General features: G+C 64.1%; 50 protein-coding genes and 1 tRNA gene (1 of these 51 cut by a window edge). 32 read left to right on the forward strand and 19 right to left on the reverse strand.

All coding sequences use genetic code 11. The features are described 5' to 3' along the window. From flhA to F3H96_RS06140, 7 genes are all read left to right on the forward strand, one after another. Nucleotides 1-962, forward strand: partial view of a flagellar biosynthesis protein FlhA gene (flhA, locus tag F3H96_RS06110; RefSeq protein WP_149791027.1) — the 3' end only. Its footprint begins 1,126 nt before the window's first position; the window shows 962 of its 2,088 coding nt (coding positions 1,127-2,088); its start codon lies off the left edge, out of view; the stop codon is at nt 960-962. Continuing rightward, nucleotides 959-1,711 (forward strand): flagellar biosynthetic protein FliR, encoded by a 753-nt coding sequence (gene fliR, locus F3H96_RS06115; RefSeq protein ID WP_149791028.1) that lies wholly within the window; start codon nt 959-961, stop codon nt 1,709-1,711. Before flhA ends, fliR begins: the two co-directional genes overlap by 4 nt. 4 nt (nt 1,712-1,715) lie before the next feature. Then, complete coding sequence (locus F3H96_RS06120; protein WP_149791029.1) at nt 1,716-2,102, forward strand: hypothetical protein; 387 nt, start codon at nt 1,716-1,718, stop codon at nt 2,100-2,102. 71 nt (nt 2,103-2,173) lie between these two features. After that, a complete protein-coding gene (locus F3H96_RS06125; RefSeq protein WP_244619919.1) occupies nt 2,174-2,743 on the forward strand; it encodes a rod-binding protein in 570 nt (189 codons plus the stop codon). An 8-nt stretch (nt 2,744-2,751) separates the two neighbouring features. After that, the gene (locus F3H96_RS06130) at nt 2,752-3,171 is read left to right on the forward strand and encodes a hypothetical protein (protein WP_149791030.1); all 420 of its coding nucleotides are present in this window, start codon (nt 2,752-2,754) and stop codon (nt 3,169-3,171) included. A 30-nt stretch (nt 3,172-3,201) separates the two neighbouring features. Further along, the gene (locus F3H96_RS06135; RefSeq protein WP_149791031.1) at nt 3,202-3,726 is read left to right on the forward strand and encodes a hypothetical protein; all 525 of its coding nucleotides are present in this window, start codon (nt 3,202-3,204) and stop codon (nt 3,724-3,726) included. Between the two features lie 195 nt (nt 3,727-3,921). Further along, nucleotides 3,922-4,206, forward strand: coding sequence for an SCP2 sterol-binding domain-containing protein (locus tag F3H96_RS06140; RefSeq protein ID WP_140819337.1), 285 nt, complete (start codon nt 3,922-3,924; stop codon nt 4,204-4,206). Nucleotides 4,207-4,278: 72 nt separating this feature from the next. On the opposite strand, the gene F3H96_RS06145 is transcribed toward F3H96_RS06140, so the two are convergent. Together F3H96_RS06145 and odc2 are read right to left on the reverse strand one after the other, a co-directional pair. Next, nucleotides 4,279-4,893, reverse strand: a complete 615-nt coding sequence (locus F3H96_RS06145) for an N-acetyltransferase (RefSeq protein WP_149791032.1) — start codon at nt 4,891-4,893, stop codon at nt 4,279-4,281. A 197-nt stretch (nt 4,894-5,090) separates the two neighbouring features. Continuing rightward, entirely contained in the window at nt 5,091-6,224 is a 1,134-nt protein-coding gene (gene odc2 / locus F3H96_RS06150) for an ornithine/lysine decarboxylase (protein ID WP_149791033.1), read from the reverse strand. 541 nt (nt 6,225-6,765) lie between these two features. On the opposite strand from odc2, the gene F3H96_RS06155 reads away from it, so the two are divergent. From F3H96_RS06155 to F3H96_RS06170, 4 genes are all read left to right on the forward strand, one after another. Beyond that, nucleotides 6,766-7,962: an amidase gene (locus F3H96_RS06155; RefSeq protein ID WP_149791034.1), complete on the forward strand. Its 1,197-nt coding sequence runs from the start codon at nt 6,766-6,768 to the stop codon at nt 7,960-7,962. 2 nt (nt 7,963-7,964) lie between these two features. After that, nucleotides 7,965-8,864, forward strand: a complete 900-nt coding sequence (locus F3H96_RS06160; protein WP_149791035.1) for a LysR family transcriptional regulator — start codon at nt 7,965-7,967, stop codon at nt 8,862-8,864. Between the two features lie 69 nt (nt 8,865-8,933). Then, entirely contained in the window at nt 8,934-9,602 is a 669-nt protein-coding gene (locus F3H96_RS06165; protein ID WP_149791036.1) for a DUF1007 family protein, read from the forward strand. Nucleotides 9,603-9,609: 7 nt separating this feature from the next. Then, on the forward strand, nt 9,610-10,755 hold the full coding sequence (locus tag F3H96_RS06170; protein ID WP_149791037.1) for a nickel/cobalt transporter: 1,146 nt from the start codon (nt 9,610-9,612) through the stop codon (nt 10,753-10,755). Nucleotides 10,756-10,816: 61 nt separating this feature from the next. Here the strand turns inward: F3H96_RS06170 and denD are convergent, their stop codons facing one another. The 4 genes from denD to F3H96_RS06190 are packed head-to-tail and all read right to left on the reverse strand — an operon-like array spanning nt 10,817 to nt 13,755. Further along, a complete protein-coding gene (gene denD / locus F3H96_RS06175) occupies nt 10,817-11,791 on the reverse strand; it encodes a D-erythronate dehydrogenase (RefSeq protein ID WP_149791038.1) in 975 nt (324 codons plus the stop codon). A gap of 2 nt (nt 11,792-11,793) precedes the next feature. After that, nucleotides 11,794-12,000: a hypothetical protein gene (locus tag F3H96_RS06180; protein ID WP_149791039.1), complete on the reverse strand. Its 207-nt coding sequence runs from the start codon at nt 11,998-12,000 to the stop codon at nt 11,794-11,796. Nucleotides 12,001-12,050: 50 nt separating this feature from the next. Continuing rightward, entirely contained in the window at nt 12,051-13,037 is a 987-nt protein-coding gene (locus F3H96_RS06185; RefSeq protein ID WP_149791040.1) for a cation diffusion facilitator family transporter, read from the reverse strand. A 13-nt stretch (nt 13,038-13,050) separates the two neighbouring features. Beyond that, on the reverse strand, nt 13,051-13,755 hold the full coding sequence (locus F3H96_RS06190; protein ID WP_244619920.1) for a GNAT family protein: 705 nt from the start codon (nt 13,753-13,755) through the stop codon (nt 13,051-13,053). A gap of 83 nt (nt 13,756-13,838) precedes the next feature. On the opposite strand from F3H96_RS06190, the gene F3H96_RS06195 reads away from it, so the two are divergent. Then, complete coding sequence (locus F3H96_RS06195) at nt 13,839-15,023, forward strand: pyridoxal phosphate-dependent aminotransferase (RefSeq protein WP_149791042.1); 1,185 nt, start codon at nt 13,839-13,841, stop codon at nt 15,021-15,023. A 3-nt stretch (nt 15,024-15,026) separates the two neighbouring features. Here the strand turns inward: F3H96_RS06195 and F3H96_RS06200 are convergent, their stop codons facing one another. The 3 genes from F3H96_RS06200 to F3H96_RS06210 form a co-directional block, all read right to left on the reverse strand. Then, the gene (locus F3H96_RS06200) at nt 15,027-15,788 is read right to left on the reverse strand and encodes an SDR family oxidoreductase (protein WP_149791043.1); all 762 of its coding nucleotides are present in this window, start codon (nt 15,786-15,788) and stop codon (nt 15,027-15,029) included. 251 nt (nt 15,789-16,039) lie between these two features. Beyond that, nucleotides 16,040-16,771, reverse strand: a complete 732-nt coding sequence (locus F3H96_RS06205; protein ID WP_149791044.1) for a tellurite resistance TerB family protein — start codon at nt 16,769-16,771, stop codon at nt 16,040-16,042. A 242-nt stretch (nt 16,772-17,013) separates the two neighbouring features. Then, nucleotides 17,014-17,943, reverse strand: a complete 930-nt coding sequence (locus tag F3H96_RS06210) for a rhodanese-related sulfurtransferase (RefSeq protein WP_149791045.1) — start codon at nt 17,941-17,943, stop codon at nt 17,014-17,016. Nucleotides 17,944-18,101: 158 nt separating this feature from the next. Between F3H96_RS06210 and F3H96_RS06215 the strand changes: the two genes are divergently transcribed. Next, nucleotides 18,102-18,737: a 2-dehydro-3-deoxy-phosphogluconate aldolase gene (locus F3H96_RS06215; protein WP_149791046.1), complete on the forward strand. Its 636-nt coding sequence runs from the start codon at nt 18,102-18,104 to the stop codon at nt 18,735-18,737. Between the two features lie 53 nt (nt 18,738-18,790). Here the strand turns inward: F3H96_RS06215 and F3H96_RS06220 are convergent, their stop codons facing one another. After that, nucleotides 18,791-19,540, reverse strand: coding sequence for an SDR family NAD(P)-dependent oxidoreductase (locus tag F3H96_RS06220; protein WP_149791047.1), 750 nt, complete (start codon nt 19,538-19,540; stop codon nt 18,791-18,793). Between the two features lie 287 nt (nt 19,541-19,827). On the opposite strand from F3H96_RS06220, the gene F3H96_RS06225 reads away from it, so the two are divergent. After that, nucleotides 19,828-20,721 (forward strand): AraC family transcriptional regulator, encoded by an 894-nt coding sequence (locus F3H96_RS06225; protein ID WP_149791048.1) that lies wholly within the window; start codon nt 19,828-19,830, stop codon nt 20,719-20,721. Between the two features lie 38 nt (nt 20,722-20,759). Here the strand turns inward: F3H96_RS06225 and F3H96_RS06230 are convergent. The 3 genes from F3H96_RS06230 to F3H96_RS06240 form a co-directional block, all read right to left on the reverse strand. Then, nucleotides 20,760-20,833: transfer RNA gene (locus F3H96_RS06230), tRNA-Gln, on the reverse strand. Between the two features lie 84 nt (nt 20,834-20,917). Continuing rightward, the gene (locus tag F3H96_RS06235; protein ID WP_149791049.1) at nt 20,918-22,765 is read right to left on the reverse strand and encodes a DUF882 domain-containing protein; all 1,848 of its coding nucleotides are present in this window, start codon (nt 22,763-22,765) and stop codon (nt 20,918-20,920) included. 379 nt (nt 22,766-23,144) lie between these two features. Then, nucleotides 23,145-24,692 (reverse strand): sigma-54 dependent transcriptional regulator, encoded by a 1,548-nt coding sequence (locus tag F3H96_RS06240; RefSeq protein WP_149791050.1) that lies wholly within the window; start codon nt 24,690-24,692, stop codon nt 23,145-23,147. 156 nt (nt 24,693-24,848) lie between these two features. Here F3H96_RS06240 and F3H96_RS06245 point away from each other — a divergent pair, with 156 nt between their 5' ends. The 11 genes from F3H96_RS06245 to F3H96_RS06295 all read left to right on the forward strand — a co-directional run bounded on the left by F3H96_RS06245 (nt 24,849) and on the right by F3H96_RS06295 (nt 37,786). Further along, complete coding sequence (locus tag F3H96_RS06245) at nt 24,849-26,687, forward strand: M3 family oligoendopeptidase (protein ID WP_188131302.1); 1,839 nt, start codon at nt 24,849-24,851, stop codon at nt 26,685-26,687. Nucleotides 26,688-27,041: 354 nt separating this feature from the next. Further along, a complete protein-coding gene (locus F3H96_RS06250) occupies nt 27,042-27,755 on the forward strand; it encodes a proton-conducting membrane transporter (protein ID WP_149791051.1) in 714 nt (237 codons plus the stop codon). Nucleotides 27,756-27,911: 156 nt separating this feature from the next. Continuing rightward, nucleotides 27,912-29,057: an aminodeoxychorismate synthase component I gene (locus tag F3H96_RS06255; protein ID WP_149791052.1), complete on the forward strand. Its 1,146-nt coding sequence runs from the start codon at nt 27,912-27,914 to the stop codon at nt 29,055-29,057. Continuing rightward, a complete protein-coding gene (locus F3H96_RS06260; protein WP_149791053.1) occupies nt 29,006-29,668 on the forward strand; it encodes an aminotransferase class IV family protein in 663 nt (220 codons plus the stop codon). The genes F3H96_RS06255 and F3H96_RS06260 overlap by 52 nt, the downstream gene beginning before the upstream one ends. A 101-nt stretch (nt 29,669-29,769) precedes the next feature. Beyond that, on the forward strand, nt 29,770-30,699 hold the full coding sequence (locus F3H96_RS06265) for a DUF3445 domain-containing protein (protein WP_149791054.1): 930 nt from the start codon (nt 29,770-29,772) through the stop codon (nt 30,697-30,699). A gap of 130 nt (nt 30,700-30,829) precedes the next feature. Beyond that, entirely contained in the window at nt 30,830-32,275 is a 1,446-nt protein-coding gene (locus F3H96_RS06270) for a homospermidine synthase (RefSeq protein WP_149791055.1), read from the forward strand. Nucleotides 32,276-32,361: 86 nt separating this feature from the next. Beyond that, a complete protein-coding gene (locus F3H96_RS06275) occupies nt 32,362-32,739 on the forward strand; it encodes a hypothetical protein (protein ID WP_149791056.1) in 378 nt (125 codons plus the stop codon). Nucleotides 32,740-32,931: 192 nt separating this feature from the next. Beyond that, the gene (locus tag F3H96_RS06280) at nt 32,932-35,010 is read left to right on the forward strand and encodes a bifunctional UDP-sugar hydrolase/5'-nucleotidase (RefSeq protein ID WP_149791057.1); all 2,079 of its coding nucleotides are present in this window, start codon (nt 32,932-32,934) and stop codon (nt 35,008-35,010) included. A gap of 149 nt (nt 35,011-35,159) precedes the next feature. Beyond that, on the forward strand, nt 35,160-36,215 hold the full coding sequence (gene hemH / locus F3H96_RS06285) for a ferrochelatase (protein ID WP_149791058.1): 1,056 nt from the start codon (nt 35,160-35,162) through the stop codon (nt 36,213-36,215). Between the two features lie 134 nt (nt 36,216-36,349). Then, nucleotides 36,350-37,300: an SPFH domain-containing protein gene (locus F3H96_RS06290; RefSeq protein WP_149791059.1), complete on the forward strand. Its 951-nt coding sequence runs from the start codon at nt 36,350-36,352 to the stop codon at nt 37,298-37,300. 21 nt (nt 37,301-37,321) lie between these two features. Then, entirely contained in the window at nt 37,322-37,786 is a 465-nt protein-coding gene (locus tag F3H96_RS06295) for an NfeD family protein (protein WP_149791060.1), read from the forward strand. Between the two features lie 39 nt (nt 37,787-37,825). On the opposite strand, the gene F3H96_RS06300 is transcribed toward F3H96_RS06295, so the two are convergent. Then, on the reverse strand, nt 37,826-38,827 hold the full coding sequence (locus tag F3H96_RS06300; RefSeq protein ID WP_149791176.1) for a KpsF/GutQ family sugar-phosphate isomerase: 1,002 nt from the start codon (nt 38,825-38,827) through the stop codon (nt 37,826-37,828). Nucleotides 38,828-38,987: 160 nt separating this feature from the next. On the opposite strand from F3H96_RS06300, the gene F3H96_RS06305 reads away from it, so the two are divergent. Continuing rightward, nucleotides 38,988-40,778 carry an outer membrane beta-barrel protein gene (locus F3H96_RS06305; RefSeq protein WP_149791061.1) on the forward strand — a complete coding sequence of 597 codons (1,791 nt, stop codon included), beginning with the start codon at nt 38,988-38,990 and terminating at the stop codon, nt 40,776-40,778. A 44-nt stretch (nt 40,779-40,822) separates the two neighbouring features. On the opposite strand, the gene galU is transcribed toward F3H96_RS06305, so the two are convergent. Then, nucleotides 40,823-41,728: a UTP--glucose-1-phosphate uridylyltransferase GalU gene (gene galU / locus F3H96_RS06310; RefSeq protein ID WP_149791062.1), complete on the reverse strand. Its 906-nt coding sequence runs from the start codon at nt 41,726-41,728 to the stop codon at nt 40,823-40,825. A gap of 225 nt (nt 41,729-41,953) precedes the next feature. Here galU and F3H96_RS06315 point away from each other — a divergent pair, with 225 nt between their 5' ends. From F3H96_RS06315 to F3H96_RS06325, 3 genes are all read left to right on the forward strand, one after another. Further along, nucleotides 41,954-43,174: a lytic murein transglycosylase gene (locus F3H96_RS06315; protein ID WP_149791063.1), complete on the forward strand. Its 1,221-nt coding sequence runs from the start codon at nt 41,954-41,956 to the stop codon at nt 43,172-43,174. A 103-nt stretch (nt 43,175-43,277) separates the two neighbouring features. Beyond that, on the forward strand, nt 43,278-44,495 hold the full coding sequence (locus F3H96_RS06320; protein ID WP_188131303.1) for a DUF459 domain-containing protein: 1,218 nt from the start codon (nt 43,278-43,280) through the stop codon (nt 44,493-44,495). Nucleotides 44,496-44,580: 85 nt separating this feature from the next. Further along, nucleotides 44,581-44,988 carry an MAPEG family protein gene (locus F3H96_RS06325; protein ID WP_280177769.1) on the forward strand — a complete coding sequence of 136 codons (408 nt, stop codon included), beginning with the start codon at nt 44,581-44,583 and terminating at the stop codon, nt 44,986-44,988. A 117-nt stretch (nt 44,989-45,105) separates the two neighbouring features. Here F3H96_RS06325 and F3H96_RS06330 read toward each other — a convergent pair whose 3' ends face one another. Further along, nucleotides 45,106-46,560, reverse strand: a complete 1,455-nt coding sequence (locus F3H96_RS06330) for a glutamate synthase subunit beta (RefSeq protein WP_149791066.1) — start codon at nt 46,558-46,560, stop codon at nt 45,106-45,108. A 198-nt stretch (nt 46,561-46,758) separates the two neighbouring features. After that, nucleotides 46,759-51,495, reverse strand: a complete 4,737-nt coding sequence (gene gltB / locus F3H96_RS06335; RefSeq protein ID WP_149791067.1) for a glutamate synthase large subunit — start codon at nt 51,493-51,495, stop codon at nt 46,759-46,761. Between the two features lie 491 nt (nt 51,496-51,986). On the opposite strand from gltB, the gene F3H96_RS06340 reads away from it, so the two are divergent. Continuing rightward, complete coding sequence (locus F3H96_RS06340) at nt 51,987-53,036, forward strand: low specificity L-threonine aldolase (protein ID WP_149791068.1); 1,050 nt, start codon at nt 51,987-51,989, stop codon at nt 53,034-53,036. 25 nt (nt 53,037-53,061) lie between these two features. Further along, a complete protein-coding gene (locus F3H96_RS06345; RefSeq protein ID WP_149791069.1) occupies nt 53,062-53,955 on the forward strand; it encodes an MBL fold metallo-hydrolase in 894 nt (297 codons plus the stop codon). Between the two features lie 12 nt (nt 53,956-53,967). Here the strand turns inward: F3H96_RS06345 and F3H96_RS06350 are convergent, their stop codons facing one another. Both F3H96_RS06350 and F3H96_RS06355 read right to left on the reverse strand, forming a co-directional pair. Beyond that, entirely contained in the window at nt 53,968-54,720 is a 753-nt protein-coding gene (locus tag F3H96_RS06350; RefSeq protein ID WP_149791070.1) for a sulfite exporter TauE/SafE family protein, read from the reverse strand. A 133-nt stretch (nt 54,721-54,853) separates the two neighbouring features. Next, entirely contained in the window at nt 54,854-55,321 is a 468-nt protein-coding gene (locus F3H96_RS06355; protein WP_149791071.1) for an Hsp20 family protein, read from the reverse strand. Between the two features lie 513 nt (nt 55,322-55,834). On the opposite strand from F3H96_RS06355, the gene F3H96_RS06360 reads away from it, so the two are divergent. Then, nucleotides 55,835-56,788: an alpha/beta hydrolase gene (locus F3H96_RS06360; RefSeq protein ID WP_149791072.1), complete on the forward strand. Its 954-nt coding sequence runs from the start codon at nt 55,835-55,837 to the stop codon at nt 56,786-56,788. Nucleotides 56,789-56,858 lie beyond the last annotated feature (70 nt).

Below are 56,858 nucleotides of genomic sequence, written 5' to 3' on the forward strand. Positions count from 1 at the left end.
TGGTGGCGCACCAGGAATTGGTGTTCCGCATGTCGAAGATGCGCAAGAAATTCGCCCAGCAATACGGCTTCGTGGTGCCGGAAATTCGCGTCGCCGACGACTTCGCCATCCCGCCCAAGAGCTACCAGATCAAGGTGCACGGCACCGTGGTCGCCGAGTTCCAGATGCGCGTCGGCGAGATCATGGTGCTGCTCGGCGCGCGCGGCGTGCCGGAGATCCCCGGCGAGGAGATCCGCGAGCCGGCCTTCGGCATGCGCGCCTACTCCGTGCTCGAAACTTTCGCCGAGGATTTGAAGCGCGAGAACTACACCTTCGCCGACAACATGTCGGTGCTGCTCACCCATCTTTCGGAAGTCATCCGCAACAACCTGCCGCAGCTTCTGTCCTACAAGGACATGAAGGCGCTGCTGGAGCGGCTCGACCCCGAATACCGCAAGCTCGCCGACGAGATCTGCACCTCGCACATCTCCTATCCCGGCCTGCAGGCCGTGCTGAAACTGCTGCTCGCCGAGCGCGTGTCGATCCGCAACCTGCATTTGATCATCGAGGCCATCGCCGAGATCGCGCCGCATGTGCGCCGCACCGAGCAGATCGTCGAGCATGTGCGCATCCGCATGGCGCAGCAGATCTGCGGCGATCTTTCCGAAGGCGGCACGCTCAAGGTGCTGCGCCTCGGCAACCGCTGGGACCTCGCCTTCCACCAGAGCCTCAAGCGAGACGCCAAGGGCGAGGTGCGCGAGTTCGACATCGATCCGCGCCAGCTCGAGGAATTCGGCCAGGACGCCACCAAGGCGATCCGCAAGCATCTCGAGGCCGGCGAGCGTTTCGTGCTCGTCACCGCGCCCGACGCGCGTCCTTATGTGCGCATGATCATCGAGCGGCTGTTCACCACGCTGCCGGTGCTCAGCCATGTCGAGATTGCCAAGGGCGTCGAGATCAAGGTGCTCGGAACGATCTCGTGAACGCGCTCTCGCAAGGCGTCGTCATCGCCGCCTTCCTCGCCTTCTGCCGCATCGGCGCCTGCTTTATGCTGATGCCCGGCCTGTCGAGCGCCCGCGTGCCGATCCAGATCCGCCTGTTCGTGTCGGTTGCCGCCACCGGCGGTCTGCTCGCCTTCCTGTGGGACCGCATATATCCCTTCGTCGACGCGCGTCCGCAGGTCCTGGCGCCGATGATCGTCTCCGAGCTCTTGGTCGGCGGACTGATCGGCGCCATGACCAGGCTCTATATGGAAGCGCTGCGTTTCATGGGCTCGGCCATCGCCATGCTGATCGGTTACGGCGGCTCGGGCGGGCCGGCGATCGAGGAGCCGGAACCGCAGGCAGCGCTCGCCGCCATCATCTCGTTCTCGGCGCTGCTCTTGCTCTTCGTCTTCGACTTCGACCACGAGATCATCAAGGCGCTCGTCGCCTCCTACACGGTCGCTCCGGTCAACATCTTCTTCAACCCGCAGGCGGCGCTTGTCGACGTCACCGACACGGTGTCGGACGCCTTCTTCCTGGTCATCCGGCTGGGCAGCCCCTTCGTCGCCTACGCCATCCTGGTCAATCTGACGATCGGCTTCGTCAACAAGCTGACGCCGCAGATTCCCGTCTATTTCATCTCGCTGCCCTTCGTCATCGCCGGCGGCATGATCATCTTCTATTTCGCCGTCGGCACCTTGCTGTCGCTGTTCGTCGACGGCTTCGTCGACCTCACGCTGGCGAGATAGCGCCATGGCCTCACGCAAGGACCGCCTGAAGAAGCTGCTCAAGGTGCAGGAGCAGTTGCAGGCGCTGCACGAAACGCGCCATGCTGGCTTCCTCGCCGCCGCGGTCGCGGCCGAGATCGAGGCAAAGCAACTGATCGAGCATTTCGACACCGACAACTCGCTGGCCGGCCTCTTTCCCGCGCTCTACCATCGCCGCATCACAGAAGCGCTCGGCCGGCAGAAACAGAATCTCGAGAATGCCCGCCAGGAAGCGGCGCTGATCGCCACCGCGACGGCGCGCACCAACATGGTCCAGCGCGCCTACAAGGACGAGCGCCGCCGCGACGAGCGCGAGCGCTCCGACCGCGAGCGGCTCGATCTCATCATGCAAAGGCGGAGCGAAAACGGGTAACCTTCGCAAGCCTGCCACAAGCTTGTTGAGGCATTGTGCAGAGGACAAAACCTGGAAAAAGGCGGACTTTCTTGGCCATCTCCCCACCCAGCGACATCGTCATGGACGTTGCCCGCGCAGCGGAGCCGGCCGATGTCGAGGCCGCACGCGCGGCACTCGCAAGAAGGGCGAGCGGCACGTCGGCACCGTTCTCTCTCGATCCATCTGCCACGGTCGATGCCGGATCGGTGCTCTCGCGTGCCACGGCCGACAAGGCGGAAGCGGCCAATCCGGCGAAAAAATTCCAGCGCTTCGAAGCCATGGTGCTGACGACCTTCATCCAGAACATGATGCCCAAGGATACAGAAGGCGTTTACGGCAAGGGCCTGGCAGGCGACATGTGGAAATCGCAGCTCGCCGAAAAGGTGGCCGATGTCATGGCCGCGCATGGCGGCATCGGCATCGCCAAATCAATGCTGGCCGACCATTATCTCGACGGCAAGCACAAGGTGCCGGTCGGCCCCGTCGCCGGCGGACCGCAGAAAACCGAGATTGACCAGCAGACCAGACTTTCGACCTCGATGGTCGAGGAAATCGAGCGCAAGGCCGCACGGTCGATGACCGGCGACGACACGACCATAAAAGCAGACATCAAGATCTAGGGACCTACATGGCCGACCAAACGGACCTTTCCAACCTTCCCGCACGGACCGACGCAATGGAAGCGCCCGCCGCCGCCCGACCCGGCAACCTCGCCGCCATCATCGGCCGCATCGAGGACGTGGTGGACGAGGAGACGGCCGGTATCCGCAGCGGCACGGCCTATGACCTCAAGGCCTCGAACGCGCGCAAGAGCCGGTATCTTTACGAGCTGAACCGGGCGCTCAAGGGCGCCAACGAGATCGAATTCCTCGAGCAGCATCGCGAAGGCCTGTTGCGGCTGCGTCAGAAACTGGCGAAGAACGAGGCGGCGATCCTTGCCCATCTCAACGCCGTCAACGAGATCGCCACGCTTCTGAGGAACGCCATCCAGCGCGCCGATGCCGACGGAACCTATTCGGCGGGCGAATTCGGAATGGCCCGGGCTTGATAGGATGACCAAGGCGCAAGGTCAGATCCGGTGCTGAAATTCATCGCCGCCGCGCTGTGGATTTGCGCCGTGACGCTCGGCGCGGTCTTCTATTCCTTCCAGGCGGCCGGCCATCGCGGCGCGGGCGAACCGCCGAAGCCGATGCTGGGTGGCCTCGACTATGTCAAAACTGACATGATCTCGGTGCCGCTGCTTCGCAACGGCACGATCGGCGGCTATTTCCTCACCAAGCTCGTCTACACCGTGGAGCCGGATCAAATTAAGAAGCTGTCGATCCCGGCGCAGGCGCTGATGACCGATCAGGTCTATTCCTATCTCTACTCCAACCCGCAGATCGATTTCACCAAGAAGGAATCGATCGATCTCGACGCCTTCCGCAAGTCGATCCGCGACACCATCAACACCCGCGTCGGCGTCGAGCTGGTGCATGAGGTGCTGATCGACCAGGTCAATTTCCTGTCCAAGGATGATATCCGCGACAACGCGATTCGCCGCCGCAAGAACGCCGGCGAAACCGCGGCGGCGATGACCAAGCCCTTCCAGCCGGCGGAATAACCGTCGGCTCGCGGCTGACCGGCTGCGGCCGCTTTCCCGTGATGCGACATGACGCATGGCGACCGCGTTGACGTAAACGTCAACTCGAAGCTATATGCGCCGGCAGGACGCGCCGTGCGCAGGCTTGGCGCGTCTACCTCGCCCAGCGGCTCGACAAGCCGGTGCGCGTCAACGCAACCAACGAGGAGAACCGCCATGGGCGTTCAGGAGATTGCCGACAAGATCAAGTCGCGCGTGGCAAGCGCGGGCTTCGAGCATTCGGTCAAGTTCGACACCGGCAGCGACGGCGTCATCGTCATCGACGGCGCGACCGTCTCGACGACCGACGCGCCGACCGACTGCACGGTCAAGCTCTCGCTCGACGATCTGGATTCGCTGATTGCCGGAGACCTCAACCCGACCATGGCTTTCATGGCCGGCAAGCTCAAGGTCGAGGGCGACATGACTGTCGCCATGGCGCTGAGCCAGCTGCTGGGCTGACATTGGCTTGAACTCGATGCGGCGTCACTCGAAACGCGACGCCGCATCGACCATTCCAGCGCTTCAATGCCATCAGGCGATGAGGCCCAGCCCCTGCCCCTTGAGCTTGCGGCCGGCGGCCTTGATCGTGCCCCTGGCACCGTCCAGCGCACCGTCCTTCAGCTCCAGCGCCAAAAGCCGGTGCCGTTCATAAGGGCCAGGCATGGCAAGCGTTCCTGTGCAGTCGGCCGAGAAGCCGAACCGGCCGTAATAGGGCGCATCGCCGACGAGCAGGATGGCGCCATGGCCGAGCCGTGCGGCCTCTGCAACCGCGTGCCGCATCAGCGCCGAGCCGACGCCGCCATTCTTCAGTCCCGGCTCGACCGCGAGGGGCCCGAGCAAAAGCGCCGGACTGCCTTCGCCCAGCCTCACATCCCAAAGCCTGACCGTGCCGACGACCGCCCCCGACGCGTCACGGGCGACAAAGGCCAGGCCTTCCGACGGCCGGCGGCCGCGCCGCAGCTTCTCGGACGATTTCTTCTTGCGATTCGGCCCCATGGCGCGATCAAGCAGCGCTTCGCGCGCCTGCACGTCGCCGGCGCCTTCGCCAACGATGACGAAGGCCGGCGCCTGGGCAGCCCCCTCGTCCGGCGCGCCGCGCGAGCCAGCCTGTGCCCGGTGGGCAAGGGAGGGCGCCAGCGCTGCCATCGGGCTCTTCTCCCACGTGGAGAAAAGCTCAGCTGACGGTGCGGACGAGGGGGCAATTTCGGTGGCCGCAACGGCCGATTTGGTCAGGTATTCCATTTCCGCGATCCTTCACGAGCGGAGATCTGTTCCACAAGCGAGCCGAGGCGGGCGATAGATATCGCCCGCGCCGGTCGATCTGAGCGGTTCTTGCGAACCGGTCAGATCACGTAGGATCGGAGAGGCTCGAAGCCGTTGAAGGCGACCGCCGAGTAGGTCGTCGTGTAGGCGCCGGTGCCTTCGATCAGCACCTCGTCGCCGATGGTCAGCGACAAGGGCAGCGGATAAGGCGTCTTCTCGTACATCACGTCGGCCGAATCGCAGGTCGGGCCGGCGAGCACGCATGGCGCGGTCTCCGAGCCGTCATGGCGCGTGACGATCGGATAGCGGATCGCCTCGTCCATGGTCTCGGCGAGACCGCCGAACTTGCCGATGTCGAGGAACACCCAGCGTACATTGTCGTTGTCGGCCTTCTTCGAGATCAGCACGACTTCCGACTTGATGACGCCGGCATTGCCCACCATGCCGCGGCCCGGCTCGATGATCGTCTCGGGCAGCGCGTTGCCGAAATGCTTGCGCAGCGCCGAGAAGATCGCCTGGCCATAGGCCTGCGCCGCCGGCACGTCCTTCAGGTAACGGGTCGGGAAGCCGCCGCCCATGTTGACCATCTTGAGCACGGTGCCTTCCTCGGCCAGCGTCGCGAACACCTTCTTGGCGTCGCCCAACGCGCGGTCCCAGGCCGAAAGATCCGTCTGCTGCGAGCCGACATGGAACGACACGCCGTACGCGTCGAGGCCGAGCCCCTTGGCATGGCGCAGCACGTCGACGGCCATCGCCGGCACGCAGCCGAACTTGCGCGACAGCGGCCATTCCGCGCCTTCGCCATCGGTCAGCACACGGCAGAACACGCGCGCGCCGGGAGCCACGCGGGCGATCTTCTCGACCTCCTCGACGCAGTCGACCGCGAACAGGCGGATGCCGAGCTGGTAGGCGCGCGCGATGTCACGCTCCTTCTTGATGGTGTTGCCGAAGGAAATGCGATCGGCCGGCGCGCCGGCGTCCATCGCCATCTCGACTTCGGCAACCGATGCGGTGTCGAAGGACGAGCCCATCGCAGCAAGCAGGCGCAGGATTTCCGGCGCCGGGTTTGCTTTCACCGCATAGTAGATCTTGGAATCGGGCAACGCCTTTTCGAAGGCGCGGAAATTGTCGCGCACGACATCGAGGTCGACGACGAGGCAGGGGCCGTTCGGACGTCGGGTAGCGAGGAAATCGAGGATCCGCTGGGTAGCCATCGGGTTTCTCCATCACGCCTTTCGGCGCGCACAAGGGTGCGGACGCGGGCTGTCGGCCTCGCGAACACGCGGTGGACAAAGGCGGGACGGAAAATCCATGGAACCAGCCGGTGGAGACCCCGGAACCATGAAGCGCCGTCTCGCGGCGATGAACCTCAGCCTTGCCCGGCTTCGGTTCGCTTTGTCTGCCTTGGCTTGGATTGGGAGAACCCATTCCGCACTGCCGGCAATGAAGGTGTGCCTCTTCAGTAACCCCGGTCTTTGGACAACCGGCAGAGAACCAGAAAGGCCCGCACCGTCGTTGCTTCAAGGTGTCCTCGGGCTGGCGGTTGGCCGCTAGACCGACTGGAGGGGTTAGCTCCAGTTACCTTACCGATTTCCCTCACCATTCGAGGATCGGCGGACACCCACAGGCACGTGCGACTTTGGGCAAGCGCGATATAAGAGCGAAGGGTTTCACAATCAATAAAAATCGTAAGCGCCGGTTGTAAAAATTCTGGCATCGAACAATGTACGCATCACCGTGTCCGGATATCGAACGATGCCAGGAACCCAAGGCCCGCTCAACGCCTTCCTCGATCTGCGCCAAATGCCTGTGGCCAATGCGCAGTTGGGGCCGCTCGCCGGCCTGCGCCTGGCCGTCAAGGATATCTATGACGTCGCCGGCTACCGCACCGGCTGCGGCAACCCGCAAAAGTTCGAGGAGGCGCATGCCGCCTCGCGCACCGCGGAAGCGGTGCAGATGATTCTCGACGCCGGCGCGCGATTCGTCGGCAAGACGCAGACCGACGAGCTCGCCTTTTCGCTGTTCGGCCAGAACGCGCATTTCCCGCATCCGATCAATCCCGCCGCGCCCGAGCGCGTCACCGGTGGCTCCTCCTCCGGTTCGGCATCCGCGGTTGCCGGCGGCTTGGCGAACATCGCCACCGGTTCCGACACCGGCGGCTCGATCCGCGCGCCGGCGAGCTTCTGCGGCCTGATCGGTCTGCGAACCACCCATGGCCGCATCCCGCTCGACGGCGCGATGAAGCTGGCGTCGAGCTTCGACACCTTCGGCTGGTTCGCCGACGACATCGAGACCTATGAGGCGGTCGGCAAGCTGCTGCTCGGCCGCGATCCGCACCAGCACCCGCTCAATCGCCCGCTGTCGATCCGCTGGCTGGACGCCTTCGTCACCGGTCCGGCGGAAGCCGCCGAATATATGCGCATGAAGGCGTTGGCCGCCACCGTCGTCGGCCAGCCGGCGGAGACCGAGTATGCCTTCGCCTCGTTCCCCGACGAGCTTTACTGGTGCTTTCGCCGCTTGCAGGCCTTCGAGGCCTGGCGCGAGCATGGCGCTTGGATTTCGGCTGGCGGCCGCCTCAGCCCCGGCGTCGCAGAGCGTTTCGGCTTCGGCCGCACCATCGATGCCAGGGCCGCCGCCACCGAGGCCGCGCGGCGGCTGGCCTTCCGTGCCGAGTTCGGCGCCCTGCTCGGCAACAACGGGTTTCTGGTCCTGCCCACCGTTCCCGGCGCGGCGCCGCTCGCCGCAGGCACGCCCGAACAGTTTCAGGCCTACCGCGAAAGGGCGCTGCACCTGCTGTGCCTCTCCGGTCTGTCCGGCTTCCCGCAGATCACTCTGCCGATCGGCTCCGTCGACGGCGCACCTTTCGGCCTGTCGCTGCTCGGGCCTTCCGGCAGCGACGTTGCCCTGATACGGCTCGGCCGCAAGATTCTCGACGCGGCACGAAAGGCCTGACAATGGACACATTGACCCGCATGCGCGCGTTCATCGACGTGGTCGAAGCGGAGGGCTTTTCGGCCGCGGGGCGCAAGATCGGTCGCTCCAAGGCGCTTTTGTCGAAATATGTGCGCGAGCTGGAGGACGAACTCGGCGCGCTGCTCCTGAACCGCACCACGCGCCAGTTCTCGCTGACTGAAGCCGGCCACACCTATTATCAGCGCGCCTCCGAAATCGTGCGCGAGGTCGACAGCCTTGCCGAGGCGGTACGCCAGTCCTCCGGCGACGTTCGCGGCAGGATCAAGCTGTCGGCCGCCCGCACCTTCGCCGACGCGCCGATCGGCCAGTCGCTGATCGACTTCGCCAAGCAGCACCCCGACATCGTACTCGACATCCACCTCGACGACCGCTTCGTCGATCTGGTCGAGGAAGGCTTCGATGTCGCCGTGCGCATTTCGCGGCTGGAGAATTCGTCGCTGATCGCCAGACGCCTTGGGCCGTTTTCGATCAAGCTTTGCGCGTCGCCCGAACTGATCGCAAAGCACGGCACGCCGACGCGCCCGCAGGACCTTTCCAACATGCCCTGCATTGTCGACACCAATGGCCGCTCGCTCGCCAACTGGCGCTTCAAGGGCGACGGAGAGGATTCAGTCAGCGTCACGGTGTCGGGACCGATCGAGGTGAACAGCCCGATGGCCGCCAGAGCTGCCGCCGTTTCGGGCCTGGGTTTCACCATCCTGCCGGATTTCATTGCCGCGCCCGACGTCGCGAGCGGCCGGCTGGTAACGGTGCTCGACGACCGCATTCTGTCGGGAAGCGGCATTTTCGCCGTCTACCCGCACCGCCGTTATTTGCCCGCCAAGGTACGCGTCTTCGTCGACTTCCTCGTGCACTGGTTCAGGACGCGTGACGGCGCGTGACCGCAATTTCGCCCCCTTTCTGTTAACTCTCGGGTCAACCTCCGACGCCAAATGGAATCGCGGCCTGGAATGCATCTGAAACGGCAAGCAACCATATTGGCTTCGGCCCTTGCGGCCATGTTGGCCGCCGTCGAGCCGGCCGAGGTGCACCCGCATGTCTTCGCCGAAGCCCGCCTCGACGTCATCCTCAGCCAGGATCACCAAAGCGTGACGGCGCTGCGCCACCTTTGGCGCTTCGACGATCTGTTTTCGAGTACAGTGATGATGGAGTTCGACAAGAACTCCGATCTGAAACTTGACGACAAAGAGCTCAAGGAAGTGGCCGACACCGTCCATTCCTCGCTGGCCGAGTTCAACTACTTCCAACTCGTCACCCAGGATGGCAAGGACGTGCCCATGGTCCCGCCGCCGCATCTGATGGCGAACTTCGACAACGACCAGCTGATCATCCTGTTCGAGTCGCAGCCGAAGACGCCGATCAGGCTTGCCGGCAAGGTCGACATCGGCGTCTACGATCCGACCTTCTATACGGCGATCGACTTTACCGACGACGCCAATCTCACCGTCGAAGGCCTGCCCCCGACCTGCACCAAGAAGGTCGTCCGCCCCGATCCGGACGAGGCGATCAAGGAAAACCAGAAGACCCTGACGGACGCGTTCTTCAACGATCCGACAGGCACCGACATGAGCAAGATCTTCGCCACCAAGCTCGAATTGAACTGCCCGCCGGAAGGATAAGTTGGTGATGAAACCGTCGCTGCGTCTGGCGCTCGGCCTGTTGGCCGCCACCCTGGTGATCACCCATCTGCCTGTCGTCGCGCATGCGCAAAGCTCGCTCGGCATCGGCACCAATGACGGCATGGCGCCGACCGCCACGGGTCCGTTCGCCCATATCCTGATGTGGATCAACCTCAGGCAGCAGGAATTCTACCATTCGCTGGCCGCCGCGATGAAGGCGATGCGCCAGGATGGCAGCAAGCTCTGGCTGCTGATTGGCCTGTCCTTCGCCTACGGCATCTTCCACGCCGCTGGCCCCGGCCACGGCAAGGCGGTGATTTCCTCCTACATGGTCGCCAACGAAGTGGCGCTCCGGCGCGGCGTCATGCTTTCCTTCGTCTCGGCGTTGCTGCAGGGGTTGACGGCGGTGGTCGTCATGATGCTTGCCTATTTCGTGTTGCGCGGCACCGCGATCTCGATGACCGACGCGGCCTGGTTCCTGGAAATCTCGAGCTATGTTCTGGTGACGCTGTTCGGCGCCTGGCTGCTATGGCGCAAGCTCGGTCCATCGATCCTGCGCCTGTTCGGCAGGACGCCCGCTTACAGCCTGTCGGCCGCTCACGCGGGCCATTCGCATGGCGGACACTCCCATCATCCGGGGCACTCGCATGCGCATGCTCATGCAGGCCATTCCCACGCTCATGCGCATGCCCTGCACGCGCATGACGATCATGATCACGATCATCATGACCAGCACGCACACACCCACCATGACCACGGCCCAAGCGAAGTCTGCGAGACCTGCGGCCATTCGCATGCGCCGGACCCGGCAATGCTTTCGGGCGACCGCTTCGACTGGAAGACCGCCTGGTCGGCGGTGGCCGCCGTCGGCATCCGCCCCTGCTCCGGCGCGCTGATCGTGCTCAGCTTCGCGCTGCTCAACGGATTGTGGCTAGGCGGGCTGCTGTCGGTGCTGGCGATGTCGATCGGCACCGCGATCACCGTCTCGGCGCTGGCGACGATCGCTGTGCTGGCGAAAAACTGGGCGGTCTACTTCGCCGGCGACGGGCGCATCGGCAACCGCATCCATTCCATCGTCGAGATCGGCGGTGCGGCCTTCATCTTCGTGGTCGGCCTGCTCTTGCTGTCAGCCAGCCTGTCGGGCGTCGCCTGACGACAGGCGAAGGTGTGTTGTGGGGCCGACCTGCGAAAGGCGGGCCTCCCCTCAATACGTCTCAGGAAATTGTTCCGCCCAGCTCATCCTCGATATGGGCCAAGACGATCTCGTCAAAACTCTTCTCGGCGGCAAAGCCGAGCTCCCTCGCCCGCCTTGCCTCGAACCGCGTCGGCCAACCCTTCACGATCGCCCAGATCGTTTCGTCGGGCTGCTCGCGAATCCGTCTCGCAACCTCGGCGCCGGCAATGCGCTCCAGCGCCTCGATCTGTTCGCCGACAGTGACGGCGACGCCAGGCATTGTAAGGTTGCGGCGCGGGCCGACCCTGTCGCCGTCGATTTCGGCCGCATGGACCAGGAAATTGACCGCCGAGCGCGGGCTGGCATGGGTGTGCAGCACCGAGCGCGGCACCGGCAGGATCGCCTCCTGCCCGTTGAGCGGTTCGCGGATGATGCCGGAGAAGAAGCTCGACGCCGCCTTGTTCGGCTTACCGGGGCGAACGCAGATCGTCGGTAGCCGGATGCCGATGCCGTCGAAGAAGCCGCGCCGCGTATAGTCGGCAAGCAGCGCTTCGCTCATCTGCTTCTGCGTGCCGTATGAGGTGAGCGGCGTCGGATGGAATTCGTCTGGGATGACGTCCGGGAACGGCGCGCCGAACACGGCGATCGACGAGGTGAAGACAAGGCGCGGCGCAAAAGCCGCCAGCCGCACCGCATCGAACAGCGCGCGCGTGCCGTCGAGATTGACGCGGTAGCCGAGATCGAAATTGGCCTCCGCTTCGCCGGAGACGATGCCGGCCAGATGGAAGATCACATCCGGGCGGGAGGCCACGAGGGTCGCCATGCCGCCGGGTGCCGAAAGATCGCCGGTGTGGATCGATATATCGACGCCGGCGAGCGCCGGCGCCTGCGGCGCCACGATGTCATGCAGGTCGAGCGCCGTTATCTTGCGCCCGCGCAAGGCGCCATCCTTGGCCAGCCGCGTGATGAGCTTGCGGCCGACCATTCCGGCCGCACCCGTGATCAGTATTCTCATCCTCAGAGACCTTTCTTGCGCTGGCTGCGACCGCGCAGCCACAGGACGATGAACAGCCCGACCATGAAGATCGCGGCGATGACGGCCGCAAGCACCGTCGAGACCTTGCCCGCGGCCAGCATGATCGTCGGCAGGAAATAGGTGGCCAAACCGAACAGCAAGAGTATCACGGCCGCGGCGATCGCCGCGTTGCGTGTGTCACGATCCATCACGGGCGTTCCTCGCTTCGAGGCTGTTCGGCTTCGTCATGGCGCGCCGATCAGTGATAGTGCCGACGGTCGGCAGGCGCGCCATGCGCGTGCTCGTGATCGTGGTGGTGGTCGTGCTCGTCATGGCTGTCGGCGCATTGCCCGAATTCGGGTTCGACGGTGGCATGATCGATGCCGTGCTTGGCGGCAAGCCGCTTCTTGATGGCGCTGACCGCAGCATGGGCGTCGACGCCGTCATTCAGGCAAGCATGCAGCGTCGCCATGTTGGAGGTGCCGTCGAGCGACCAGACATGCATATGATGCACCTCGCGCACGCCCTTGACCGCGCCTTCGATATCCTTGGCGATCAGGTCGCGGTCGAGGCTTGCCGGCACGCCCTCGAGCAGGACGTGGGCCGACTCGCGCATCAGCGACCATGCCGTCGACAGGATGAGCAGCGACACCAGCACCGACAGGATCGGATCGATCGGCGTCCACCCCGTGGCGATGATGATGACCGCGGCGACGATTGCCGCGGCGGAGCCCAGCAGGTCGCCCAGCACATGCAGGATGGCGCCGCGCATGTTGAGGCTCTCGCGGTCGCCGCCATGCAGCACGAAGAACGACGCGATGTTGACCAGCAGGCCCGCCACCGCAACCACCAGCATCGGCCCGCCGAGCACGGGCGCGGGTGTCATCAGGCGTCCCCAGGCCTCGTAGACGATCCAGAGCGCGATGACGAAGATGGCGATGCCATTGGTGTAAGCGACCAGCGTCTTCACCCGCGCGAAGCCATAGGTGAGACGCCCGGTAGCCGGTCGCCCCGTCAGATGGAAGGCATACCAGGCGAGACCGAGCGCGATCGCGTCGGCCAGCATGTGCCCGGCATCGGCAACCAGCGCCAGCGATCCGGTCAGCCAGCCGCCCAGCGCCTCGGCGACCATGAACCCGGCGGTCAGACAAGTCGCGACCAGCACCCGCTTCTTGTCGGTCGAGCGATGCACATGGCCCGCGCCATGGCCGTGGCTATCGCCATGCGCCGCGTGATCATGCGCCATTGCGAAACTCCCGTTACGCGCCGAAGTCAGCGCGAAAATCCTCAAGCCGCCGCTTCTGGCCGCCTTCGGCATCGAAATTCGCCGGATCGAGCCAGCCCTCATAGGCTTGGCGCAATGCCGGCCATTCCTTGTCGATGATCGAATACCACGCCGTATCGCGGTTTTCACCCTTGACGACAAGATGCTGGCGGAAGATGCCTTCGAACTTAAAGCCAAAGCGCGTCGCCGCGCGCTTCGACGGCTCGTTGCGATTGTTGCACTTCCACTCGTAGCGTCGATAGCCGAGATCGTCGAACAGATATTTCGCGAACAGGAACTGTGCTTCGGTCGCCGCCGGCTTGCGCGAGATCAGCGGACCCCAATAGATGTTGCCGATCTCGCCGACGCCGTTGTTGGCGTCGATGCGCATCAGCGTCTGACGCCCGGCGATCCTGCCGCTCGCCTTGTCGATGACGGTGAAGAACAGCGGATCCTCGCTCGCCTCGGCCTTGTCCAGCCAGGGCTGGAAGGCAGCGCGGGTTTCCGGCGGATAGTCGGGCAGCCAGGCGAAACGTCCGCCGGCGTCGGAAACCGACGAGGCTTCGTAGAGGCCGTCGCCATGGTTTGCCGCGCTCAGCGGCTCGAGCCTGACGGTGCGTCCCTCGATCGCCTTGCGTTCCGGCCGTGGCCGAGGCTGCCAATTTTTGAGATTTTCCGACGCCCCAATATTTTCTGCCACCGGGAGCTCCAATCCGTTTGACATTTCCTGACGGACGCTCACAAAAACGCTCGCTCACAGAAAGAACCACAGGGACGGGAAAAATGCTCCACACGATCGCGGCCTTCGACCGTCTCGGCGAGGAAAATGCCTTCGCGGTGCTGGCGAGGGCGACCGCGCTTGCCCATCAGGGCCGCGATATCGTCAATCTCGGCATCGGCCAGCCTGACTTCAAGACGCCGCAGCACATCGTCGAGACAGCGATCAAGGCGCTCCGCGACGGCCATCATGGCTACACGCCGGCCAACGGTCTGCTTGCCACCCGCGAGGCGGTCGTGCGCCGCACGCTGACCACCACCGGCGTCGAGGTGTCGCCCGAGAATGTCATGATCCTGCCGGGCGGCAAGCCGACGATGTTCGCCGCGATCCTGATGTTCGGCGAAGCGGGGACGGAGATCCTTTATCCGGATCCAGGCTTTCCGATCTATCGCTCGATGATCGAGTTCACCGGTGCCGCGCCCATGCCGGTGCCGATCCGCGAGGAGAACGGCTTTGCCTTCTCGGCCGATGAGACGCTGGCGCTTATCACGCCGAAGACGAGGCTGCTGATCCTGAACTCGCCCGCCAACCCGACCGGCGGCGTGACCCCGCGCGCCGAGATCGAGAAGCTGGTCAAAGGCCTGGAGAAACACCCCCAGGTCGCCATCATGTCCGACGAGATCTACGACGTCATGACCTATGATGGCGAGACCCACTGCTCGCTGCTCAATTTCCCCGAAATCCGCGACCGGCTGATCGTGCTCAACGGCTGGTCTAAGACCTGGGCGATGACCGGCTGGCGCATGGGCTGGTCGATCTGGCCGAATGGCGAGAAGAGCGCCCATCTTTACGACAAGGTGCGCAAGCTGGCGGTGAACTGCTGGTCCTGCGTCAACGCGCCGAGCCAGTTTGCCGGCATCGCGGCGATCGACGGCCCGCAGGACGACGTCGAGAAGATGATGCGCGCCTTCGACAACCGCCGCAAGATCGTGGTCGAGGGCCTGAACGCGCTCCCCGGTATTTCCTGCATCACGCCGAAAGGCGCCTTCTATGCCTTTCCCAACGTGTCGAAGACCGGCTGGAAGGCAAAGAAGCTTGCGTCGGCGCTGTTAGAGGATGCCGGCGTGGCGCTGATCGGCGGTCCCGACTTCGGCGTGCTCGGCGAAGGCTATATCAGGCTCTCCTATGCCAATTCCGAGGAGAACATTTTGCGCGCGCTGGAACGCATCGAGGCGTTCTTGAAGAAGTAAGGCTCACCCGCGCCCGACAAACGGCATCTTTGTCGCCATCACGGTCATGAACAGCACGTTGGCGTCGAGCGGCAGGCTCGCCATATGCAGCACCGCGTCGGCGACGCGTTGCACATCCATCACCGCCTCGGCGGCGATCGAGCCGTTGGCCTGCGGCACGCCCACCGTCATCGGCTGCGCCATCTCGGTCAGCGCGTTGCCGATGTCGATCTGGCCGCAGGCGATGTCGAAGGGCCGGCCGTCGAGCGCCAGCGTCTTGGTGAGCCCGGTGATCGCATGCTTGGTCGCCGTATAGGGCACGGAGCCCGGCCGTGGCGCATAGGCCGACACCGAGCCGTTGTTGATGATGCGACCGCCCATCGGCTTCTGCCGGCGCATGGCGCCGAAGGCTGCGCGGGCGCACAGGAACGAGCCGGTGAGGTTGACGCCGACGACGTCGTTCCAAACCTCGACCGGAATCTCGTCGATCAGGGTCGACTTGTAACCCATGCCGGCATTGTTGAAGAGGAGGTCGACGCGACCGAAGGCCTCGAGCACGGTCTCGAACATGTCATCGACTTCCGCGGCCTTGCTGATGTCGCAGGCGACGGCCAATGCCTTGGCTTGCGTCTTGCCCGCCTCGGCAATCGCCTCTTCCAGCAGCTTCTTGCGGCGGCCGCAAAACACCGTGTTCCAACCTGCCTTGAGCAGTGCCGTGGCCACGCTCTTGCCAATGCCGGTGCCGGCGCCGGTAACGATGGCGGTCTTTTCTGCTATGGCTGTCATCGCCGTCCTCTCGGTCATGGATGGAAAGACGTGGCATCGCAAATGACAGGGATTATGGCAAGCCGCTGCTGGCGATGAAGAAGGGGCCAACAAAAAGGGCGGCCATTAGCGACCGCCCCGATCTGAACCGCGCTTGGGAGGAGGAAAAGCCGGTCCGACTGATTGGAATGATGCGCTTGGAGGGCTAACGAGATATTAAAGCCCAACCGCGCCCGCTAACCCTGTTGCTTTGCCGGCAGCTACCCTCTTGCTTACCAGGGCGAACTCGGCGCGCTGCCAGCCGGCACCTTTGCCGCCGACACCGTCGCCTCGACATGGTCGACCAGGGCGTCCGGCAGCCCGAGCCGCCCCGCAAGCAGATCGAGATAACCGCGCTCGGTGCGCGTGTCGGGATCGATGGTCAGCCGCGAGGCGGTGTAGAGCTCGAGCTTCTGCGCATCGGTCTTGGCGCCGGCGATCAGCGTGTCGAGATCGAGCGGGCTTTCGAGCTCGGCAAGCAGGAATTTTTCCGCCTCCGCCCCGATGCCGGCGAGCTTGAGCTTGTCGGCGATCTTCTTGCGCTCCTCGTCGTCGACATGGCCGTCGGCCTTCGCCGCTGAGATCATTGCCCTGACCAGCGTCAGCGTGAACTCGGCCTCGCCTTGCGGCGCCTGCGAAGGGTGGAAGGCCGTGTCGGCCGGTGGTGGCAACAGTTCCGGCTCGCTTGCGGCCGGCGCCGGCGCCGGCTCCTTGCCGGCCTTGTAGTTCTGATAGGCCTTGTAGGCGAGGCCGCCGATCGCCGCCAGGCCGCCGAGCTTGATCGCCGCGCCCGTCACCTGCCGGCCGGTACCGGTGCCGAGCAGCACGGCCGCCAGCGCGCCGGCGGCAAGCGGATTGTCCTTCGCCATCTGCACCGCCTGCCCCGCCTTGTCACGGACAGTCGAGCCGGTCCCGGGGATTTGCGAGCCGAGAAGGTCGTCAAGCAGCCTCTTGGGGTCGAGCATCAATGCCTCCAGATTGGCCCGTCGGAATGCGACCGGGCAAGTTTCGGACCGGCAAGAGGTAGGCCCCGCGCTTTGACATTACAATGACGACGGACATTGAGACGCGCGGTGGCGCCCGCCCTGGTCAGTGGCGACTTGCCGCTGAGGTCGAAAAGACTACCTGACTGCTGCATGACCAGCGAGGTCGCCCCCGTCAGGCGTCGCAACATGGCTCTGGCCGACCGACCGCTATTCCGTGGCGTTTAGCTGCCAATATGACGGCGACCGCCACGTCTTTGCGCCAATTCCACCTGGCGGTGGCGCTCGGCGTAGCGGGCGCGGTCCTCGTCGGAGCGCGTTTCAAAACAATGCGGACATGAGACGCCGGCAGTGAATCTCGGCGACAGCCGGTCCTCGACCGTCAGCGGGTGCCGGCAGGCGCGGCAGAGTTCCGCTTCCCCCTCGGCCAGTCCATGCGAGACGGACACCCGCTCGTCGAACACGAAACATTCGCCTTGCCACAGACTCTCCTCGGCCGGCACTTCCTCAAGATATTTCAGGATGCCGCCCTTGAGATGGAAGACATCCCTGAGCCCGAGCGACTTCACATAGGCCGTCGCCTTCTCGCAGCGAATGCCGCCGGTGCAGAACATCGCCACCTTGCGGCCTTCGAGCTCCTCCCGGTGCTGCTCGACCCAGGCCGGGAATTCGCGGAAGCTGGTGGTCTTGGGATCGACCGCGCCCTCGAAGGTGCCGAGCGAGACTTCGTAGGCGTTGCGCGTGTCGATGACGACGGTGTCGGCATCCGAGATCAGCGCGTTCCAGTCGGCCGACGCGACATAGGTGCCGGCGCTGGCCGCCGGATCGATGTCCTCGACGCCCATGGTCACGATCTCGCGCTTCAGCCGCACCTTCATGCGGTGGAACGGCATATCGGCGGCGCTGCTGTATTTGACTTCCAGCCCGGCAAGGCCTTCGATGGCCTGGAGATGATCCATGAGCCTGGCGATCGCTTCCTCGCTGCCGGCGACGGTGCCGTTGATGCCTTCATGTGCCAGAAGCAGCGTGCCCTTGATGCCGCGCCCGCAGCAGAAGGCGGCGAGCGGCGCGCGCAGGGCTGCGTAGCCGTCGAGCCGCGCAAACTTGTAGAGCGCGGCGACGCGAACCGGCTGGATTTCCTTGGGTGTCGTCATGTCCATGCCACTAGACCGTGGTGAATGCGGTTTCAAGGCTGGGAATTCCCACGGCCGGTGCTGCGGCGGCTGCGCGGCATCGCGACATGCCTGCTTTCGTGGACTCGGCATACCCCTTCTGCTAATCGGTTGAAATCGATTGAAATGGAGACCCGCAAATGACCAGCAAGACCGAAAAGCTCCTGTCGCTCCTCAACGGTCAACCGGTCATCCCGGTGCTCAAGATCGCCAATGTTGCCGATGCCGTGCCGCTTGCCCGTGCGCTGTCGCGCGGCGGTCTCAGGGCCATCGAGATCACGCTGCGCACGGCCGACGCGCTGGAAGCGATCCGCCGCGTTGTGGGCGAGGTCGAGCAAGCGGTCGTCGGTGCCGGCACCATTCTCGATGCCAGGCAATTCGATGAAGCCGCCGCTGCGGGTTCGAAGTTCATCGTCAGCCCTGGCATCACCAACCAGCTTCTCGACGCCGCCAAGGGAAGCCCGGTGCCGCTGCTGCCCGGAGCCATCACGCCCGGCGAGATCATGGCGGCGCGCGAGGCCGGCCTGCGCTTCCTGAAATTCTTCCCGGCCGAGCAGTCGGGCGGCATCGCCTCGCTGAAGGCCTTCGCCTCGCCGCTTGCCGACGTGAAGTTCTGCCCGACCGGCGGCATCACGGCGAAGAATGCCGCAGACTATCTCGGCCTGCCCAACGTCATCTGCGTCGGCGGCTCGTGGGTCGCGCCCGACGATCTCGTCAAGGCCGGCAAGTGGGATGAGATCGAAGCGCTCGCGCGCGAGGCAAGCAAGCTCGCCTGAAGCAATTCCAGGAAAGTGGACGCCGGTTTTCCGTCCCGGAATTGCGTCCATGCTCACCAGGGCAACGGGCCGTTCTCATCGAAGTAGCCGCCGGTCGGTCCGCCGGCCTCCAGTGTCGCCAGGCGCACGATGATCCCGGCCGCCTGCTGCACCGTGCGGCCGCCTCTGTGTGCATTGAGGTCCGTCGCGGTGTAACCGGGAGCGGCTGCATTGACCATGATGCCGCGCGACGCAAGCTCCCGCGCGAAGGCCAGTGTTACGGCGTTGAGCGCGGTCTTCGAACTGCCGTAGCCCATGACATTCGGCGACTGGCTGTTGCCGGCCGCGCGTGCCAGCGATCCGAGATAGCTGCTTACCATGACGATGCGGGCAGCGGTCGATGCCAGGAGTAGCGGCAGGAACGCTTGCGTGACCCGCACCGGACCGAAGACGTTGACGTCATAGGTGGCTTTCATATCCGCGACATCTTCCTGGCTCGGCAGCCTTTCGTAGCGGCCGTCCGGACCGAGCGCGTCGACATAGCCGGGAGCGATGCCGGCGTTGTTGACCAGCACATCCAGTCGGGGCGCCCGCGCTGCGACCGTTTTGGCGGCCGTCGCCACGCTGCCGTCGCTGGCGACGTCGAGCGCAAGCCACTCGACGTCGAGCCCCTCGCCGCGCAGCGCTTCCGCCGCGGCTCCGCCGCGCTCGGCGTCCCGGGCGCCAAGCCAGACTTTGAAACCCAGTGCCGCCAGCCGCCGAGCGGTCTCGAGGCCGATGCCCTTGTTGGCGCCGGTCACCAGTGCGTTCTTTTGCGTCGTCATATCCGTGTCTCCCTTTCGGCGGTCTAGACATGGCGTTAGCCGGTCCGCTTGGCGCGCCGAAAGCTCTCACGCTCTTGCCTAATCCTCTCAGTTGGGTGCGCGTCTTCGCGTCACCTGGGTGCGCGTCTTCGCGTCACCTGGGTGCGCGTCTTCGCGTCACCTGGGTGCGCGTCTTCGCGTCACCTGGGTGCGCGTCTTCGCGTCAGGTGTGCGTCTTCGCGCTACTGTGAGCACTTCTCCGCGTCACCTTGGTTGCGAGACCATCGTGGATCAGCAATGCTGGAAGGATGAATGAAGTGCTGCGGGAATTGATCGCGATCGCCGGCCGCCATGCGCTTGGGCGCCGCACAAAAACTGCTATTCCGCGCGTCACGATCGGGCGCAGCGAGGTCCCGAGTCCACCGCTGCCAGAGCTTTGCCAGCCGACCGTGCTGTTCGTGCTGCAAGGAACCAAAACGGTGCTGATCGGCGACCGCACGCTTGCCTACAGCGCCGGCAGCTATTTCGTCTACGCGGTGGAGACGCCCGCGACCAGCCAGTTGATCGAGGCCAGCGGCGCCCGGCCTTACATGGCCCTCGCCTTCGCCCTCGATATCGAGTTGATCGCCGGCCTGCTTATCGATCACAAGTCGGCTGTCGGCGGCGACAGCTTCGTCACCAATCCCGCCGATGACGAACTGCTCGACGCCTGGCGCCGGATGCTGCACTTGCTTGACCGGCCGGGCGAAATTCCGGTGCTCGCGCCCATGCTCGAACGGGAGATCGCGTTCCGGCTGTTGCAAGGCCCGCAAGGCGGGAAGCTGCGTCAGCTTGCACACGCCGACGGGCGCCTGTCGCGGATCCGCCGCGCCACGGCGTGGATCCGGGCGCATTACAACGAGCCGATCGATGTGACGGATCTGGCCGCGCTGTCGCATATGAGCAACGCCGCGTTTCATCGCCACTTCAAGGCAGCGACGGCCATGAGCCCGATCCAGTATCAGAAGCAGCTCCGCCTGCTCGAGGCGCGCCATCTGCTGATCGCGCAACCGGGTAACGCCGCGCATGTCGCCTTCACCGTCGGCTACGAAAGCGCTTCCCAATTCAGCCGCGAATATGCGCGCCAGTTCGGACTGCCTCCGGCGCGCGACGCCGCGCGGCTTCTTGCCAAGGGCGAGGCGGCTACGCTGGAAGTCGACTGAACATCAAAAACCCCGGCCGGCTTGCGCCGACCGCCGGCTGGTTCCCGCTCATGGATTCGAACCACGATTCACGCCTTCAAAGGGCGCTGTCCTACCATTAGACGAAGCGGGAATATGCGTGGCCTCGTGATGCCATAGCCAAAACAAAAGCCGCGCTGTTGGCCAACGCGGCTTCGCGGCGGCCGGACTGCTTCGCCTACTTCGTTTGGAAGCGCGCGACCGAGAGGAACTTCACCGCATTGCCGGTGAAACGGCTTGCATCCGGCACCTCGTCATCCGCCTGGAAGCCGGCCGTGTACACTTCGCTCGGCGGTGTATGCACGATGTTGTAGGCGTAGCGCGGCGCCGTCGTCGGGTCGGAAACCGAGGCAATGTTCACGCCAGCGCCCAGCGCCCAGCGCGCGGCTTGCGGCGGCGCCGCCACCACCATGGCCTTCGGGCCTGGTTTCAGGTCGTGAGCAGACGCCCTCGCCTCCTTGCGCGTCGTCTTCACGCCGGCGCCGATCGCTTGCGCGGGATCGCTGCCGGCCGGGAGGGCGGCGATGGCCTGGCGCGGCGAGGCCGCATCCACCCCTGACGGATCGTTGAACGCCGAGCGCGGTTCCGGTTCCGTCAGCGATGCAAGCTGGTACTCGGCGCCTGCGCCACCGGCCTCGACGGTCGCATTGGCCTGTTCGAGAACAGCCTTCACCTCATCCTGCTTGCCAGGCTGCGGCCGAGCGGTCGGCAGTACGGCGAACGCGTCGGTCGCGCTCTTGTCCTGCGAAGCGGTTTCGGCCAGCGCCAGAAGCACGTTCTTGTCCTTCGGCGCCAGTTCGGCCGGCGTCGAGCGGTCAGGCCGCCGGGTCGGCAGCGGAATGTTGTTGACTGCGACCTGCGCCGGATCGGCGCTCGCTGCCTCTGCTGCGCTGGCAGTGCCGAACGGCACCTTGTCCGGCGCGGGCGCCTGGGCAGTCGAAACCGCCTGCTCCGTCGTCGCCGACGCGTCCGCCACGGCGAACGGCACGTTCTGCGGCATCTGCTGGCCGACATCGGCCTTCGGACGCGGCGCGAAGTCGGGCAGCGGGATTTCCTTGGGCGGCAGCGCGGCGATGATCGTTTCCGGCGTATCCTGCTGCGGCTGCGAATCGTCGGCGCTGTCATCCCCGATCTGCGGGATGTTGGCGCGCTTTGCATCCTGCGGCGCAACGATTGCGATGCCCGGCTGGTTGTTGCTGCGAGCCGAGGCGACCTGCACCTGCTTCACGGCCTTGGGCTGAGGCGCCGGAGCGCCCTCATCGGCGGCGTCATCGGCCTCGTCGGCGCCGCCGCCAAACCAGGCGGCAAGCAGGCCACCGGACCGCTTGGTCGAGCCGGCGGCACTGGCCAGTTCGATATTCGGGGTGCCGGAGCCGGCACGTGCCTTGTAGGCGGCCAATGCCTGTTCATAGCCAGGCAGCGGGCGGCCGTCGCTCGGGACATGCAGCGTCTTGCCATTGGGGAACAGGCTGACCAGTTCCTGTCGGCTGATGCCCGGCCAGTGGCGCACATTGCCGACATCCATATGGACGAAAGGCGAACCGGAGGTCGGGTAATAGCCGACGCCACCGCCCTGCATCTTGAGGCCGATGTTGCGCAGCTTCTTCAGCGGCACGCCGGGGATGTAGAAATCCATTGCCTTGCCGAGCATGTGCTGGCTTTTCTCGGCGACACCACGGCTGCGCGAACGCAGCATCGCGTTGGTCGAGGGCGAGCGATAGCCGCAGACGACCTGGATGTAGTCGGTCGCGCCACTTTCGCGATAGGCTTCCCAGACGAGGTCGAGCAGCCGCGGGTCCATCTTGGTCGGCTCGTTGCGGCGCCAGTCGCGCAGGATGATGTTGATCTTGCGCAGGCCTTCCGGATCGTAGCGGCCATTGCGCTTGTAGACGATCTCGGCCTTCTCGTGCGTGTGCAGATGATAAAGCTTGAGCGTACGAACCTCGGCCCGGGCGCCCGACGTTGCCGCGGACAGAAACCCGACGGCCAAAATCACGAACGTCAGCCACCTCGGCCAGACGCTCATATGGAAATGCCGCCCGTTTTTGTGTCGTTCGACTTCGTTCAAATCAAATGGCCTTGCAGGCTGCCGTTTGTCTCCGGATTTGACCAAACGGATGCGTCGTTTTCACATCCGAATATCGATCCTAATGGTTAATCATCGTTTATTGAAGTCGAAATGCGGTAACACCGTGGCGATATCCCGTCAAAAATGATGCACAACATTTCGTGGTAAACTGCTGGTTTAGATCATGAATCCGGTCTCGGCCAGAACACGATCTGTTACCGTTAGCGTTAATGCGTGATCCTGGGCAACCGTAACCGCTGAAAACCTTGGGTTTTCACGTCAAAAGCGACAATTTGACTCGGATTTTAAGCGAGCAAGCTGGTTTGGGGCTTGCTAGTCACGAGGCAAGCCGGTCGACGCGGCCAGCTTCAGGATCAATGCCATATTCCTTCAACTTGCGGTAGAGCGTCGAGCGGCCGATGCCCAGCCGGCGGGCGACCTCGCTCATCTGGCCGTTATAGTGGTCGATCGCGAGCTTGATCATCTCGAGTTCGACGTCGGCCAGCGCCCGCACATTGCCGCGCTCGTCGAGCGCCCGAAGCGTTCCGAAACGCGGCCGCAGCATGGCCGGCGTCGCGCTGTCGGACAAGGCGGACCCCGTTGCCTCAGCAGCGGGCTCGTCGACTTGGGCGAACGCGTCCACGGCCGTTTCGGCCACCGCGGATGGAGGGTCCGTTTCGAGATTTACGGTGCCTTCCACCTGCGCCCGGATCTGGGGGAATTCCTCCTCGGTGAGCACATCGCCCTCGGCCAGCACCGAAGCCCGGAAAACCGCGTTCTCCAGCTGGCGGATGTTGCCCGGCCAGTCATAGGCCTGCAGCATCGCAAGCGCCGACGCCGATATACCGGCAAGACGGCGGCGCGGATCGGTCGGAGCGACCTTTTCCATGAAATGCCGGACCAGGTACGGAATATCGTCGCGGCGGTCGCGCAAAGGCGGCACGAAGATCGGGTATACGTTGAGCCGGTAGAATAGGTCCTCGCGGAACTTACCGTCCTTGACCTGCTGCAGGAGGTTGCGGTGCGTGGCCGAGATAAGCCGGATATCGACCTTGACGGTCGAGCGGCCGCCAACCGGATCGACCTCGCCCTCCTGCACGGCGCGCAGCAGCTTGACCTGGACGTCGAGCGGCAGGTCGCCGATCTCGTCGAGGAACAGGGTGCCGGAGTTCGCCTCGACGAATTTGCCGGTGTGCTTGTCGGTGGCTCCGGTGAAGGAGCCCTTCTCGTGACCGAACAGGATCGATTCGACGAGATTGTCCGGGATGGCGCCGCAGTTGACGGTAACGAACGGCTTGGAGCGCCGATCGCCGCTGCCCTGGATGGCGCGCGCCACCAGTTCCTTGCCGACACCGGACTCGCCCTCGATCAGGATCGGGATGTTGGAGGCCGCCGCCTTCTGCCCGAGGCGTATCACCCGGTCCATTGCCTGGCTGCGGGTGATCATGTCCTTGAAGGTAAGGTGGCCGCCGCTGCGTCGCCGCGACACCCGTTTCATCTCATCCTCGACCGCTTCCACCTTGAGCGCGTTGGAGATCGCGGTCTGCAGCCTGTCGGGCGATGCGGGCTTGACGACGAAGTCGAACGCGCCGTGCCGCATCGCCGAAACGACGGTTTCGATACCGCCTTGCGCGGTTTGCACGATGACGGGGATGTTGATGGCGCGCTCGCGCATCGCCTTCAGCACGCCGATGCCGTCGAGGCCGGGCATGACAAGGTCGAGGATGACGACGGAGACGTCTCGGGCATTTGGCCCATCGAGCACGGCGAGGCCGGCGTCACCGCTATCCGTGACGATGGCGGTGTGGCCGAACTTGGTCAACGCGGCCTCAACCAGCCTGCGCTGCACCGGATCGTCATCGACTATGAGTATGGAACCTGTCATGACTATTTTGGCTGCCCGCCTCGGAATTCCCCATGGATCATCTTGGCACAGGGTTCTAAATAAGGTTTCAAAAAACCCGGTGAACGAATTCCTTAGGATTTGACCGGCTTCTTTTTTCCCTCAGATTTGGCCTCTGATTCAAAGAAGGTATTGCCGATGCGCATGATGTTTGGTCAGCGGCCTGCAGCGACGGCGTCCGGACAGGGCGCGGCCGAGCTTGGCGATCTGCCGGAGTGGAATCTCGCCGATCTCTATTCCGGCATGGAAGCGCCCGAGTTGAAGCGCGACATCGCCAAGGCGGCCAGCGACGCCGTCGCCTTCGAAACCCGCTGGAAAGGCACTCTGGCCGCGGAAGCCGGGCGCGGCGGCGCTGGCCGGTTGGGCGAGGCGCTGAAAGCCTATGAGGCGCTTGAGGAATTGATCGGCCGCATCGTCTCGTACGCCGGCCTCGTCTATGCCGGCAACACCGCCGATCCGCAGCGCGCCAAGCTCTATGGCGACGTCCAGGAAAAGATGACCGATGCGAGCGCGCATCTTCTGTTCTTCGCGCTCGAACTCAACCTGATCGACGATGCGGCGATCGAAAGCGCGCTTGCCGCCGACAAGGCCTTCGGCCACTACCGGCCGTGGGTGCTGGATCTCAGGAAGGACAAACCCTACCAGCTCGAGGACCGCGTCGAACAATTGTTCCACGAAAAGTCGGTCACCGGGCGCGGCGCCTGGAACCGTCTGTTCGACGAGACGATGACCGATCTGCGCTTCGACGTCGACGGCGAGGAGCTGACGCTTGAGCCGGCGCTCAACCGTCTGCAGGACGCCAACGGCGAAACGCGCCGCCGCGCCTCCGAAGCGCTCGCCGCGACCTTCCGCAAGAACCTGCGCACCTTCACGCTCATCACCAACACGCTGGCCAAGGACAAGGAAATCTCCGACCGCTGGCGCGGCTTCCAGGATATTGCCGACTCGCGCCACCTCGCCAACCGCGTCGAGCGCGACGTGGTCGACGCGCTGGCGGCGGCGGTGCGCGAGGCCTATCCGCGGCTGTCGCACCGCTACTACGCAATGAAGGCGCGCTGGCTCGGCATGGAGGTGATGAACCACTGGGACCGCAACGCCCCGCTGCCGGAGACGCCGCAAGCGGTGATCCGCTGGGATGACGCCAGGGACACCGTGCTCTCCGCCTATCAGCGCTTCTCGCCGGACATGGCAGAAATCGCGCGCGGCTTTTTCGATCGCAGATGGATCGACGCGCCGGTGCGGCCGGGCAAATCGCCCGGCGCCTTCGCTCATCCCACGGTACCGTCGGCACATCCTTACGTGCTGCTCAATTACATGGGCAAGCCGCGCGATGTGATGACGCTGGCGCATGAGCTCGGCCATGGCGTGCACCAGGTGCTGGCCGCCGGCCAGGGGGCGCTGATGGCCTCGACGCCGCTGACGCTGGCCGAAACCGCCTCCGTCTTCGGCGAGATGCTGACCTTCCGCTCGCTGCTCGAGCAGACCAGCGACAAGCGCGAGCGCAAGGCCATGCTGGCACAGAAGGTCGAGGACATGATCAACACGGTCGTGCGCCAGATCGCTTTCTACGAGTTCGAGCGCAAGGTGCATGCCGAGCGCAAGAACGGCGAGCTGACTTCGGACAGGCTCGGCGAATTCTGGCTTGAGGTGCAGGCCGAGAGCCTGGGGCCGGCGATCAAGCTGCGCGAGGGCTACGAAGTCTTCTGGACCTATATCCCGCACTTCATCCACTCGCCTTTCTACGTCTACGCCTATGCCTTCGGCGACTGCCTGGTGAACTCGCTCTACGCCGTCTACCAGAATGCCGAGCGCGGGTTTCAGGAGAAGTATTTCGAGATGCTTCGCGCCGGCGGCACGAAACATCACTCCGAACTTCTGGCTCCCTTCGGCCTCGACGCCACCGATCCCGCTTTCTGGCAGATCGGCCTTGGCGTGATCGGTTCGCTGATCGATGAGTTGGAAGCGCTCGACAAATGAAGGCGATTAGCGAGCACGCATCGGCCTCAATAGTTTAGCCGGAATGCATGTTAGCAAGTATCTATTCTTGCTCTAAATACCTGTTCTTGAATAACTCTCCGGCGCATTTTTCAACTAGCTTTCGACAAGCCATGTGATAGCGTCCGGCCTCAAGCTCAGCCGGACGCATCGCGCAGGCCAGAGATGGCTGAACGCGGCGCTGCGGCGAATGCGATGATGGCCGTCGGACCGGAAAAGGCCGAACGCCGATGGCTCGTTTGAAGCCGGCGGTTCCGCCGACACGGAACCTTTGACGATCGCTGCGGCAAGCTCGCCTTTACGGGCCTCGGCCGGCAGATCGGACTGGAGAGGGGAATGAGCACTTTCTTCTACATGCTTCTGGCGTTCGTTGTGGGTATCCTGGTTGGCTGGTTCATCTGGGGCCGCCTGCGCGCTGAGCTCGACAGCCTGCGTGGCGACCTCGATCGCTCGCGAAGCGAGCGCGACAAGTTGCGCGCCGATGGCGATCGGTTGAAGGGCGAGCTCGATGCCTGCGGCCGTGCCCGCGCCGATCTCGAAAGCCGCCTGCGTGACGCGCCGGCGGCCAAGGCTGGCGCCGACAAGGCGGCCACGCCGGCGCCGGCGACAGCGATGTCGACGCCGGCGGCGAAATCGGCGACGGCCAAGGCCGCGTCCGCGAAGTCGGCCCCTGCAAAGAAGCCGGCCGCAACGAAGACCGCGGCAGCTTCGAAGCCGGTAGCCAAGGCCGCCGCCCCCAAGAAAGCGGCAGCGCCCGCGGCAAAGAAGGCCTCCGCACCGCGGGTCGCGACCGGCAAGGCCGACAATCTGCGCCGCCTCATCGGCATCGGCCCGGTCAATGAAAAACTGCTCAAAGGCCAGGGCGTCACCAGCTACGCGCAGATCGCCGCCTGGACCGCCGCCGACGTCAAGCGCATCGAGGAGGTGCTCAATTTCGACGGCCGCGTCGCGCGTGAAAAATGGATCGAGCAGGCGAAATTGCTGGCCGCCGGCGATGAGGCGGAATTCGCTCGCCGCTTCCCGACCGCGGGAACCGCAAGCAACACCTGAGCAACCAACTTGTTGGCGGAAAAGGCGGCGTCCTCGCGGGCGCCGTCTTAGGTTTTGGGCACAACCAGCTTTGCGCCGCCAGACGCCGCTCCCTCGATTGCGCCTCGCCGAGCCCCCATATAGAGCGGTGGACTTAATTGTCCGCATCCGAGGCTCATGTCCCTGCCCGCAGCCATTTTCCGCAACGACGCGACCGCCCGTCAGCTGGTCTTCGACCGGCCGCATGAGGTGTTCGTCGCGCATGAGGCGGATGAATTCCTGCCCGCGCTTGCGAGGGCGCAGGCCGCCTCGGACTCGGGCAAATGGCTGGCCGGCTACTTCTCCTACGAAGCCGGCTACCTGCTTGAGCCGAAACTGGTGCCGCTGCTGCCCGAAGGTCGGCGCGCGCCGCTGATCTGCATTGGCGCCTTCGATGCGCCGGTCGAACAAACGGTGCCGCAGGTGCCGTCGTCCGCCAGCAACGGACCGATCTTCGATGCAAGGGCAACATGGTCCGCCGAGGACTATGCCCGTCGTTTCGCGCGCCTTCACAACCACATCCGCAAGGGCGATTGCTACCAGGGCAACCTCACCTTCCCGGTCCGTGCGCAATGGTCCGGCGATCCGCTCGCCGCGTTCGACGCGCTGACCGAACGCCAGCCGGTGAAATACGGTGCGCTGGTCTCGCTCGGCGATCCGATCGTGTTGTCGCGCTCGCCCGAATTGTTCTTCGAGGTCGATGCCGACGGCATGATCGAGACGCACCCGATGAAGGGCACCGCGCCGCGCGGCGCGACCAAGGCCGAAGACGAGCGGCTCAAGGCTTTCCTGCGCAACGACGAGAAGAACCAGGCCGAGAACCGGATGATCGTCGACCTGCTGCGCAACGACATCTCGCTGATCAGCGAGGTCGGCACGCTGGACGTGCCCGAGCTGTTTCGCATCGAGACTTATCCAACCGTGCACCAGATGGTGAGCCGCGTGCGGGCAAGGCTTCTGCCCGACATCGGTATCCGTCGGATCTTCGCCGCGCTCTTCCCCTGCGGCTCGATCACCGGCGCGCCGAAAATCCGCGCCATGGAGATCCTGCACGAGCTGGAAGACGCACCGCGCGACGTCTATTGCGGGGCCATCGGCTGGATCGCGCCGGGCGGCAGGATGCGGTTTTCGGTGGCGATCCGCACCATCTCGCTCTTTGCCGACGGCGAGGCCGTCTACAATGTCGGCGGCGGCGTCGTTTTCGATTCGACTGCCGAGGAGGAGTATCGGGAGTGTCTGTTGAAAGCGCGCTTCGCAACGGGAACGGTGCCGGCTTCGAGCTGATCGAGACCATGCGCTGGGAGCCGGGATCAGGCTTCCTGCGCCTCGAGCGCCACCTTGCGAGGCTTTATGCGTCAGCCGCCGAACTGGGCTTCGCCTGCGATCCCGAGCGGATCGGGCAGGCGCTTTCCGGCGCCGTCGGCGGACGCGGGCTCGCCCTGCGCGTGCGCCTTGCTTTGCAGAGCAATGGCGAAGCGGCGGCGGCAGCCCAAGCCTACGAACCGCTGCCGGCGGACAAGGTTTGGCGCTTGCAGTTGGCGCGAATCCGTCTCGATTCCGGCAACATGCTGTTGCGCCACAAGACAAACCGGCGGGAGACCTACCAGCATGCGCGCGCGGAATATCTCGCCACCCGCGCCGACGAGGTGCTGCTCGCCAACGAGCGCGGCGAGCTCTGCGAGGGCACGATCACCAACGTCTTCGCCGACTTCGGCGACGGCCTGCTCGCCACCCCCCGCCTCGACTGCGGCCTGCTGCCTGGAATATTGCGCGGCGAGCTGCTGGACGAAGGCCGCGCCGTTGAAGCGATCTACAGCTTCGACGATCTGAAGGCGGCCAAGGCGATCTTCGTCGGCAACTCGCTGCGCGGGCTGATCCCGGCGCGGCTTGGCTGACATCGCGGCAATTCCAGGAAAGGTGCGCAGCGGTTTTTGTCCGGAATTGCGTAATACAAATCGCTTTGGAACCGTCGGCCTATTCTGTTTTGAGGAAACGCATGACCATTCGACAGCCGACCCATACGCCCTATGACGGGTCTTCGAAGCCCTTCACCATCGGGCTGAAGCCGCTCGAATTCGAACGTTGGATCGAGGTCGATGAATTCCTGCTGCCATACCTTGCCGAAAAGCAACGGCTTTACACGGAAATCCCGCACAAGGTCTTTGTCGAGGAGGACGGCACCCGCGAAGCTCAACGCGAGGTGCTGGACCTGCTCGTCGCGCATCTCGAAGCCGCGCATCCCGGCACGCATCGCCGGAACGGCGCCGAGCCAGTCGGTTTCGAGGGGGCAATCGACCGGCTGCCTCCCGCCCTGCGCGAGGCGCCGCTCGCAAAAGCTTCGCTGCTCGTTCAGGAAGACCTGATCCTGATGCGACGCGACGGGCGCGGCTGGCGGCTCGCGGCCGGCTCGCTCTGCTTTCCTTCGTCCTGGTCGCTTCAGGAAAAATTCGGCAGGCCGCTGCAGGAGATCCACGAGCCGGTGCCTGGCTTCGGACCCGGCACGCGGCCGGCCGAGCTTATCAATCGCATGTTCGACGGCCTGCAGGGACAGGCGGTCGAGCGCTTCAACTGGTCGATCCAGGCTGGCGATGCGCTCTATCATCCGCTTTCCAACGTCGAGCGCATCGACCGAGCCACGAATCGCCCGAGCCGCTTCCCGGACGGCGACGTTAACGCGCATGCCTTCATTCGCGTCGAGCGCCAGACGCTTCGCAAGTTGCCGGCCTCGCGCGACATCCTGTTCACCATCCGCATTCACCTCGATCCGCTCAAGGTGCTCGCGCGCCATCCCGACCGGGCGGCGCTGGCGGCGTCGTTCGCGGAGCAGCTCCTGGTCCTCGACCGGGAACAGCTCGACTACAAGGGCATGACCGCCGACCGCGACCGGCTGGTTGCCTTGCTGAACGACATCGCCAGATCGGCTTAACCACGCCGCCAGGCCGGCCTGGCGGCGGTTGGCGCTTTTCGCTGGTTTATGACAATGATCTGTGGTGTAGCGCTTGGCCGCCGGGCGAAAACCGCCCGGTTTGTGCGTGTTTGAAGGAGTGTGCGAAAAAATGGCGAATGAAAACTGGCCCGTTTACGGTGAAATCACCGGCCCTGTCGTGATGATCGGCTTCGGCTCGATCGGACGGGGAACGCTGCCGCTGATCGAACGCCATTTCAAGTTCGACAAGTCGCGCATGACGGTCGTTGACCCGCGCGACACCGACCGCAAGCTGCTCGACGAGCGTGGCATTACCTTCGTCCAGGAAGCGGTGACCGAGAAGAATTACAAGAAGCTGCTCACGCCGCTTCTGACCAATGGCGGCGGCCAGGGCTTTTGCGTCAACCTGTCGGTCGACACCGGCTCGGTGGACCTGATGAAATTGTGCCGCAAGCTCGGCGTGCTCTATATCGATACCGTCGTCGAGCCGTGGCTCGGCTTCTATTTCGACGCCGAGGCCGACAGTGCCAGCCGCACCAACTACGCGCTGCGCGAGGCGATGATCAAGGAAAAGCACGACAAGCCGGGCGGCCCTACGGCGATCTCCACCTGCGGCGCCAATCCCGGCATGGTTTCGTGGTTCGTCAAAAAGGCGCTGGTCAACCTCGCCACCGACCTTGGTCTCGAGTTTTCAGAGCCCGCGCAGGAAGATCGCGAGGCCTGGGCCAAGCTGATGAAAAAGGCCGGCGTCAAGGGCATCCATATCGCCGAGCGGGACACTCAGCGCACCAAGAAGCCGAAGCCGATAGACGTGTTCTGGAACACCTGGTCGGTCGAGGGCTTCATCTCGGAAGGCTTGCAGCCGGCCGAGCTCGGCTGGGGCACGCATGAGAACTGGATGCCGAAGAACGGCAAGAAGCACAAGAACGGCTCCAAGGCGGCTATCTATCTAGAGCAGCCCGGCGCCAACACGCGCGTGCGCAGCTGGTGCCCGACGTCGGGCGCGCAATACGGCCTGCTGGTGACACACAACGAGTCGATCTCGATCGCCGATTTCTTCACCGTGCGCTCGAAGAAGGGCAAGGTTCAATACCGCCCGACCTGCCACTACGCGTATCACCCCTGCAATGATGCCTTGTTGTCGCTGGACGAGATGTTCGGCGCCGCCGGCAAGCCTCAGCCGGTCCATCACGTGCTCGATGAGAACGAGCTGGTCGACGGCATCGACGAGCTCGGCGTGCTGCTCTACGGCCACGCCAAGAATGCCTATTGGTACGGCTCGCAGCTGTCGCTGGCCGAGGCACGCAAGCTCGCCCCCTACCAGAACGCCACCGGCATGCAGGTCACCTCTGCGGTGCTTGCCGGCATGGTCTGGGCGCTGGAGAACCCCGTGGCCGGCATCGTCGAGGCGGACGAGATGGACTACCGGCGTTGCCTCGAAGTGCAGTTGCCTTATCTGGGGCCGGTCAGGGGCCACTACACCGACTGGACGCCGCTGGATAACCGCCCCGGCCTCTTCCCGGAGGATCTGGACAAGGACGACCCGTGGCAGTTCCGCAACATTCTGGTCCGATAGCGCTTCGGCCCGCATGTCTGTGCGCCTTGCAATCGCCCGGAAATCGGGCGATTGAGTATCGGCGGACTGAGGAGAGGATTTCCAAAATGACCATTGCGCGCAAACTGCTTTCGGCAGGCGCCGCGGCAAGCCTTCTGGCCGCTGCCGCCTGCACCACCACCGGCCCTTCCGATCAATCGTCGATGGCGGGGGCGCCCAAAGGAGTCGAGGGCTCCTGGATCGACGCCACGGGTCAAGCCGTTTCCACGTTTGGTGGTGGGAAATACACGACGGTTGCCGCCCAGACCGGCGAGAAATTTGCGGAAGGCACCTACACGATGACCGGCGCCACTTCGGTAGAAATCACCGGTACCTCGCTAATTCGCCAGACGCCGATCCACACCAATTGCCTGCTGGTATCTATCAACCAGCTGAACTGCACGGACGCGACCGGGAAGAATTTCGTCTTCACGCGGCGCTCCTGAACGGCGGTAATCGGCTCGAATTAAAGGGATGGCGGCGCAAGCCGCCGTCCCTTTTTTATGCCGGCAAACATCTCCCTATTTCCGCTTGCATCGGCCGGTACCCGATGTGAACATGACCGGAAGCTGACTGTTATTTTCCAGTCGAGCGAGGGCGTTAAGCACCTGCGAAGTCAGCTTATCCGGGAGACGACGATGAAGAAGATTGCCGCCATTCTAGCCCTGTCCGCCTCGACGCTTGGCTTGTCCTCAGGCGTATCTTTTGCCGACTACACGCTGAACATCCTGCATTTCAACGATTGGCACAGCCGCATCGAAGGCAACAACAAATACGAGTCGACCTGTTCCGCCGACGAGGAAACCAAGGGCGAATGCATCGGCGGCGCCGGCCGCTTGATCACCGCGATCGGCCAGGAGCGCAAGAAGCTCGAAGGGCAGAACGTGCTGCTGCTAAATGCGGGCGACAGCTTCCAGGGATCGCTGTTCTACACCACCTACAAGGGCGCCGTGGAAGAGGAATTCCTCAACCAGATCAAACCCGACGCCGTGACGCTCGGCAATCACGAATTCGACGATGGCGAGAGCGCGCTGGTTCCCTTCCTCGACAAGGCGAAATTCCCGATCATCAGCGCTAATGTCCTACCCAACGACAAGTCCGGCGCCGCGGGCAAGATCAAGCCGTCGATCGTCGTCGAAGTTGGCGGACAGAAAATCGGCATCATCGGCGCCGTCACCAACGACACGCCGGAACTCGCCTCGCCCGGCCCGAACATCGCCATCGCGGACGACGTCAAGTCGATCACGGCGGAAGTCGAGAAGCTCAAGGCGCAAGGCATCAACAAGATCATCGCGGTCACTCATATCGGCTACCGGCGCGAGCGCGACGTCATCGCCAAGATCCCGGGTATCGACGTGGTGGTGGGCGGCCACAGCCACACGCTTCTGTCGAACACCGATCCGAAGGCCGAGGGACCGTATCCGACGATGGTCGACAACCCCGACGGCTCCAAGGTGCCGGTGGTGCAGGCCGCGTCCTATTCGAAATATCTGGGCGAGTTCAAGGTCGTGTTCGACGACAACGGCGTCGTCAAGGAGGCCAGCGGCGCCCCGATCCATCTCGACAAGTCGATCACGCCCGATCCCGCCGTTCTTGCTCGCATCAAGGAACTCGGCGCGCCGATCGAGGCGCTGAAGAACAAGGAGGTTGCCGAAACCACCAAGGCAATCGACGGCAGCCGCGACAATTGCCGCGCCCGCGAATGCGAGATGGGCAATCTCGTTTCCGACGCCATCCTCGACCGCACCAAGGGCCAGGGTGTCGAAATCGCCATCTCGAACGGCGGCGGCCTGCGCGCCTCGATCGACCAGGGCACGGTGACCATGGGCGAGGTGCTGACGGTGCTGCCGTTCCAGAACACGCTGGCGACCTTCAAGATCTCGGGCAAGGACCTGGTTGCTGGCCTCGAAAGCGGCCTCAGCCAGATCGAGGACGGCGCCGGCCGCTTCCCGCAGGTTGCCGGCCTCAAATATTCCTTCGACAAGTCGGTCGCGCCCAATGCCGGCCGCGTCAAATCCGTCGAGGTGATGGAGAACGGCGCCTGGGTGCCGCTCGACCCGGACAAGCAATACCTGGTCGCCACCAACAACTATGTCCGCCAGGGCGGCGACGGCTACAAGGTCTTCGCCGACAAGGCCACGGACGCCTACGACTACGGCCCCGGCCTGGAGCAGGTGGTGGCCGATTATCTCGGCGCGCACCGGCCCTACACGCCGAAGCTTGATGGCCGCATCACCGAGATCGCGGCAACCACGGCGGCGGCCACGCCCGCCAAGCCGGCGCAGACCGCTCCTGCCGCCACAACCCAGGCCCCGGCAGCGGAGGCGGCGAAGTCGGCCGGGGCTGCGCCGGCAAGCAGCGAACCGGCGATGCCGGCTTTGCCTTCCGGTTCCAGCGACATTGCCGGCTCGCCGCCAGCCGTTCCGGCAGGGGCTGCACCCGCAGCGGAACCGGCAAAGCCTGCCCAGACCACTCCGGCAACACCGACCCCAGCTCCCGCTGCCGAACCGGCCAAGCCGGCGCAACCAACGCCGGCGCAAGCGAAGCCGGCCGAGACCAGCCATACCGTCGCTGCCGGCGATACTTATTGGGACCTGGCCAAGCAAGCCTATGGCGATGCCACCAAGTGGAAGGTCATCTCCGAAGCCAACAAGGACTACAAGCCTCGTCGCCTGCCGCTCGGCGCGACGCTGACCATTCCGCCGGCCGCGAAATGACGCCTGACCGAGACTGATCGCGCCCGCCCGGAAAACCGGGCGGGTGTTCCTTTTGCAGACCATAACGCGATAAGGTGCGGCCAGACGCGGCATTGAAAACCGGCAGGGCATCGCTAGTTTCCGCGGCGCTGCTCTCCGGAGATCCCTTGATGACGCTTGCGAGCCCCACCGATGCCAGAACCGCCGGCCCGCTTCCGGCGGTTGCCGCGCCGGTCAGGGCGGGCCGGATCGGCATCGTGCTGGTCAATCTCGGCACTCCCGACGGGACCGACTTCAAGCCGATGTGGCGATATCTGCGGGAATTCCTCTCCGATCCGCGCGTCATCGAGCTCAACAAGGCAATTTGGTATCCGATCCTCTATGGACTTGTGCTGACCACCCGGCCGAAGAAATCAGGCGCCAACTACGCCAGGATCTGGAACCGGGAGAGGAACGAGTCGCCGCTGCGCACTTTCACCCGCTCACAGGCCGAGAAGCTCACCGCAGCGCTTGCCGATCTGCCCGAGGTGGTGGTCGATTGGGCGATGCGCTACGGCAATCCCTCGACGGCGGGCGTCGTTGAAAAATTGGTCGAGCAAGGCTGCGAGCGCATCCTGACCTTTCCGCTCTATCCGCAATATTCTGCGACGACGACGGCGACGGCCAACGACCAATTGTTTCGCGCGCTGATGAAGATCAGGCATGCGCCGGCGATCCGCAGCGTGCCGCCCTATTATGACGAACCGGTCTATATCGAGGCGCTCGCCCGTTCGATCGAGCGGCACGTCGCGACGCTCGATTTCGTGCCGGAGGTGGTGATCACCTCCTACCACGGCATCCCCAAACCCTATTCAGACAAAGGCGATCCGTACCGGGCGCACTGCCTGGAGACGACGCGGCTTCTGCGGGCAAGGCTCGGCTGGGACGAGGACAAGCTGATCACCACCTTCCAGTCGCGTTTCGGGGCGCAGGAATGGCTGCAGCCTTATACCGACGTCACCGTCGAGAAGCTGGCCAAGGACGGCGTGAAATCAATCGCCATCGTCAATCCCGGCTTTTCCGTCGACTGCATCGAGACGCTGGACGAGATCGGCCGTGAAGCGGCCGAAACCTTCCATCACGGCGGCGGCATGAACTTCGCTCACATCCCCTGTCTCAACGACAGCGCCGAGGGCATGGCGGTGGTCGAAGCGCTGGTGCGGCGCGAGTTGTCGGGCTGGGTGTGACCGGCTTCACCGACAGACTTGAAACCGGTGCGCAAAACCCGCCGCTAACCAATATTAGCGATCACCCGATTGTAACGTTGCGGAAACACACTTAAGTGATTCCGTGAGGTCGCCGGCTTGGAGGGAGAAACGAAATGGGCTTCAGCGGTTTCGACATTGCGATTATGGTTCTTGTTGCTCTTGTCGTTTTGGTGCTTTTCAAGGGCATTCGAACAATACCCCAAGGCTACAATTATACGGTTGAGCGTTTCGGCCGTTATACCAAGACATTAAGTCCGGGCCTCAATCTCATCGTTCCGTTCATCGATCGCATCGGCGCCAAGATGAACATGATGGAGCAGGTGCTCGACGTTCCGAGCCAGGAGATCATCACCCGCGACAACGCCATTGTCGGTGTCGACGGGATCGCCTTCTTCCAGATACTCAATGCGGCGCAGGCCGCCTACCAGGTCTCGGGCCTGCAGAACGCCATCCTCAACTTGACGATGACCAATATCCGCACGGTCATGGGTTCGATGGATCTCGACGAGCTGTTGTCGAACCGCGACGCCATCAACGAGCGCCTGCTGCGCGTCGTCGACGAAGCCGCGCATCCCTGGGGCATCAAGATCACCCGCGTCGAGATCAAGGACATCAATCCGCCGGCCAATCTCATCGAATCGATGGGGCGGCAGATGACGGCCGAACGCAACAAGCGTGCGCAGATCCTCGCCGCCGAAGGTCTCAAGCAGTCGCAGATCCTCGAGGCGGAGGGCCGCAAGGAAGCCGCCTTCCGCGACGCCGAGGCGCGCGAGCGTTCAGCCGAGGCAGAAGCCCGCGCCACGCAGGTCGTGTCTGAGGCGATCTCCAAGGGCGATGTCCAGGCGCTCAACTATTTCGTCGCCCAGAAATACACCGAGGCGTTGACCAGGATCGGTTCCGCCACGAACAGCAAGGTCGTGCTGATGCCGCTGGAGGCCTCATCGTTGATCGGCACGCTCGGCGGCATCGGCGAGATCGCCAAGGAGGTCTTCAGGAACGAGGGCACGGCCGGCGCGCAAAGGCAGGCTGCGCGACCGCCGGTGGTTCGCCCGAGCGAGAACTGATGTTTCAGGGAGCACACTCACATGCTCGATCGCATTGTTTCCGAACTTGGCCCGTGGAACTGGATGGTTCTGGGCTTCGTCCTGCTGGTGATGGAAGTCGTCGCGCCGGGTATCTTCATGCTGTGGATCGGCATCGCCGCCCTGATCGTTGGCGCCGTGTCGCTGCTCATCTGGGACGCCAGTTTCTGGACTTGGCAAATCCAGGTTCTCGCCTTTCTCGCGCTGTCGCTGGTTTCGGCCTATGTCGGCAAGAAACTGGTCGGCGGGCGGCATGATCCGACCGACCAGCCGCTGCTCAACCGACGCGGCGCGCAAATGATCGGCAAGATGGCGACCCTGGCTGAACCGATCAAGGACGGCCGTGGCCGCATCAAGCTTGGCGACACGCTGTGGCGCGTCTCCGGCCCGGACCTGCCGGCCGGCACGCAGGTGCGCGTGACGGGCGCCGCCGACACCGATCTGGAGCTGACGGTCGAGGCAATCTGACCGAGACCACTGCCAGGACGCGTTGGATATTGATGCGTCCTATGCCGCGCCGATGCGCAGCAGGTCGTGGAAGTGCACCACGCCCACCGGCATCTTGTTCTTGGTCACGACCAGCGCGCCGATATTGTGCTCGTTGAGCAACGCGATCGCGGTGCCTGCAAGCGTCTGCGGATCGATCGTCTTGGGCGTGCGGGTCATGACCTCGTCGACGGTGACGTCAGCCAGGTTGCGGTGCAGATTGCGCGCGACATCGCCGTCGGTGATGATCCCCACCAGTGCGCCTTTTTTGTCGACGATGCAGACGCAGCCGACCTTCTTCTGCGACAGTGTCATGACGGCTTCCGGCATCTTGGTGCCGAGAGGGGCAAGCGGAACCTGGTCGCCAACCCGCATGATCTCGGAGACCTGGGTAAGATTGGCGCCGAGCTGGCCGCCCGGATGGAAGGTGCGGAAATGGTCGGGCGTGAAGCCGCGCGCCTCGAGCAGCGCGATCGCCAACGCATCGCCGATCACCAATTGCAGCAGGGTCGATGTCGTCGGCGCCAGACCGTGCGGACAGGCCTCCGGCACGGACGGCAGCAGCAGCACGACGTCGGCTGCACGCGCCAGCGCCGAAGTCTCGCCCGAAGTGATGGCGATCAATGGAATGGAGAAGCGCCTGGAATAGGCGACGATGCCCATCAATTCCCTGCTCTCGCCCGACCAGGACATGGCGATGATGGCGTCGTCCTTGGCGATCATGCCGAGATCGCCGTGATTGGCCTCGGCCGGATGGACGAAGAAGGCGGGCGTACCGGTCGAGGCAAGCGTCGCGGCGATCTTGGAACCGATATGGCCGCTCTTGCCGACGCCGGTGACGATGACGCGGCCCTCGATCCGCGAAATCAGATCGATTGCCGCCGCGAATGGCTCGGCCAGTCCGTTTGCGAGCGCGACGCCGAGCGCCGCCACACCGGCCTGCTCCGTCGCCACTGTTCTCAGCGCCGATTCGATCGCAGCCTGCCTGTCCGGCTGCTTTCTTTTTGGGGACCCCGCATGCATGGCCGAAGCGATTAGCGCTTTGCCGCGCTCCTGTCCAACGGAATTGCCGCAGTCCGACGATCCGAGGGTCTTCAAGGCGGCTCTCTCAACCCTCCGTTAACCATCCGCATTTACGGTTCGGTAAGTATGGCGCAACCGCGCCGCGCAAGCAGTGGTGACGATGTCCGGGGGCCAGCCTGAAACGAAAATCGGTCGAAGGGGCATTGCCGTCGCAGCACTGCTGCTGACGGCAAGCGCGCTTACCTTGCTGCGCCCGGCGTCGGCATTTTCCCAAGAAACAGAGCTGCGCGGCGAGGTTTCCGAATCGGCCATACTGGCCGACCAGCAGCGCAAGGCCAGGCAGTTGCGGGCGCAGGCATCGCAGGATCAGAACCAGCCCGCGGCAGTGGCCGACCAGGATACGGCATCGACGACTTACCAGCCGGCGAGCCCCGGCGCCGTTCCGGATGACGACCAGACGGCAGGCGCGACGGACAGCATCTTCGACCAGCCGCAGGCAACCGACGATTCACCGGCCGACACGACGGCGCCGGCAAAGCCGCGCCGGCCTTCGACGGCGAAACAGCGCGCTCACGACGCCAAGGCCGGCGGCAAGACCGCCGACAAGAAAAAGGCCAGGAAGAAAACCGGCGAGGCAACGGACAACACAACCACCGCCGCTACCGCCGGCACAGGCAGCCAGGCCGACGTCACCGCCACCGATGAGGAGGATGCCAACCGACGTGCCGTCACCATCGACAGCGTCGACAGGCAGAAGCTCGATCCAGGCGCGGAGCGCACGGCGTCCATCGAGGGCCAGAAGGTCAAGCTTGAAGACGATCCCTTTGCCGCTCCCGGCGTCAAGATCGGCACCTTTCTCTTCCGGCCGTCGCTGGAGCAAGGCTTGACCGCGACGTCCAATGCCGATTCCAGCAGCACCGGCAAATCCGCCGTTCTGTCCGAGACGGCGCTGCGTTTCACCGCGGCCTCCGACTGGCGTGAGAATTCGGCTTTGATCACTGGCTACGGCCTTTTCCGCAACACCGTCTCCGGCCAGAAGATCAACGATGCGCAGGGCCGCATCGAAGGCCAGCTCAACGTCGACCTGGACAACGAACTGCGCGCCATCGCCAAGCTCGGCTATGAGGCTGCGCCGGAATCGGCCTCCTCGCCTGACGCGATTGCCGGAGTCACCCAACAGCCGCTGCGCCAGACCGTGGACGGCAGCCTCGGCATCGAAAAGAGTGTCGGCAAGATGCGCTATGCGCTGACCGGCGCCGTTTCGCACGACTTCTACGGCGATGCCGAGCTCTCGGACGGCACCACCGTGTCGCAGAAGGATCGCGACTCCACGCTCTACACCGCGACGTTACGCACCGGCTACGAGATTTCGCCGGCGCTGACGCCGTTCACCGAGGTCGAGGCCGGGCGGCGCATCTATGACCTGCGTGTCGACACCGACGGCTTCGAGCGATCCTCGACCAGGCTTGGCGCGCGCGCCGGTCTCGAGCTCGACATGGGCGAGAAGCTGTCCGGCGAATTTTCCGTCGGCTGGCTGCGCGAAGCGATCGACGACGACCGCCTCGCGGCGGTCGCCGGCCCGAGCATCGACGCCGACCTGAAATGGTCGCCGGAGCGCGGCACCACCATCGGGCTCACCGGAAAGACCACCGTCGAGACCACCACGAACGCCGGCGAGAGTGGCGATATCCTCTACTCCGGCCGTCTGACCGGCGAGCGCCAGATCCGCGCCAACCTGACGGCGAATTCAGCACTCGGCCTCGATTGGCGCGACTATACTGGCTCCGATGGCCACGATCTGATCCTGAGCGCCGAGGCCGGGCTGACCTGGTGGCTAAACCGCTATGCCGGCCTCACCACGAGGGTCAGGACCGAAAAGCTGACAAGCAACCTGCCCGGGCGCGACTACGTCGCCAACAGCATCTATCTTGGCCTGAAGGTCCAGCGCTGAAGTCGCTGCCGAAGGCCCGGCGTCACCTGATATCGGCTTACCATCTACGAAGCAGCGCCGCGCCGCTCCAACGGCTGCACCTCATCCAACAGCGTGCGGATGACGCCGGCCATGCTTCCATTCATGTCGCTGCGCCAGAGCGCGAAGGCGACGTTGGCCTCGACGAAACCTTCCGGCGAGCCGCAGTCGAAGGTGCGCCCCTTGTAGTGATAGCCGTAGAAGGGCTGATTTTTCTCCAGCTTCAGCATCGCGTCGGTCAGTTGGATCTCATTGCCGGCGCCGCGCTCCTGGCTTTCTAGGATGCCGAAGATTTCCGGCTGCAGGATGTAGCGGCCGTTGATGTAAAGGTTGGACGGCGCGGTGCCCGGCTTCGGCTTCTCGACCATGCCGGTGATGCGGAAACCGTGATGGGCGTCCTCGCCGCGGCCGACAATGCCGTATTTATGCGCCTCCGCCGGGTCGCATTCCTGCACGGCGACGATGTTGTTGCCGGTCTCGGCGTAGAGCTCGACCATGTCCTTCATGCAGCTCTTTTCCGACTGCATGATCATGTCCGGCAGAAGCAGGGCGAAGGGCTCGTCGCCGACCAGTTCGCGGGCGCACCAGACGGCGTGGCCAAGGCCCATCGGCACTTGCTGACGCGTGAAGCTCGTCTGTCCCGGCGCCGGCTGCAGCCGCTGCAGGCGAGCAAGCTGGTCGTCCTTGCCACGCTGGGCGAGCGTGTCATAGAGCTCGAACTGGACGTCGAAATGGTCCTCGATGACTGCCTTGTTGCGCCCGGTCACGAAGATGAAATGCTCGATACCGGCATCCCGCGCCTCGTCGACGACATATTGGATGACCGGCCGGTCGACGACGGTCAGCATTTCCTTCGGGATGGCCTTGGTGGCCGGAAGGAACCGCGTGCCGAGACCTGCGACCGGGAAAACTGCCTTGCGAACTCGCTTCATGCTGCGCCACCCCTTGTGTTTCGGCCAATTATCCGCTCGGCGGCGTGCTCCGCAATCCCCCCGGACATTTTCACGCCGGAATGTTGGACTACCGAACCGCCAAGTTGAACATCAGAGCTAAAAGCCGCGACACCTCTTTTCGTTCCCGGCGGTACCTATGGTAAACTAAATACTAACCCGGTTCGGCGTTGAATGATCCTTCCTGATTTGACCAAGGAGGAAAAGATGTCGGTTCCAAACACCGCCAGGCGCCTGGCGGCCCTCGCAACGGCTGCCGGCCTCACGCTGGCCCTGCTGATGCCGGCCGGGCCGGCTTTCGCCGATGCCGGATTTCGCCAATGGGTCTCTGGCTTCCGCGCCACCGCGATCGCCGGCGGCGTTTCGGGCGCCGTCTACGACCAGGCCTTGCGGGGTGTCGAGCCCGATCCCATCGTCCTGGAAAAGGCTCGCACCCAGCCGGAATTCACCGCCCCCGCCTGGGACTATTTCGACAACCGGGTGCATGATCAGTCGGTGGCCAATGGCCAGGCGATGGCGAGGAAATGGAAGCCTTGGCTCGATCGCATCGAGGCGCGGTTCGGCGTCGACCGCAACATCCTTTTGGCCATCTGGTCGATGGAATCGAACTACGGCGAGACGCTCAAGCGCGACGACATCATGCGCAACGTCATCCGTTCGCTGGCGACCCTTGCCTATGGCGATGCGAAGCGATCGAAATATGCCCGCACCCAGTTGATCGCGGCGCTGAAGATCCTGCAGACCGGCGACATCGACGAAAGCCATCTGATGGGCTCCTGGGCTGGCGCGATGGGCCAGACGCAGTTCATCCCGACCAGCTATCAGCGCTATGCCGTGGACATGGACGGCAACGGCAAGCGCGACATCTGGAATTCGATCCCCGATGCGCTGGCGACCTCCGCCAACCTGCTCAAGAAGAACGGATGGCAGGCCGGCAAGACCTGGGGCTATGAGGTCACCATACCGGCAGGCAAATTGCCGGGTGGCGCAAAGTCGATCGCTCAATGGCAGGCGCTCGGCGTCGCCAGGGCCAATGGCAAGCCGTTCAGGAACCTGACCGACAAGGCGACGCTGAAGGTACCCGATGGCCGGGGCGGCCCCTCCTTCCTGATGATCCGGAATTTCTCGGTCATCAAGGCCTACAACAACGCCGACAAATACGCTTTGGCCGTCGGCCTTCTGGCCGATGAGATCGCCGGCGGCACCGGCCTGGTGCAGGATTGGCAACGGCCTTTCACCAAGCTCAGCTTCGAGGAGCGGCAGGAGTTGCAGAAGCGGCTTTCCGAGCACGGTTATTATGACGGCAAGTTCGACGGCAAGATCGGCGACGGCTCGAAAGCCGCCATCATGGCCTACCAGGCCAAGGTCGGCTTGACCCAGGATGGCTATCCGAGCATGGAAGTGCTCAAATGGCTGCGCAAGCAGTAGGGTCCGCGGAAGCGCCAGGCATCCTTCAAAGGCGGTGCGGATGTGGTAGCGCTTCACGCTTGTGCGCGGCCTTCCGGTCATGCGCCAAGGGATGGAGAGGTGTTTGGTTTCGGTTCAGCGAATCAGGCAGAGCATTCGCCGGGCGCCGATCCTGATTCTCGCCCTTGCCGCGCTTGTCGTTGCCGCCGCCGGCGCCTTCCGCACCCCCGCATTCGCGCAGGAGGAGAGCCCGGGCTGGTCGCTGCGCGACCTTCTGTTCCCGCGCCGTAGCGAGCGCGTCGAGCCTCCGTTCGACGTCGAGAAACCGATGCCGAAACCGAAGAAGAAATCCAAGCCGCGCCCGCCGCCGGAGCCGGAGACGCCGATCGTCGAGAAGACGAACGACGCTCGCGTCGTACTGGTGGTCGGCGATTTTCTGGCGGGCGGCCTGGCCGAAGGCCTCGACGCCGCCTTTGCCGACAATCCCGCCGTCAGGATCGTTGGCCGTGCCAACGGTTCGTCAGGCTTCGTTCGCGACGATTTCTACAATTGGCCGGACGAGATCAAATCGCTGATCGAAACCGAGAAGCCGGCGGCTTTGATCGTCATGCTGGGCTCCAACGACCGCCAGCAGATGAAGATCGGCGATGTGCGCGAACAGCCGCGATCGGAGAATTGGACCAAGGAATATGAGCGCCGCATCGATGCGTTCGGCAAGGCCATCCAGGACGCGAAGGTGCCGTTCCTTTGGGTCGGCATGCCGGCTTTCCGCGCCACGAAGATGAATTCGGACATGCTTGCCTTCAACGACATCTATCATTCGGCCGCTGAAAAGCATGGCGGCGAATTCGTCGACGTCTGGGATGGCTTCGTCGACGAGAACGGCGCCTTCGTCACCTCCGGCCCGGACATGAACGGGCAGTCCGTGCGTCTGCGTTCCGATGACGGCATCAACGTCACCAAGGCCGGCAAGCGCAAGCTTGCCTTCTATACGGAAAAGCCGCTGGCCAAGATCCTCGGCCTTGCGGCGCCGGGAAGCATCACGACCCTGTCGGCGCCGGCGGGTGCTCCCGTCGAGGCGCCGAAGCCGGCCGCGGCGCCGGTCATCGTCGACCGCACTGCGCCGATGCTCCTCGGCGACCCATCGCTCGACGGCGGCTCCGATCTGCTCGGCGCCGCTCAGCCGGCCAGGGCCGACCCGAATCTGCCCGGCGAAAAGCTGATCGTGGAAGGCAAGGCGCCAGCCGCCTCGCCCGGCCGCGCCGACGATTTTTCCTGGCCGCCGAAGACCCAGCCGGCGACGGCGGCTGTCGAGTCGGGCGCGACGCCGGCAACACCTTGACCCACGTTCCTGTGTGGCGGCAATTCGCGCCAGGCGAACAATGGCATTATTGGATTTTGGACGAAGTCAAAGTCGGGGAGCGAATGTGTCGGCAACAGGTTATTCCTTGCTTGGGTTCGTAACTTGGGCCCTATTATTACTTATGTGGATGGAGATCCTGCGCACCCATCTTGTGGTGAGCGGCCGCGTTCCCGCGAATGCCTTCGCACCGGACAACGCCGGTCTTTCGCCCTTCTTGCAGCGACTGGCGCGCGCTCACGCCAATTGCATCGAAGGCCTTCCCATATTCGGAGGTCTCATGGCCCTGGCCATGATGAGTTCGCGCGCTTCGATCACCGATCCGCTCGCATATTGGCTTCTCGGCGCGCGGCTGGTGCAGTCGGCCATCCATTTGACGTCGACAAGTCCGACCGCCGTCAAGGCTCGATTTTCGGCGTTCGCGGGCCAGATGGCCATCGGCCTCTATTGGGCGATAAAGCTGCTGATCAGCTAGGGCGTTTCACCCTTTCATGGAAATGGCGAACCGCTCTAGCCTCTTTATTTCTCCGCAATTCCGGACGAAAACCGTTTCGCGAAATAGGCACCGGTTCGTTAGCCGCAGATCGCCGCCTCAGCGCGGCAGCACCGTCGATCCCATAAGCGCCTCGTCGATCGAGCGCGCCGCCTGGCGGCCTTCGCGGATCGCCCAGACAACCAGCGACTGGCCGCGGCGCACGTCGCCCGCCGCATAGAGCTTATCGATGCTGGTCCTGTAGTCGCGATCATTGGCCTCGACATTCCGCGAGCGGCGGCTGTCGGTGACGACCTTGATCTTGCCGTCGAGCTCCTTCATCAGACTGTCGCTCGCCGGGCCTGCAAAGCCGATGGCGATGAAGGCGAGGTCGGCGCGGATCACGAACTCGCTGCCCGCGACCGGCTTGCGCTTCTCGTCGACCTCGCAGCATCTCACACCGGTCAGCTGGCCTTCCTCGCCGATGAATTCGAGCGTCGCCACCTGGAATTCGCGCTCGGCCCCCTCGGCCTGCGAGGAGGACGTGCGCATCTTGGTCGCCCAGTAGGGCCATACCGCGAGCTTGTCTTCCTTCTCGGGCGGCTGCGGACGGATGTCGAGTTGCGTCACCCGCACCGCGCCCTGGCGAAAGGCGGTGCCGATGCAGTCGGACGCGGTGTCGCCGCCGCCGACCACGACGACATGCTGGCCGCCGGCGATGATCGGGTGCGAGGGCCACGCCACCGACTGGATCGGCTCACCGCCGACGCGGCGGTTTTGCTGAACCAGATAAGGCATGGCGTCGTAGACGCCGCTGAGATCGCTGCCGGGAATGCCGGCGGGACGCGGCGTTTCCGATCCACCGCAATAGAGCACGGCGTCGAATCCCTCGAGCAGATCAGCCACTTTCATGTCGACGCCGACATTGACGCCACAGTGGAAGGTGACGCCCTCGCCCTGCATCTGCTCGATGCGCCGGTCGATATAGTGTTTCTCGATCTTGAAGTCCGGAATGCCGTAGCGCATCAACCCGCCGGGGCGGCTCTCGCGCTCGTAGACATGCACGTCGTGGCCGGCGCGGCCGAGTTGCTGCGCAGCCGCCATGCCCGCCGGGCCCGAGCCGATGACGGCAACCCGCTTGCCGGTCTTCTTCTCCGGCGGATAGGGCCGGATATGGCCGGTCTCGTAAGCCTTGTCGGCGATCGCCTGCTCAACCGTCTTGATGGCGACCGGGATGTCCTCGAGGTTCAGCGTGCAAGCTTCCTCGCAGGGCGCGGGGCAGATGCGGCCGGTGAACTCCGGGAAATTGTTGGTCGAATGCAGGTTGCGGATCGCGTTGTCCCAATCGCCATTGTAGACGAGGTCGTTCCAGTCCGGGATCTGGTTGTGGATCGGGCAGCCGGTCGGTCCGTGGCAAAACGGAATGCCGCAATCCATGCAGCGCGCGGCCTGTTTCTCGACCTCCTTGTCAGACATCGGCAACGTGAATTCACGGAAATGCCGGATGCGGTCCGAGGCAGGCTGGTACTTGTGCACCTGCCGGTCGATTTCGAGAAAGCCTGTTACCTTGCCCATAGTCCAGTCCCTGCTGTCCGAAGGCACGCTTTTATCGGCGCACCCGTTAACCCCATAAGGCTGCCATGGCAACCGCACCTTGTCGGAGCATGATCTTCGCCGAAAACCGGTTCCCACTGTTCGGGATCATGCTCTGGGGTCAGGATTGTTGGTGAGAATGCCGGCCGGGAAGCCATCTTCCCGGCCATGCCCGAAAACCTATTCCGCCGCCACGCTCATGCGCATGCGTTCCATCTCGATCAGCGCACGGCGATATTCCACCGGCATGATCTTGCGGAATTTCGGCCGGAAGTTCTGCCAATCGTCGAGGATCTCGCGGCCGCGCACCGAACCGGTGAAATGCACGTGGTTCGAGATCAGCTGGTAAAGCCGTTCCTCGTCATGGCTGGTCATGTCGCCCGATACGTCGACGCGGCCCTTGTGGTCGAGGTCGCCGCCGTGATGGAGCAGCTTCTCCATCAAGTCGTCCTCTTCCGGGACCGGCTCCAGCTCGACCATCGCCATGTTGCAGCGCTCGGCGAAATCGCCTTTCTCGTCCAGCACGTAGGCGACGCCGCCCGACATGCCGGCGGCGAAGTTGCGCCCCGTTTTGCCGAGGACGACGACGATGCCGCCGGTCATGTATTCGCAGCCATGGTCGCCGACGCCTTCGACGACGGCGGCGACACCGGAGTTGCGCACGGCGAAACGCTCGCCGGCGACGCCGGCGAAGTAGGCTTCGCCTTCGGTCGCGCCGTAAAGCACGGTGTTGCCGACGATGATCGAGTCCGCCGCGACGATTCTAGCCTCTTGCGGCGGGCGGATGACGATGCGGCCGCCCGACAGGCCCTTGCCGACATAGTCGTTGCCGGCGCCGACCAGCTCGAACGACACGCCGCGCGCCAGGAAGGCGCCGAAGGACTGCCCGGCCGTGCCGGTGAGCTTCACCTGGATCGTATCCTCGCGCAGGCCCTTGTGCTTGAAGCGCTTGGCGACTTCGCCCGACAGCATTGCGCCCGCCGAACGGTCGACATTGCGGATCGGCAGCTCGATCGTGACGGGCTGCTTGGCTTCGAGCGCCGGCTTGGCCAGTTCGATCAGCTTGCGGTCGAGCACGTCGTCGATCGGGTGCTTCTGCCGCTCGGTCCAGTGCAGCGCCTCATGCGGGGCATCGGGCTTGAAGAACATCTTCGAGAAGTCGAGCCCGCGCGCCTTCCAGTGCTGGATGACGTCGCGCTTCTCCAAGAGATCGGTGTCGCCGATGATCTGGTCGAGATGGGTGAAGCCCATCTCGGCGAGCAGCGCGCGCACCTCCTCCGCCACGTAGAAGAAGAAGTTGATGACATGCTCCGGCGTGCCCTTGAAGCGCTTGCGCAGCACCGGGTCCTGCGTCGCGACGCCGACCGGGCAGGTGTTCAAATGGCACTTGCGCATCATGATGCAGCCGGCCGCGATCAGCGGCGCGGTCGAGAAGCCGAACTCGTCGGCGCCGAGCAAGGCGCCGATGATGACGTCGCGCCCGGTGCGCAATCCGCCGTCGACCTGCAGCGCCACGCGGCTGCGCAAGCCGTTGAGCACCAGAGTCTGATGCGTTTCGGCAAGGCCCATTTCCCACGGGCTGCCGGCATGCTTGAGCGAGGTCAGCGGTGAAGCGCCGGTGCCGCCGTCATAGCCGGAGATGGTGATGTGGTCGGCGCGTGCCTTGGCGACGCCCGCCGCGACCGTGCCGACGCCGACCTCCGACACCAGCTTGACCGAGACGTCGGCCGCCGGGTTGACGTTCTTCAAATCGTAGATCAGCTGCGCCAGATCCTCGATCGAATAGATGTCGTGATGCGGCGGCGGCGAGATCAGGCCGACGCCGGGCGTCGAGTGCCTGACCTTGGCGATGGTGGCGTCGACCTTATGTCCGGGCAACTGACCGCCCTCGCCGGGCTTGGCGCCCTGCGCGACCTTGATCTGCATGACATCGGAATTGACCAGATACTCCGCCGTTACGCCGAACCTCCCGGAAGCGACCTGCTTGATCGCCGAGCGCTCGGGGTTCTTGCCGCCGCCCGGCAGCGGCAGGTAGCGGTCGGCCTCTTCGCCGCCCTCGCCGGTGTTCGACTTGCCGCCGATCTGGTTCATGGCGCGCGCCAGCGTGGTGTGCGCTTCCCGGGAGATCGAGCCGAACGACATCGCCCCGGTCGAGAAGCGCTTGACGATCTCGGCCGCCGGCATGACGTCGTCGAGCGCGACCCTCTTGCGGCCGGTCTGTTCCGCCAGCCTGATCTTGAACAGGCCGCGTATGGTCTGGGCGCGTGCGGTGGCGCTGTCGATCTGCGCCGAATAGTCCTTGAACGTATCCCACGAGCCCTGCCGCACCGCGTGCTGCAAGGTGGCGACCGCATCGGGCGACCACATATGCGCCTCGCCGCGCATGCGAAACATGTATTCGCCGCCGACCTCTAGGGTGTTGCGCAGCACCGGATCGCTGCCGAAAGCATCGGCATGGCGGGTCAGCGTCTCTGTGGCGATCTCGTCCAGCCCGACGCCTTCGATCAGCGTCGCGGTGCCGGTGAAATACTTCTCGACGAAATCCGACTTCAGCCCGATGGCGTCGAAGATCTGCGCGCCGCAATAGGACTGATAGGTCGAGATGCCCATCTTGGACATCACCTTGAGGATGCCCTTGCCGATCGACTTGATGTAGCGCGAGACGACCTCGTATTCGTCGACTTCTTCCGGCAGCTCGCCGCGCTTGTGCATGTCGAGCAGCGTGTCGAAGGCAAGATACGGATTGATCGCCTCGGCGCCGTAGCCGGCCAGGCAGCAGAAGTGATGCACCTCGCGCGGCTCGCCCGATTCCACCACGAGGCCGACGGCGGTGCGCAGGCCCTTGCGGATCAGGTGATGGTGCACCGCCGCCGTCGCCAGCAGCGAAGGAATGGCGATGCGGTCCGGCCCGACCTGGCGATCGGAGAGGATGATGATGTTGTAGCCGCCGGCGACCGCCGCCTCGGCCCGCTCGCAGAGCCGGTCGATGGCGCCCTGCATGCCTGCCGCGCCCTCGTTCGAGCCATAGGTGATGTCGATCGTCTTGGTGTCGAAGCGGTCCTCGGTATGACCAATCGACCGGATCTTCTCCAGATCGCCGTTGGTCAGGATCGGCTGACGCACTTCGAGCCGCTTGCGGCGCGACGTGCCGACCAGGTCGAATATGTTCGGCCGCGGGCCGATGAACGACACCAGGCTCATCACCAATTCCTCGCGGATCGGGTCGATCGGCGGGTTGGTGACCTGGGCGAAGTTCTGCTTGAAATAGGTGTAGAACAGCTTCGACTTGTCCGACATTGCCGAGATCGGCGTGTCGGTGCCCATCGAGCCGACAGCCTCCTGGCCGGTGGTCGCCATTGGCGCCATCAAGAGCTTAGTGTCTTCCTGGGTGTAGCCGAACGACTGCTGGCGATCGAGCAGGCTGACATCCTTGCGCAGCGCGCGCGGCTCGACCGGCTTCAAGTCCTCGAGGATGAGCTGCGTGTTGGCGAGCCAGGTCTTGTAAGGGTGCTTGGTCGCGATCTCCGACTTGATCTCCTCGTCGGAGACGATGCGGCCCTTGGCGAGATCTATCAAAAGCATGCGGCCTGGCTGCAGCCGCCACTTCTGCACGATCTTCTCCTCCGGCACCGGCAGCGCGCCGGCTTCCGAGGCCATGATGACGCGGTCGTCATCGGTGACGATGTAGCGGGCCGGGCGCAGGCCGTTGCGGTCGAGCGTGGCGCCGATCTGGCGGCCGTCGGTGAAGACCACCGCCGCGGGACCGTCCCACGGCTCCATAAGCGCTGCGTGGTACTCGTAGAAAGCCTTGCGGTCGGCGTCCATGAGCTTGTTGCCGGCCCAGGCTTCCGGGATCAGCATCATCATGGCGTGGCTGAGCGAATAGCCCCCCTGGAACAGGAACTCGAGCGCATTGTCGAAACACGCTGTGTCAGACTGTCCCTCATAGGAGATCGGCCACAGCTTCGAGATGTTGTTGCCGAACAGCTCGGAATCGACCGACGCCTGGCGCGCCGCCATCCAATTGTTGTTGCCGCGCACCGTGTTGATCTCGCCGTTATGCGCGACCATGCGGTAGGGATGCGCCAGCTTCCACGACGGGAAGGTGTTGGTCGAGAAGCGCTGGTGGACCAGGATCAACGCCGTTTCGAAGCGCGGATCCTTGAGGTCCTTGTAGTAGGCGCCGACCTGGTAGGCCAGGAACATGCCCTTGTAGACGATGGTGCGCGCCGACAGCGACACGCAATAGGCGCCAATGTCCTGGTTGTCGTTCTCGGCGTAGATGCGGCCCGAAATCACCTTGCGCAGCAGATAAAGCCTCGCCTCGTACTCTTCGTCGTCGGGAATGTCGGCAGTGCGGCCAATGAACACCTGGCGGTGGAACGGCTCCGACGCGACGATCTCCGGCGCCTTCGACAGCGACGAATTGTCGACCGGCACATCGCGAAAACCGATAAGCGGCAGCCCTTCCGATTGCGCCGACTCGGCGATGATCTCCTCGACGTGGGCGCGAAGCGAGGCGTCCTGGGGCATGAACCAGTGACCGACGCCGTATTGGCCGGCCGGCGGCAGTTTGACGCCCCTGGCCGCCATTTCCTCGCGGAAAAAGCCATCCGGGATCTGCGCTAGCACGCCGGCGCCGTCGCCGACCAGCGGATCGGCGCCGACGGCGCCGCGATGGGTGAGGTTCTCCAGCATCGCCAGGCCGTCCTCGACGATCTGGTGCGACTTCACCCCCTTCATGTTGGCGATGAAGCCGACGCCGCAGGCGTCATGCTCGTTGCGCGGATCGTAGAGCCCCTGCGCGGCCATGCCGTTCGCGGTTCGGAGGTCTTTGGCCAGGACGGTATTTTTAACGGCTGCCGCTTTCGTCTGCGCGGCCTGGCCGTTGATCGCAGATGGCGTCAGTTCCGTCATCGTCCTATCCTCCGTTCTTCACCTTGACCCGAATGCCTCAGGGCGCTGGTTTGCCTTGGGAAGCACGATGCTTCCCCTTCATCCTTGCTGCACGTCTCGCGAAATCCAACCGAACCATACGGCTATACGCCCGGTTCGCATCCGGTATCGTACAGACCAGAGCCGGGCCGTCTACCCGCCGCTCGCGACAATGGCCGGAATGGCAGCGATGATACGCCAGTCCGGCCTGTTTTGTGCGACAAAATAAGACAGCACTACTGTCCTAAATTTTTTATGACAGAAATCCGGGGCCCACACAAGACCGATTCACAAAAAACTTGGCCGCGCGGCGACACAAAATTTCGTGACGGAAGCTGGAAACGCAAGCTTTGGTCCTGTTTGTTTCCGGCGACTGCCTGGCTTCACCGCTTTGCCGACGATTGGCCCTTGCACTTCGATTGCCGAAGCGGTCAAGTCGCGCCGCTTTTGCCAATCACGATATGGACCTCTCGATGTTCTTTGCATCCGACAACTGGGCGGGCGTCCACCCCGACATTTCGGCCAACCTGTCCCGCCATGCCGCCGGCACCGCTATCGCCTATGGTGACGGCGATCTGGACCGGTCCGTCTATCGCCGCTTCAACGAGATTTTCGAGCGCGAGGTGCAGGTCTTCTTCGTCGCGACGGGCACCGCGGCCAACGCGCTCTCGCTGGCCGCATTGAATCGCATCGGCGGCATCGCGCTTTGCCATTCCGAAGCGCACATGAATGTCGACGAGTTCGGCGCGATGAGTTTCTATACCGGCGGCGCACGCGTGGCGCCGGTGCCGGGACCCCTGGGGCGCATGAACCCGGAAGCTCTCGATCGGGCTATCAAGCGCTATTCGCAGGATCTGGCCCCCGCCGGTCAGCCGATGGCGGTCACCGTCACCCAGGCGACCGAGGTCGGCACCATCTACAGCGTCGACGACGTCAAGGCGATCGCCGAGGTCAGCCGCCGCCATAAGCTGCCGCTGCACATGGACGGCGCGCGCTTCGCCAATGCGATTGCCGCGACGGGCGTCAGCCCGGCCGAAATGACCTGGAAGAGCGGTGTCGACCTCATCTCCTTCGGCGGCACCAAGAACGGCTGCTGGATGGCCGACGCGGTGATCGTCCTCAATCCTGACCTCGGTAAGGATTTGCGTCTGCTGCGCCAGCGCGCCGGACAGACCTTCTCCAAGGTCCGCTTCATCTCGGCCCAGTTCGAGGCCTATTTCACCGACGATCTGTGGCTGCGGATGGCCGGGCACGCCAATGCGATGGCCGCGCATCTGGCCGAGACGATCGAAGATGCGCCGGCGGGCAAGCTTGCCTGGCTGCCGCAGGCCAATGAGGTCTTCGCGATCCTCAGCCGAGCCACCGCCGAAAAGCTCCAGGCAGCCGGCGCCAAATTCTATGAATGGGGCGTCCCGCAGGGCTTCGACGGCCATCTTGGCGACAATGAAGCGATCTACCGATTCGTCACCAGCTTTGCGACCACGACGCAAGAGGTCGATCGTCTCGGTCAGTTGCTTGGCTGAGCTTCGTGCGGTCGGGAAAATCCGGATGACCAAACCGTCTCTCGGCTCGACGATGCGGCTGGTTCGTCCGGCACCAAACGTGCTGGGCTTCTACGATGGCCGCATCGATGGCGTTCGCATCTGGTCGGACGAGCCGAATTGGCTCGATGACGGCGCTTACACCCTCGGCATTTGCACCTACGCGATCGTCGATGGATCGCAGTCGCTTGTCTATGACACGCACATATCGCTACCGCATGCCCGCTTTATCAGGCGAACGCTGGAAGAGATGGGTGTGACCTCGATACGCGTCGTGCTCAGCCACTGGCATGACGACCATATTGCCGGCAACGAGGTGTTCCAGGATTGCGAGATCATCGCCAACCGCCTGACTGCCGCGGCGCTTGAACGCGGCCGGGCCGACATCGAGGGCGGCAATCCGCCGATCAGGCCGCTCGTGCTGCCCAACACGATATTCGAGAACAGCCTCAGCCTGACCGTCGGAGCCATCCCGATCGAACTGCGCCAGGTCGAAATCCACAGTCATGACGGCACGGTGCTGCTGATGCCCGACGCCGGCCTGCTGCTGGCGGGCGACACGCTGGAGGACTCCATCACCTATGTCTCGGAGCCGGAACGCCTGAGCGAACATCTGGTCGACCTCGAGCGCATGGCCGGCTGGCGATTCGATCGGATCCTGCCCAACCACGGTTCTTTTGAAATAATCGAAGCCGGTGGCTACGGCAGAAGCCTAATCGCCGCGACCGAGGCTTATGTTCGAAAGCTGCTTGATTGCCCGCAAGACCCCGACCTGGCGAAACAGGATCTGAGGACCTTCGGCGCCGACATATTTGCCACGACGGCGGCCAAGTATTTCGCGCCATACGAAGCCGTCCACCGACAGAACGTCGAGGCTGTTGTCGCGCAAAAGAGCCAGTAGGTTTGCGTCCAGTTAGCCGAGGAAAGGCCGCAGCATCAGCTCGATTCCGAGCAGGATGAGAAAAATCAGGAACCACCGGCGGAACGTCGCCAGGCTGATCTTCCGGCGCAGGATTTGCCCCAGCCACATGCCGACCAACGCTGGCAGCACGGCAAGCGAGGACATCGCCAGATGTGCGGCGTCGAACGCGCCATGCGAGGCTAGACCCAGCGCCAAGGCGATCGTCGACACGGTGAAGGAAAGGCCGAGTGCCTGGATGAGATCGTCGCGCCTCAACCCCAGCGCCTGGATGTAAGGCACGGCAGGCACCACGAAGACACCGGTGCCGCCGGTGACGAGACCAGTGAGGAAACCCACCACAGGAGAAAACCAGCGCTCTGCTCTCACAGCAACCGATGGCTGCCGCGCCAGCAATGTGTAGGCGGCGTAAAGAATGAGAGCCGCGCCGAGACCGGCGGTTGTCCATTTGACATTGTCGCTGGCAAGCAGCCGCGCGCCGATGATCGTGCCCACCAGAATTCCCGCCATCATCAGCCAGAGACGTTGCAGGATCGCCGAGAAGCTCGGACCGGCGAAAAGCTGCCAGATATTGGTGACGAAGGACGGCACGATGAGCAGCGATGCCGCCGTCACCGGCGGGATGATCGTGCCCAGCAATCCCATGGCCAGCGTTGGCAGGCCCATGCCGGTCACGCCCTTGACGATGCCGGCGAGCAGGAAAGTGATTGCAATCGTGGCTGTCAGCATCGGGGAGAAGTCGGACATCGCCCTTCATGGTCCGCCGGTGCTGGCTTCAAAAGAGCCAGAAAGGCCTCTTGCAGATGGCACGACAAAAAAGCGGCGCCTTTCGACGCCGCTTTTTCGGGAGGGAGACTTGGTCTACGATGGAGCCTGCGGGTTACGCGGCGGCCTTGGCTTCGATCTGCTTGGCCTTGTCCGAGGACTGCGTGATCGCGATCTTGCGCGGCTTCAGCTCCTCGGGAATGTTGCGCGTAAGGTTGACGAAGAGCAGGCCGTTCTTCAGCGTGGCGCCTTCCACTTCGACGTGGTCGGCAAGCTGGAAGCGGCGCTCGAAGGAGCGCGAGGCGATGCCGCGATAAAGCAGCTCCGAACCTTCGCCGTTGTTGTCTTCCTTGCGCTCGCCCTTGACGGTCAGCACGTTGCGGTGGGCTTCGATCGAAATCTCGTCTTCCGAGAAGCCGGCAACGGCCATCGAGATGCGGTAGGCGTTTTCGCCGGTACGCTCGATGTTATAGGGCGGGTAGGTCTGCGCGCTCTCGGGCTGGCCGAGCGAGTCGAGCATGGTGAACAGCCGGTCGAAGCCGACGGTCGAACGATAAAGCGGGGAAAAATCAACGTGACGCATGGGTGTTCTCCTGTTGAGCAACATGGGTTTGCGTATGACCCGGTGCGAAACCCTCGAAAGGCGTTCCGGATAGGCCAGCGGCCCCGACATCGGCGGCCGCAACCTTCATTTGGGAAGCGCAAAAAGTCATTTCAAGGCTTTCGGCCGGCGCAAATTCGCCATCTTGATGAACGGCAGATGAACTCGGGCTTCGGCATCCGTTCAGCCAAGCGTCGCTAAGCTTGAGTCAAGTTAGAGCAATTCTGGAAACGTGTGAAAGCGGGTTTCCGTCCGCAATTGCGTCAAGACGAAACGACAAGCGGCGCCTCGATCCTCGCGCCGCGACGAGGCCGAACCGGGTGCAACGTCCCTTCCTCCCGGATCGACAGAGGCCGGAAGTGCGCCGTAGCACTTCCGGCCTTCCCTCCTTGAGGCGCGTCAATCCTCGCAACGCCTTTGCTTTTGCCGGTTGGCCGTCTATCACCATGCCGACGCCTCGCCCGTCCGGGCAGAGAACAACCGACGACGCGCCGAATGACGGATCTTTTCCATCACACCGAGGACAATCCCGCGCCGCAGAATGCCGCGGGCGGCTTCTTCACCACACCTGACGGCAAGAAGATCCGCTACGGTGTGTTTGCGGCTGTCGCCCGTCCGCTGCAGGGCACGGTGGTTCTGCTGACCGGGCGCAACGAATGCATCGAAAAATACTTCGAGACCATCCGCGACCTCGCCGATCGCGGCTTCGGCATCGCTATCCTAGACTGGCGCGGCCAGGGCGATTCCAGCCGCCTGCTGCGTGATCGACAGCGCGGCTATGTCCGCAGCTTCCGCGACTATACGCGCGACCTCGAGCAGTTCTTCGAGGAGATCGTGCTGCCAGACTGCCGCGGCCCCTACTACATCCTCGCCCACTCTACCGGGGCCGTGATTGCGCTGCTCGCCTCGCCGTCGATGGTCAATCGCGTGCGGCGCATGGTGCTTCTGGCGCCTTTCCTTGCCGTGCCCGACCTGTCGGCTTCGATAAGCACGGTCCGGCGCGTCTGCGCGGCCTTCTGCGCACTCGGCCTCGGCCGGCTCTATGCCGCGCTCGGTCCACGGCCGAAAATGCCGCCGCCTTTCGAGGTGAACAAGGTGACCTCGGATCCCGCGCGCTACCGGCGCAATGTCGCAATCTACGAGGCCTGGCCGCAACTCGCCCTCGGCGGCCCGACCATTCGCTGGCTGAAGGCCGCCGCCGCGGCCGCGGAAACCGTCAGCGATCCGGATTTCATGGCAAGGATCCGGGTGCCGATGCTGATCGTCGCGGCCGGCGCCGACCGCGTGGTCTCGACCAAAGCGGTGGAAGCCTATGCCAGGCGGCTGCGCGTCGGCTCGCTGCTGATGATCGATGGCGCGCAGCATGAAATCCTCCAGGAGAGAGACATCTATCGCGAGCAGCTTTTGGCCGCCTTCGACGCCTTCATTCCCGGCACCGGCGACGCCTGATCGCCTCGCCAGCTTGCTCGTCGCGAAAGGTCGTCCCGCAGCGTTGCTCCGACCGGTGATCGACGTCGCG

It is taken from the genome of Mesorhizobium sp. NFR06 (assembly GCF_900115245.1).
GTDB lineage: Bacteria > Pseudomonadota > Alphaproteobacteria > Rhizobiales > Rhizobiaceae > Mesorhizobium.

Coding starts and splice junctions, on each gene's coding strand:
- F3H96_RS06240 (WP_149791050.1), bottom strand. CDS start 24,692: ATGACAGGTTCCATACTCATAGTCGATGACGATCCGGTGCAGCGCAGG.
- F3H96_RS06200 (WP_149791043.1), bottom strand. CDS start 15,788: ATGACAGCCATAGCAGAAAAGACCGCCATCGTTACCGGCGCCGGCACC.
- F3H96_RS06345 (WP_149791069.1), top strand. CDS start 53,062: ATGACCAAACCGTCTCTCGGCTCGACGATGCGGCTGGTTCGTCCGGCA.
- F3H96_RS06275 (WP_149791056.1), top strand. CDS start 32,362: ATGACCATTGCGCGCAAACTGCTTTCGGCAGGCGCCGCGGCAAGCCTT.
- F3H96_RS06265 (WP_149791054.1), top strand. CDS start 29,770: ATGACCATTCGACAGCCGACCCATACGCCCTATGACGGGTCTTCGAAG.
- F3H96_RS06140 (WP_140819337.1), top strand. CDS start 3,922: ATGGGCGTTCAGGAGATTGCCGACAAGATCAAGTCGCGCGTGGCAAGC.
- F3H96_RS06300 (WP_149791176.1), bottom strand. CDS start 38,827: ATGCATGCGGGGTCCCCAAAAAGAAAGCAGCCGGACAGGCAGGCTGCG.
- F3H96_RS06360 (WP_149791072.1), top strand. CDS start 55,835: ATGACGGATCTTTTCCATCACACCGAGGACAATCCCGCGCCGCAGAAT.
- F3H96_RS06295 (WP_149791060.1), top strand. CDS start 37,322: ATGCTCGATCGCATTGTTTCCGAACTTGGCCCGTGGAACTGGATGGTT.
- F3H96_RS06170 (WP_149791037.1), top strand. CDS start 9,610: ATGAAACCGTCGCTGCGTCTGGCGCTCGGCCTGTTGGCCGCCACCCTG.
- F3H96_RS06155 (WP_149791034.1), top strand. CDS start 6,766: ATGCCAGGAACCCAAGGCCCGCTCAACGCCTTCCTCGATCTGCGCCAA.
- F3H96_RS06350 (WP_149791070.1), bottom strand. CDS start 54,720: ATGTCCGACTTCTCCCCGATGCTGACAGCCACGATTGCAATCACTTTC.
- F3H96_RS06315 (WP_149791063.1), top strand. CDS start 41,954: ATGTCGGTTCCAAACACCGCCAGGCGCCTGGCGGCCCTCGCAACGGCT.
- hemH (WP_149791058.1), top strand. CDS start 35,160: ATGACGCTTGCGAGCCCCACCGATGCCAGAACCGCCGGCCCGCTTCCG.
- F3H96_RS06165 (WP_149791036.1), top strand. CDS start 8,934: ATGCATCTGAAACGGCAAGCAACCATATTGGCTTCGGCCCTTGCGGCC.
- odc2 (WP_149791033.1), bottom strand. CDS start 6,224: ATGGCTACCCAGCGGATCCTCGATTTCCTCGCTACCCGACGTCCGAAC.
- F3H96_RS06130 (WP_149791030.1), top strand. CDS start 2,752: ATGGCCGACCAAACGGACCTTTCCAACCTTCCCGCACGGACCGACGCA.
- F3H96_RS06290 (WP_149791059.1), top strand. CDS start 36,350: ATGGGCTTCAGCGGTTTCGACATTGCGATTATGGTTCTTGTTGCTCTT.
- galU (WP_149791062.1), bottom strand. CDS start 41,728: ATGAAGCGAGTTCGCAAGGCAGTTTTCCCGGTCGCAGGTCTCGGCACG.
- F3H96_RS06120 (WP_149791029.1), top strand. CDS start 1,716: ATGGCCTCACGCAAGGACCGCCTGAAGAAGCTGCTCAAGGTGCAGGAG.
- F3H96_RS06145 (WP_149791032.1), bottom strand. CDS start 4,893: ATGGCAGCGCTGGCGCCCTCCCTTGCCCACCGGGCACAGGCTGGCTCG.
- F3H96_RS06280 (WP_149791057.1), top strand. CDS start 32,932: ATGAAGAAGATTGCCGCCATTCTAGCCCTGTCCGCCTCGACGCTTGGC.
- F3H96_RS06250 (WP_149791051.1), top strand. CDS start 27,042: ATGAGCACTTTCTTCTACATGCTTCTGGCGTTCGTTGTGGGTATCCTG.
- F3H96_RS06340 (WP_149791068.1), top strand. CDS start 51,987: ATGTTCTTTGCATCCGACAACTGGGCGGGCGTCCACCCCGACATTTCG.
- F3H96_RS06210 (WP_149791045.1), bottom strand. CDS start 17,943: ATGACGACACCCAAGGAAATCCAGCCGGTTCGCGTCGCCGCGCTCTAC.
- F3H96_RS06305 (WP_149791061.1), top strand. CDS start 38,988: ATGTCCGGGGGCCAGCCTGAAACGAAAATCGGTCGAAGGGGCATTGCC.
- F3H96_RS06195 (WP_149791042.1), top strand. CDS start 13,839: ATGCTCCACACGATCGCGGCCTTCGACCGTCTCGGCGAGGAAAATGCC.
- F3H96_RS06245 (WP_188131302.1), top strand. CDS start 24,849: ATGCGCATGATGTTTGGTCAGCGGCCTGCAGCGACGGCGTCCGGACAG.
- F3H96_RS06220 (WP_149791047.1), bottom strand. CDS start 19,540: ATGACGACGCAAAAGAACGCACTGGTGACCGGCGCCAACAAGGGCATC.
- denD (WP_149791038.1), bottom strand. CDS start 11,791: ATGAGAATACTGATCACGGGTGCGGCCGGAATGGTCGGCCGCAAGCTC.
- F3H96_RS06180 (WP_149791039.1), bottom strand. CDS start 12,000: ATGGATCGTGACACACGCAACGCGGCGATCGCCGCGGCCGTGATACTC.
- F3H96_RS06355 (WP_149791071.1), bottom strand. CDS start 55,321: ATGCGTCACGTTGATTTTTCCCCGCTTTATCGTTCGACCGTCGGCTTC.
- F3H96_RS06270 (WP_149791055.1), top strand. CDS start 30,830: ATGGCGAATGAAAACTGGCCCGTTTACGGTGAAATCACCGGCCCTGTC.
- F3H96_RS06255 (WP_149791052.1), top strand. CDS start 27,912: ATGTCCCTGCCCGCAGCCATTTTCCGCAACGACGCGACCGCCCGTCAG.
- F3H96_RS06215 (WP_149791046.1), top strand. CDS start 18,102: ATGACCAGCAAGACCGAAAAGCTCCTGTCGCTCCTCAACGGTCAACCG.
- F3H96_RS06225 (WP_149791048.1), top strand. CDS start 19,828: ATGAATGAAGTGCTGCGGGAATTGATCGCGATCGCCGGCCGCCATGCG.
- gltB (WP_149791067.1), bottom strand. CDS start 51,495: ATGACGGAACTGACGCCATCTGCGATCAACGGCCAGGCCGCGCAGACG.
- F3H96_RS06205 (WP_149791044.1), bottom strand. CDS start 16,771: ATGCTCGACCCCAAGAGGCTGCTTGACGACCTTCTCGGCTCGCAAATC.
- F3H96_RS06330 (WP_149791066.1), bottom strand. CDS start 46,560: ATGGGCAAGGTAACAGGCTTTCTCGAAATCGACCGGCAGGTGCACAAG.
- F3H96_RS06185 (WP_149791040.1), bottom strand. CDS start 13,037: ATGGCGCATGATCACGCGGCGCATGGCGATAGCCACGGCCATGGCGCG.
- F3H96_RS06160 (WP_149791035.1), top strand. CDS start 7,965: ATGGACACATTGACCCGCATGCGCGCGTTCATCGACGTGGTCGAAGCG.
- F3H96_RS06235 (WP_149791049.1), bottom strand. CDS start 22,765: ATGAGCGTCTGGCCGAGGTGGCTGACGTTCGTGATTTTGGCCGTCGGG.